The organism is Frankia sp. KB5 (assembly GCF_002099325.1).
Lineage (GTDB): Bacteria > Actinomycetota > Actinomycetes > Frankiales > Frankiaceae > Frankia > Frankia casuarinae.
Window position 1 is genome coordinate 1 of sequence record NZ_MRUJ01000115.1, and the last position, 41,298, is coordinate 41,298.

The 41,298-nt window shown below is 67.5% G+C and carries 31 protein-coding genes and 1 pseudogene; 11 read left to right on the forward strand and 21 right to left on the reverse strand.

What is annotated here, in order from left to right; genetic code table 11:
- The first annotated feature begins 84 nt into the window (after positions 1-84).
- Positions 85-735 carry a TauD/TfdA family dioxygenase gene (locus KBI5_RS12495; protein WP_277870098.1) on the forward strand — a complete coding sequence of 217 codons (651 nt, stop codon included), beginning with the start codon at positions 85-87 and terminating at the stop codon, positions 733-735.
- A 50-nt stretch (positions 736-785) separates the two neighbouring features.
- Here the strand turns inward: KBI5_RS12495 and KBI5_RS12500 are convergent, their stop codons facing one another.
- Complete coding sequence (locus tag KBI5_RS12500) at positions 786-1,580, reverse strand: class I SAM-dependent methyltransferase (RefSeq protein ID WP_085015309.1); 795 nt, start codon at positions 1,578-1,580, stop codon at positions 786-788.
- A 61-nt stretch (positions 1,581-1,641) separates the two neighbouring features.
- Here KBI5_RS12500 and KBI5_RS12505 point away from each other — a divergent pair, with 61 nt between their 5' ends.
- The 7 genes from KBI5_RS12505 to KBI5_RS12535 all read left to right on the forward strand — a co-directional run bounded on the left by KBI5_RS12505 (position 1,642) and on the right by KBI5_RS12535 (position 8,457).
- Positions 1,642-3,432, forward strand: a complete 1,791-nt coding sequence (locus KBI5_RS12505) for a M3 family metallopeptidase (RefSeq protein WP_133057015.1) — start codon at positions 1,642-1,644, stop codon at positions 3,430-3,432.
- A gap of 2 nt (positions 3,433-3,434) precedes the next feature.
- Positions 3,435-4,073, forward strand: coding sequence for an O-methyltransferase (locus KBI5_RS12510; protein ID WP_206745254.1), 639 nt, complete (start codon positions 3,435-3,437; stop codon positions 4,071-4,073).
- A gap of 21 nt (positions 4,074-4,094) precedes the next feature.
- Positions 4,095-4,607 (forward strand): hypothetical protein, encoded by a 513-nt coding sequence (locus KBI5_RS12515; RefSeq protein WP_157902491.1) that lies wholly within the window; start codon positions 4,095-4,097, stop codon positions 4,605-4,607.
- 14 nt (positions 4,608-4,621) lie between these two features.
- The gene (locus KBI5_RS12520; protein ID WP_085015313.1) at positions 4,622-5,266 is read left to right on the forward strand and encodes a DUF6445 family protein; all 645 of its coding nucleotides are present in this window, start codon (positions 4,622-4,624) and stop codon (positions 5,264-5,266) included.
- Positions 5,267-5,349: 83 nt separating this feature from the next.
- Complete coding sequence (locus KBI5_RS12525) at positions 5,350-5,958, forward strand: pentapeptide repeat-containing protein (RefSeq protein WP_241882843.1); 609 nt, start codon at positions 5,350-5,352, stop codon at positions 5,956-5,958.
- Positions 5,955-7,241, forward strand: coding sequence for a daptide-type RiPP biosynthesis aminotransferase (mpaD, locus tag KBI5_RS12530; RefSeq protein WP_198537669.1), 1,287 nt, complete (start codon positions 5,955-5,957; stop codon positions 7,239-7,241). The genes KBI5_RS12525 and mpaD overlap by 4 nt, the downstream gene beginning before the upstream one ends.
- A gap of 10 nt (positions 7,242-7,251) precedes the next feature.
- Positions 7,252-8,457 (forward strand): cytochrome P450, encoded by a 1,206-nt coding sequence (locus tag KBI5_RS12535; RefSeq protein ID WP_133057016.1) that lies wholly within the window; start codon positions 7,252-7,254, stop codon positions 8,455-8,457.
- 27 nt (positions 8,458-8,484) lie between these two features.
- Here KBI5_RS12535 and KBI5_RS12540 read toward each other — a convergent pair whose 3' ends face one another.
- The 10 genes from KBI5_RS12540 to KBI5_RS12575 all read right to left on the reverse strand — a co-directional run bounded on the left by KBI5_RS12540 (position 8,485) and on the right by KBI5_RS12575 (position 20,086).
- The gene (locus tag KBI5_RS12540; protein WP_157902492.1) at positions 8,485-9,243 is read right to left on the reverse strand and encodes an SDR family oxidoreductase; all 759 of its coding nucleotides are present in this window, start codon (positions 9,241-9,243) and stop codon (positions 8,485-8,487) included.
- A complete protein-coding gene (locus KBI5_RS25280; RefSeq protein ID WP_206745255.1) occupies positions 9,240-10,652 on the reverse strand; it encodes a M3 family metallopeptidase in 1,413 nt (470 codons plus the stop codon). Before KBI5_RS25280 ends, KBI5_RS12540 begins: the two co-directional genes overlap by 4 nt.
- A 314-nt stretch (positions 10,653-10,966) precedes the next feature.
- A complete protein-coding gene (locus tag KBI5_RS12545; RefSeq protein ID WP_157902493.1) occupies positions 10,967-11,974 on the reverse strand; it encodes a PQQ-binding-like beta-propeller repeat protein in 1,008 nt (335 codons plus the stop codon).
- Between the two features lie 167 nt (positions 11,975-12,141).
- Positions 12,142-13,383: a hypothetical protein gene (locus tag KBI5_RS12550; protein WP_206745256.1), complete on the reverse strand. Its 1,242-nt coding sequence runs from the start codon at positions 13,381-13,383 to the stop codon at positions 12,142-12,144.
- Positions 13,384-13,460: 77 nt separating this feature from the next.
- Positions 13,461-13,619 (reverse strand): hypothetical protein, encoded by a 159-nt coding sequence (locus KBI5_RS26320; protein ID WP_157902494.1) that lies wholly within the window; start codon positions 13,617-13,619, stop codon positions 13,461-13,463.
- Positions 13,620-14,245: 626 nt separating this feature from the next.
- Positions 14,246-14,449: a hypothetical protein gene (locus KBI5_RS12555; RefSeq protein WP_085015319.1), complete on the reverse strand. Its 204-nt coding sequence runs from the start codon at positions 14,447-14,449 to the stop codon at positions 14,246-14,248.
- Positions 14,450-15,585: 1,136 nt separating this feature from the next.
- Positions 15,586-16,272: a class I SAM-dependent methyltransferase gene (locus KBI5_RS12560; protein ID WP_157902496.1), complete on the reverse strand. Its 687-nt coding sequence runs from the start codon at positions 16,270-16,272 to the stop codon at positions 15,586-15,588.
- 101 nt (positions 16,273-16,373) lie between these two features.
- A complete protein-coding gene (locus KBI5_RS12565) occupies positions 16,374-18,791 on the reverse strand; it encodes a TetM/TetW/TetO/TetS family tetracycline resistance ribosomal protection protein (RefSeq protein ID WP_198537674.1) in 2,418 nt (805 codons plus the stop codon).
- Positions 18,792-18,962: 171 nt separating this feature from the next.
- Positions 18,963-19,472 (reverse strand): hypothetical protein, encoded by a 510-nt coding sequence (locus KBI5_RS12570; RefSeq protein ID WP_085015321.1) that lies wholly within the window; start codon positions 19,470-19,472, stop codon positions 18,963-18,965.
- A 419-nt stretch (positions 19,473-19,891) separates the two neighbouring features.
- Complete coding sequence (locus KBI5_RS12575; protein WP_085015322.1) at positions 19,892-20,086, reverse strand: hypothetical protein; 195 nt, start codon at positions 20,084-20,086, stop codon at positions 19,892-19,894.
- Between the two features lie 366 nt (positions 20,087-20,452).
- Here KBI5_RS12575 and KBI5_RS12580 point away from each other — a divergent pair, with 366 nt between their 5' ends.
- Positions 20,453-20,713, forward strand: a complete 261-nt coding sequence (locus KBI5_RS12580; RefSeq protein WP_133057018.1) for a hypothetical protein — start codon at positions 20,453-20,455, stop codon at positions 20,711-20,713.
- Between the two features lie 252 nt (positions 20,714-20,965).
- Complete coding sequence (locus tag KBI5_RS12585; protein WP_085015324.1) at positions 20,966-21,772, forward strand: hypothetical protein; 807 nt, start codon at positions 20,966-20,968, stop codon at positions 21,770-21,772.
- Positions 21,773-21,784: 12 nt separating this feature from the next.
- Here the strand turns inward: KBI5_RS12585 and KBI5_RS12590 are convergent, their stop codons facing one another.
- On the reverse strand, positions 21,785-22,141 hold the full coding sequence (locus KBI5_RS12590; protein ID WP_241882844.1) for a hypothetical protein: 357 nt from the start codon (positions 22,139-22,141) through the stop codon (positions 21,785-21,787).
- 488 nt (positions 22,142-22,629) lie between these two features.
- Between KBI5_RS12590 and KBI5_RS12595 the strand changes: the two genes are divergently transcribed.
- Entirely contained in the window at positions 22,630-23,910 is a 1,281-nt protein-coding gene (locus KBI5_RS12595) for an ATP-binding protein (RefSeq protein WP_133057019.1), read from the forward strand.
- A 340-nt stretch (positions 23,911-24,250) separates the two neighbouring features.
- Here the strand turns inward: KBI5_RS12595 and KBI5_RS12600 are convergent, their stop codons facing one another.
- From KBI5_RS12600 to KBI5_RS26335, 9 genes and pseudogenes are all read right to left on the reverse strand, one after another.
- A complete protein-coding gene (locus KBI5_RS12600) occupies positions 24,251-27,340 on the reverse strand; it encodes an HsdR family type I site-specific deoxyribonuclease (RefSeq protein ID WP_085015326.1) in 3,090 nt (1,029 codons plus the stop codon).
- Positions 27,341-27,343: 3 nt separating this feature from the next.
- A complete protein-coding gene (locus KBI5_RS12605; RefSeq protein ID WP_085015327.1) occupies positions 27,344-28,492 on the reverse strand; it encodes a restriction endonuclease subunit S in 1,149 nt (382 codons plus the stop codon).
- A 49-nt stretch (positions 28,493-28,541) separates the two neighbouring features.
- Positions 28,542-30,056: a class I SAM-dependent DNA methyltransferase gene (locus KBI5_RS12610; RefSeq protein ID WP_085015328.1), complete on the reverse strand. Its 1,515-nt coding sequence runs from the start codon at positions 30,054-30,056 to the stop codon at positions 28,542-28,544.
- 421 nt (positions 30,057-30,477) lie between these two features.
- Positions 30,478-33,249 (reverse strand): RNaseH domain-containing protein, encoded by a 2,772-nt coding sequence (locus KBI5_RS26325; protein ID WP_198537676.1) that lies wholly within the window; start codon positions 33,247-33,249, stop codon positions 30,478-30,480.
- Between the two features lie 20 nt (positions 33,250-33,269).
- Positions 33,270-36,587: a hypothetical protein gene (locus KBI5_RS26330; RefSeq protein ID WP_085015329.1), complete on the reverse strand. Its 3,318-nt coding sequence runs from the start codon at positions 36,585-36,587 to the stop codon at positions 33,270-33,272.
- Positions 36,584-37,828, reverse strand: a complete 1,245-nt coding sequence (locus tag KBI5_RS12625; protein ID WP_085015330.1) for a hypothetical protein — start codon at positions 37,826-37,828, stop codon at positions 36,584-36,586. The genes KBI5_RS26330 and KBI5_RS12625 overlap by 4 nt, the downstream gene beginning before the upstream one ends.
- A 31-nt stretch (positions 37,829-37,859) precedes the next feature.
- A complete protein-coding gene (locus KBI5_RS12630; RefSeq protein WP_085015331.1) occupies positions 37,860-39,176 on the reverse strand; it encodes a helix-turn-helix transcriptional regulator in 1,317 nt (438 codons plus the stop codon).
- Between the two features lie 307 nt (positions 39,177-39,483).
- Entirely contained in the window at positions 39,484-40,518 is a 1,035-nt protein-coding gene (locus KBI5_RS12635) for a replication-relaxation family protein (RefSeq protein ID WP_085015332.1), read from the reverse strand.
- A gap of 174 nt (positions 40,519-40,692) precedes the next feature.
- Positions 40,693-41,298 (reverse strand): annotated as a pseudogene (locus KBI5_RS26335) (hypothetical protein); the annotation flags it as partial.

Sequence of the window (41,298 nt, forward strand, 5' to 3'; positions counted from 1 at the left end):
CCACAGCCACGACACCGCCACACGGCGGAACCAGCCCCTCCACGCCATCGCCGAATACTTACGTCCAGCCTGCTCGGTCGGCCCATCAGCCAGACTGCGGACGGGGAACTCCTTGTGTCGGTGGTCGACGAGCATCCGTCCGAGGCGGAGAACGCGCGCGGCTACGTGACAAACGACAGGATGCTCATGCACACGGACCCTACCGACGTCGCGGCACTGCTGTGCCTACGGCAGGGCGCCCACGGCGGGAGTGGCATCTATGCAAGCGCAGAAACGATCCTCAACGCACTGACCGAGAAGGCCCCCACCATTGTACCCGAGTACTTTCGCCTGTGGCCCTGGGATCTGCGAGGGATACAGCGCCCAGGTGCCGCTCAGATCGTCCTCACGCCAATCTTCGGCATCCAACATGGCGAACTGATCTGCAGGTACGGCTCGTCAATGCTGAGACAGGGGGCAATGCGACGTGCGGGCCATCGCTTAGCCGGTGATCGAATGATCCTCGACATATTCGATGAGGTTGCCCAGCGACCAGAACTGTCCTTGCGTTACACGTTACGTCGAGGAGAGAGCGTCTGGCTGAACAACTACAGGGTCCTGCATGGTCGCGAGAGTTTCGAGGACGAAGCGGCGTCCGGAATGGTCCGTCACCTGTTGCGGACGTGGATCTGGCTACACACGCGGCCCGCGATACCTCCCGAGTTCCTGGCGTTTTCTGAGGAATTCGGTCTGTGAAGTGCTTTTCGCCCAATGCAACTTGCTTCGCTATGTCGTCGGCCGGACAGTCAGGTTCGGACCGCAAGAACGACCAGCTCGCGCGAGGTTGGAATGATAGGCGAGCCGTCCCAGCTCCCCCGCACGGTTACCGGTGCGAAGCCGGCGTTGAGGAGCGCCGCCGTGACCGTCTCCCTGGACGGAAAGCGGAGTGTGCTCGTCGTAATCAACTCGTCGCGGTCGACGCCGAACCTGTACACGGTCTGGTAGGTCACCCGTTCACCGGCGACGTCGGTCACCTCGTGATGGACCTCGACGCGGCCAAGCCCGTTGACATGGACTACCCGGTGCGACCGAGCTGGGGTCCACTCGGCCCAGGCCCGGGCAGCGGGGTTGCGCGTTTCGAAGGCGAGGCGGCCGCCGGGGCGTAGGTGGGCGTGCGCGCCGGCCAGGAAGAGGCGCATGTCACTGTCATCGAGCAACACTTGGAAAGCATGGCCGGTCATCGTGACGAGGTCGAAACGACGGCCAAGGCGGAGGGCGCGCGCGTCGCCGACGACCCACAGGGCGCAGTGAGCAGGGTCGCGCCGTCGAGCCTCCGCCAGCATCGCCCCCGAAGGGTCTACTCCGACGACGCGGTGGCCCTGCTGGACMAGCACGTGGCTGAGTCGCCCGGTCCCGCAGCCGACGTCGAGCACGTCGAGTGGTCCGGCCCCCGCGAGTCGCTGATAGTGGTCGGTGTCCGGACCCGGGCCGTGGAGGGCGGCGTACACCGCCGCGACGCGAACGTCGACGTAGCTTTCATCGCGCCCGCGGGACGGGCCGGCGCAGGGCCCGACGTGTGCGGTTGACAGATTCTTGTCCATACCGCATTCTTACTCTTCGTAGCTAGCGGCGACCGTGTGGTACTCGGAAGCGACCTGAGGCGTGGTTGTGACCTTCGACCGAATCGGCGAGTGGGACCAGGAGAGTCTGGCTGACACGGAGTGCCATCTCCACTCGATGATGGAGCGGTTACGAGCGATCCTCGCAATGCCCACCCTCACGGCGGCGATCTTTGTCGAGATCGCCGCGATCTATAACAACGTCGCGTACATCTTCCTCTACCTAGAGTCAAACGAGGCTCACGTCCGCTACGACGAATTGCTCCCGTGGCGAGCCGCGTTCTTCGATGATGCCGATCTGACGGAGGCGCTCGTACGCTCGATCGAGGGCTTCCGCTGCGACGACCTCAGCCTTGAGGCATCTCGTCAGAATTACCTCGCCCACCTGCGTCGGCCATCGCGGCACGACAACCTCATCGCAGCGCGCGCCGCCGAACTCCAGACCGCCGCCAAGGCCGTCCTCCAGGACATTCGCACCGACCAGACAGCGCTCCTTCGCTCACTGGGCATCGATCCTGGCTCCGGTGACCCAGTCGCCACCTTCTACAGGCTCTCGAGCCGCACTGAGAAGGTCGCAGTACGGGCCAAGCTCGGCCTCATATGGGAGAAGGTCAGGGACAGGCGCCTCGACGATCTCACCGATCTGATWGACCAACAGGTGATTCTCCGGCGTCAGTCCAGCGCCGCGGTCGGCTATCCAAGCGTACTCGCCCGCACACTCGAACTGTGCCGGGTGTCCGAGGCGGACGCGGTTCGGTTCACGGATCGTTGCGTGCACGGTGCGATGGCCAGCCACCGTGCTCTTGAGGAAGAGATTCGAAAGCTGACAGGTGCCATCGATCGGCCGATAGATCACTTCGGCAATTATGTCCACCGATTGACCGGTGGCCGTCGAGCACCTTTGTTCCGCCTCGACGGCTGCCTCGCATTTCTGGCCGAGGTGGGCCGCGCCGCGTTCGGACTCGACTTCGTGAGGCTCCCAACGCGTAGCCCGCACGTCATCGCCTTCGGCGTCACGGAGGGCGGGCACGACGTCGGGGCCATCAACTTCGACCTGTGGCACAGTGGCAAAAGGTCCTCAAATCGGACTACGGGGATCCGTAACCGTCTCGACTACGCGGGAGTCGTCCAGCGGCCCGTCGCGTACGTCTCCTGCCGGTTCGACGGCGGCCGGGAGGGCGGCCTCATCACATTCCAGAACGTGCACAGCCTCTTCCACGAGTTCGGGCATGCCCTCAATCACCTGCTCATCGTCACGAGGCTGCCAGACCGATCGGGTCTCGAATATCTCCCCCTTGAGCGACTAGAGAACCTCAGCATGTGGTTCGAGAAGTGGGCATTCCACCCCGAACTGGCCGAGGCGTTCGCGCTCGATGCCACCGCCCGCGAGGGGCTTATACTCTGCCAGCAGGTCAAGGGCCTCGAGTACCGGCGGACGCATCTTGAGCGCGCCGTCACAGCTGCGCTCGACCTAGAGGTGCACCGGCATTCCACCGCGAGCCTTGCCGAGGTGTATCCTGAGCTTCAGGAGCGTTATGGTCTCGCCAACCACTGTACCCTCGGTGACTTCCTTAGCTCATTCACGTGGCCGATGTTTCAGGCGCACCCGGGCGCGAACTTCGCCTATCTCTGGGGTGCAGCGGACAGCGCCAGAAGGTTTTCTCCCGTGATGACGACCTCGGTCGCCGCGGTGGGGCCTCCRCATGAGGTCCGGCGGCAGTTCCGCTCATGTTTCAACTTCGACGAACCGAGCGACGAGCCAGATAGCGGTGCCATCTACGAGTTCTACGAGAAGATCGTGCCGGGGACCGCGCCGGGCTGGGCAGCAGCATGACGATGTCGAACCAGGAGTACGTTCGTGCGGTCTCCGGGYCTCGTCCCGAGGTGCTCGACGAGATCCTCCGCGACGCCCTGCTCAAGCGGGGCCTGCGACCGATGCAGATCGACGACAACGCAGCCAAGATCCTTCAGCTGCTGACTCACATCCACCGCCCCCGGCGCGTGCTCGAGATCGGCACCTATTTCGGCTACTCCACAATCCACTTGGCGCGAGGCCTGCCTGCGGGAGGCCGTGTGACATCGCTCGAGCTCGATCCGGAGCTCGCGGCCCTAGCCGTTCGCTACCTGGAGCGGGCCGGCGTCGCCGACCGCGTTGACGTCATCGTYGGCCCAGCTGTTGATCATCTTGCGACCATGGAACCTGACAGCGTCGACATGCTGTTCATCGACGCGGACAAACGCTCCTATCCTGAGTACCTCAAACTGTGCTTCGGGTTGGTGCGCAGCGGCGGCCTGATTCTCGCGGATGATGCCTTTGCCCAGGGGAACTACGCGCCTGAGCGCGTCCCGGGTGGGCCGTTGGATGGCGAGATGCGGGCCATCACCACGTACAACCGTGCCGTGATGCGGAGCCCCAGGCTTGTCAGCGCGGTCATTGGCACCAACAACGGCCTGATGGCCAGCTACAAGACCTGACGACGAGGACGGGGGCGATCGGTGATAAAGATGATCCACGTGGTCGACAGCTTCCGTCGCGATGCCGTGGCCCGTGGCCGGCACGACTACGAAGCCGCCTCGTGGTCGGCCTCGACAGATGGTGGCCCGGTCGTGGAACAGGCCGACACAGTGACCGCCGCCCCCGGCGAGGCGAAGGGCCTGCGCCTCATTCTGGGCCTCGCCGACGACGCCGCCGAGCCGGTACTGGCCAGGCTCGTCCGCCTGGCGCCCGGTGGCGTCGGCCGCCCCTGGGGCGACGGCAGCGGCTGGGTCGGCCTTCACGTCCTCGCCGCCGCGGAGGGTTCGACCGCCGGCGGTCTATCCGTTCTCCGGCCCACGTCGCGGGACAACGAGGAAGGACCGGACTGGGAAACGACGCTTCACTTCCCCTTGGAGGTCGACCGGTTGTTCGTATTCCGCCGATCGCTGGCGTGTACGTGGAGCGTCGACCACCTTGAGTCTGGCGCCAGGCTGCTGGCCCGTGCCTTTCTCGTCTCTGATCCCGTCTCGTAGCGAAGGTGAACGCCATGGAGAATCGTGTCGTCATCGTCGACGATTTCTATGCCAATCCCGACGCCGTGCGAGCTCGGGCTCTCGCCTCGGCCTACGCCAACATCGAACCAACCGACTATCCCGGGTTCGCCAGTCGGCTCGTTCTTGCGGCCGACGCCCTGAAACGGGTGTTCAGCGAGTTGCTTGGTACCGAGCTCTACATTGACAACCTCCGCTTCACCTGGGGCGGGTTCCGGTCCATCACAGTCGACACCGGCTCCCGGCCGAAGGTCCACGCCGACACCGCCATTGACTGGGCTGGGATGGTCTACCTGACCCCCGGCCTCCCGCCGAGTGCCGGCACAGGCCTTTACCGGCACCGGGCAAGCGGCTTCATATCGCCGCCTACTGATCGGGAGGCGCGAGCCTTGGGCTACGCCGACGCATCCGAGTTCGAGGACCAGGTCATCCATCCCGACAAGGCCGACCTGTCGAAGTGGGAGGAGGTTGGCCGGATTGCGCCGGTCTACAACAGGCTCGTGCTGTTCCGCGGCGGCGAGCAGTACCACGCTCCTCTCGCGGGCTGTGGGGTTTCCCCGGGCACCGGCCGTCTGACCCACAACTTCTTCTTCAACGAGATGCCTGCCCCGGGCAGGGCCGCCTTCTCGATCGCGGCGTGACGACTACAGGCGGACGGRCACTGCGGCCTCTCATCGACGTCGTGGCCGAGGTCGTTACTGGGGGAGCAGCGACGGACCGTCACGTGCTGGTTCCGCTTTCCCCTGCCGCTACCTGTGCGACGGGCGTGCGCGAGGCGGTCGCGGCGAGCCTGGCGACGGGCCGACGGCACCRCACCGCGCAGGATCTTGCCGACGTTGACGCCGGGCTCGACCTGTTCGCGATGGTGGCGCTGGCGCCGGATGTCATCGAGATCCTGGACGTGTGGGTGATCGAGGGGTGGCGCCTCCTGCGCGGGCATGGCGCTGGCGTCGACCTGCGTGGCGCGCGCCTCCGTGGTGCCGTGCTCCGGGGCGCCCGCCTTCGGGGGGCCCACCTGGGCGAGGCCGACCTGCGAGGAGCCGACCTGGTCAAGGCCGAGTTGACTGATGCCGACCTGACCGGCGCCGACCTCGCGGGGTGCGACCTCTACAGCGCCAGCCTCAAGGGGGCGGATCTGACCGAGGCGTCCCTTTGCCGAGCCGACCTCCGCAACGCGGACCTCCGCGACGCGCGGTGCGTCCGAACCGCGTTCCGAGGCGCCGACCTCTGGATGGCCTACCTGTGGAAGGTCGACATGTCGCAGGCGTTCACCGAAGGCGCCGACCTTGAACGGGCCGATCATCTCGACCAGAAGACCGGTGCGGATTCGTGACCACTTCGCCAAAAACCGACATCCGAATCGGTGCGCCGGGCCCACTCTGGCCGTTGATGCTGGCGTCGGCCGAGCAGGGCCTCGACTCTATGTGCGCGGTCTCCGCACATGGAGTGCGGGTCCGGTTCGCCGACGGGCGKGAACTTCTCGCAGGCACGAGCGGCCTCTGGAACGCCAACCTCGGCTTCGGTAACGTCGCCATCGCCGAAGCCGCAAACGCCGCGCTCCGTGATGCCTCCTACCTGAGCGTGTGGGGTTACGAAAACTCCTACGCCCGGCGGGCCGCAGCGGAGCTCGTCAATGTGGCCGGTGCCGACCGCTTTGCCCGCGTGCTCTTCGCCACCTCGGGCGGCTCGGCCAACGACTTGGCCATGAAGCTGGTCCGTCACGTCCAGGTCCTGCGTGGGGCACCCCGACGACGCGCCATCGTCGGCCTGCGCGACGGCTATCATGGCCTGACCTATGGGGCCTTCGCCCTCACCGATGCCCAGCTCGGGCATGAGATGTACGGGGTCGACCGCCGGTTGGTTGGCCACATACCGGCCAACGACCCTGACGCGTTGTCCGTTCTGCTCGATCGAGCAGGAGACCGGATCGCCGCCTTGGTGGTCGAGCCGGTGATCGGGACCGGAGCCGTGCCTCTCACTGACGAGTTTGTCGCCGCCATCCTGGACCTCCGTCGCGAACATGGCTTTCTGCTCGTCGCCGACGAGGTCTCGACCGGATTCGGGCGGATCGGCACGGCGCTGTTCGCGTCGTCGGCCTGGCCGGAGTCACCCGACATCCTGATCACCGCTAAGGGCCTCACTAACGGGACGATGGCCGCCGCGGCCGTCCTGGTGTCCCATGAGGTGGCAATGGCGTTCATCGAGGGCGACGCGGTCTTGGGACACGCCGAGACGCAGGCTGGAACGCCGGTCGTATGCGCCGCGATCAGCGCCACGATCTCGGAAATGGAGCGCCTCGACGCCGTGGCGGCCTCCGCTCGGCTCGGTCRCCGGCTCGACTTGCTCCTCACCCGGCTGGAGGACGAGCTGGACATCGTAACGGCGACTACCGGGGCGGGGTGCCTCCGGGCGGTGCGGCTGGGCGACGCGGGCAAACCGCTCTCGCCGGAAGAGATCCGGACGGTCGTGACGGCCGTCCGCGACGCGGGGGCCCTGGTCCACCCGGGCCCAAGCTGTATCCAGCTCCTGCCCGCGCTGATCTATTCCGACGACGATCTCGACGCGCTGCTGCAGTGTGTTACCGAGGGCCTCGCCGCGCACACCCGACGACGCTGACAAGACGGCCATGACGCCGATGGACCCGTTCCCCTGGCCTCGCGCCGCCACAGGTAGCCCCCCTTCGCTGTACACGACGCTGCGAGCGGAAACGCCGGTCGTCCGTGCCACCTTCGCCTCAGGCCAGCCCGTGTGGCTGGTTACCCGGCACGATGACGTCCGCCGGGTGCTGTCCGACAGCCGTGTCAGCTCCGAGCACTCGCACCCGAGCTTCCCGCCGGTCTTCCCCGTGCGCCGCCACCGCGCCGCCGACGACGCGCCGCCGAAGCTCACCTATTCCGGGATGGACCCTCCCGAGCACACCCACCACCGTCGTCGGGTGGCGAATGAGTTCGGCTCCCGGCGGATCGCCCAGTTCCGCTCCCGCGTCGAGCAGATCGTGGACGATTGGATCGATGCCTTCGAGGCCGAGCCGCAACCGGTCGACCTGGTTGCGGTCCTGGCCGACCCCGTCCCTGCGGCGGTCATCAGCGAGCTGCTCGGGGTGCCCGAGGCCGATCGACCTGTCGTGCAGCGGCTGTCACGGCTGGTGCTCAGCCACCGAGGGCAGCCCGAGGAGATCGARGTCGCATCAGGCCGGCTTCACCAACTCGTCTCGGACCTCGTGGGCGCCAAGCGCGAGGCGCACGCCGATGACGTCCTCGGACGGCTGGTCGCCCGCTACGAGGCGCACGACGAGTTCGACCAGGAGCAGATGGTTCAGCTGGCCGGCGCACTGCTCACTGCTGGGCACGAGACCACGTCATCGATGATTTCCCTCGGCGTCGTCACCCTCCTCGAGCGCCCAGACGTGTGGGGCGAGCTGGTCGGCGACCGCACCCTCGTCGGCGCGACCGTCGACGAGCTGCTGCGGTACCTGTCGATCGCCGACGTGGTAACTGCCCGGGTGACGCTGGCCGACATCGACATAGGCGGAGTGACCATCCCCGCGGGGGAGGGGATCATCGCCCTGACCGCCGCCGCCAATCACGACCCGGAGGTCTTCCGTCGCCCCGAGGTCCTGGACATCCACCGAAACTCCCGCGGCCACCTGGCATTCGGGCACGGGGTCCACAGGTGCCTTGGCCAACACCTGGCCCGCGTGGAGATCGAGGTCGTCCTGGACCGGCTGCTCGCCCGCCTGCCTGGGCTGCACCTCGCCGCTCCTGTTCCTGCCGCGAGGTGGCCGGGGCGAACCGTGTTCCACGCCGTCGACGAGGTCCTCGTCGCCTGGTGACACCGTGAGTGCCCCGGCGCCGTGTACTCACACGAGCGAGCCTGACGACCCTCCATCGAGCTTGATCACCATGCCGTTGGCCGTCGGGCCGAGTGAGACAACGTGCAGCACACTGCGCAGACATGCCTCCAGGTCGATCAGCTCGGTGATCACTAGCGACGGGTTGAGCCGGGCGAGGAAGATCCGCGCGACCTCCTCTGCCGGAATCCGCCGACGCTCGGCGATCGCAGTCAGCTCAGCCAGCTTGCGAGGGTCGGCAAGCGGCCCAAGGGCGAGGGTCGACACGCTGGACCGGCGCCCCCGGCACGCGCTGGCGAGGCCAGCGGTCAGGACACGCAGCGCCGCCTTGGTCGCGGCGTACTCGGCGGACGTGTCATTGGCGTGGTAGATCGAGTCGGAGTTCACGATCACGCAAGAGCAGGCGCGCGCAGCCGGAAGGCCGGCGAGATAGTCCCGGATCAACACGAATGGGGCGATGGCGTTGGTTCTGAACATGGCACCGAGGTCCTCGACAGACCGGGGGGTGGCCATATCGCCGCCGTAGGTGACCACGCTGTGTACGACGAGGTCAGGGTCGACCTTCCGCAGGTGCGCGCCAAGCTCGCGCAGGTGCTCGTCGTCGGTTAAGTCCGACCGGAGGTAGCGCACCTCGTCGGGTAGGTCGGTGTCGGTACGGGGACGGCGCCCGGTGCCGGTGACCGACCACCCCTCCTCGGCCAGGCGCCGGGCAACGTGGGCGCCGAGGCCCGAACTGGCACCGAGGATGACAGCACGTCCCGTGGTCACAGGCCGACGCCTTCGGGCAGGGCGTCGAGGGCCGCGGCCGACGGTGGTCGACTCGGCGTGTGGGGCGAGGTGCGGCTCCGGAGCAAGGCGTCTGTGCCCGCTGTCGGCCCGAGAGCCTCCCACGGTGACCGCAGCAGATCGTCTGCGAGTTCAGCGRCTCGCGCCGCAGCCCACGGGTACAGGAAGCCCGCGCCGGGGTGCTGGCGGAAGACCATGGCGACAAGGTAGYCGGCCACGGTGCCGAGGTCCGGGGWGTCAGATTCTCCTTCGCCACCGACCAGTTCGGCCTGCACGTCCGCCACGCTGTCACGCCCACTCCAGTGGAGCCGGAGGTCGAGCAGGGCTACCCAGGCGCGGACCAGGTCCAGGCTCCCCGCTTCCAGCGCCCGAAGGCAACGGGCACGGTCGAGCCCTTCGGCGAGGCCGGGATCGAGGCCGACGACTCGTCCAAGATCAGGATGGAATGCCAGCAACTCCCACCACGTGCTCATCTCCTCGAAGCGTTCAAGTGGCTGGGCATCCAGCCCGGTGAACGTAGGCCACGGCTCGGCCACCAGAACGTGGTCGAGGGCGTGTCCGATCTCGTGGAAGAGTGAGCGTGCCGCTTCGAAGGTTAGGACGGGCCCGCGGTCTCCCCCTTGAACGCGCGCCAGCACGTGCGCCGTACGGCGCTTAGCTGACCCGGTAGCCATGCCGTCGTAGACTGGCTGGCCGCTTTGGGGGCCGGAGGAGACGAGGTCGACCTGTACCGTCCCGACGACTCCCGCCCTGGTACGGACCGGAAAGAGGAACGGGCCGTCACCCGAGATGCGAGCACCTTCCAGCTCGACGCCAAACACGCGATCGGCGAGGGTGGCGGCAGCCTCGACACATCCGGCCAAGGGGAGCCGCGGTTGAGCGACTTCGCCGCGCACGACCGCGGCGGCACGCGGCAGGTGGAGCAGCGGAGCCTCGGTCGCGCCTGTCAGCTCGACCAGCCGGCGCACGAGGTCGCGTCGGCGACGACGAGCCCGATCCAGGGTGTCCACAAGGAACACCTCGACGTCGGCGGCGTCAACGCCGCAGCGCGCGAACGTCTGTGCCACAACCGAGTCATGGCCCTCCTGGGCGGCATGTCGCCGACGTGCGACAACCGCCCTGTCCACGGCCGCGACGAGGTCCGGCTCGCGTCGCTGGGCGAGTCGGTGCCAGGCCGCGAGCACCTTGCCGCGGATCGCTGGATCGGCAATGGCGGCTAGGACCCCGGCGACGGCCGCCGCAGGGTGGCCAGGAGCGGCCCGCCCGAGAAGGCGCTCGACGAGCGCCCGTCGGTCGTTGTCGACAGCTGTTAGGACGCCGACGATCTCGGCCGTCGCAGCTGCGACCTCTGCCCGGAGTTCCACGTCGCCGCCTGCTGCCCGGCGGCTCATTTCGGCCGCCCATCCTGTCTGCGACCACCGATCGCCGACCATCGGGGTGCGGCCCAGAGCGACCGCAGCCCGAAGGCAGCGATCGGGATCGGCAATCGAATCCAAGACGCGGCGGGATGCAACCTGGCCCATCGCGAGATGGCGATCGTTTCCCTCGAGGTGGACCGCCAGGTGAGCGAGGTCGAGGTGGACCATGGCGAATTCAGGCCACACCCCTTCTGCTTCCGCCTTCGGCGCCACCAAGGCGTCGAGGTGATCGACCAGTCCGGAGATGCGGTCCTCGGGCCACATGCCCGCGCCGACGCCCACCAACGTCACCGGTCGACTACAGGCCGGAACAGGTGATGGTAAACGACACCCGAGTACGAACCGCTGTACATGCTCCCGTATGGCTCGACCACCGGCGTCGTGTCAATCGCGGGGTCGTGCGCGGCCAGGCCCAGGAGCTGGCTGGACTCCCAGCGGAACCGTCCGTCGTCGGCGCAGAGGGCCACGATGTTCCCACGGCCGTTGGTCGCAACGAAGGCGCCGTCGGGAAGAACCGTGAACGACGTATGGTCGCGAGGTGCCTGGTTCGGTACGGTCCATCGCACCGACCTGCTCGCCACGTCGACGCCGTGGACGTCACCCCCGGCGACCCCGACAGCCAGAATCCCGCCGGAGACCGCGGGACTGGCTGTAACCTTCCCGCCGAGGTCAACCTTGCCGAGTAGATGCCCGGTGTCCGCCGACATGAAGCGGCAGCGCCCGTCCGCTCCTACCGCTACTACCTCGTCACGGTCGTGCAGGGCGACCGGCGAGGCACGCACGGCGTGGCCCACTTCAAGCTCCCATTTCATTGAGCCGTCGGGGGTCAGCCCCACCACATGCTCCGCGCAGGCGACGACGATCGTTCCCGAGCTGGTGGTGACCGGGCTGGCGTAGGGATCGCGAAATGCTGCCGACCCGCCGTGTCGGACGGACCACGGCTGAGGAAGCCGACGCCGGAAACGCTCCGCCCCTGTGCCAAGGTCGAGGCCAACGCACACGCTCTCGAAGAGCGCCAGAACGAGCAAGTCCTCCGCTGGCACCACGGTGGGGGTGGCGAAGACGGGATGGCCAACTTCCACGGTCCAGGACATTCGCCCCCTCATGTTCACGCTGGCCACCGTGCCCGTCGTCGTCGCCACCGCGACGCACTGGCGCCGGTGGTCGACGACCGGCGACGCGTAGATGGGGCCGTCGAGACGGAGTTGCCAGAACTGCTTGCCGAGGTCGCGGCTGCAGAGCCGGATCGTGCCATCATAGGCGGGAATGACCGCCCCGACTCCACTGACCGCCACAGGCGTCGCGCAGATGGGGATAGCGACATCGTTACCGCCGATGGTGCGAAAAAATCGGCGGTAGCCGCACACCGCCGGCTCGTCGGTCCATCGGGGCGAATGGCCAGGCTGAGCTCGGCCGACCACGACCGACTTCACCGGATCGTGGCGCCAGCTTGGAAGATGYATCATCCGCCAAGGTCGCCAGCGGAGGCGGACCGATCAGCGACCGTTGCACGCAGGTCAACACCGCCGTCAACCGCTGCGGCAATCTCGGCCGTCTCCCGACGGATGACGGGACCGCGCCGGTCGGACGAAAGCAGCGCCAGGTACTGCTCGAAGGCTACGCAGGACTGCCCGAGGGCCGCGCAACACCGCGCCGCGTGGCGGAGGTGGTAGCCGACCGACGGCGGCCCGAGACCCGCCGCCCGCTCGTAAAGCTCGGCGGCTCTTTCGATCTCACCCCGACGCTCGTGCACGTCAGCGAGTTCGCCGACGCTGAGCGACCAGACGGGATCGAGATCGACGAGCGCTAAACCGGCGTCGCGGGCCGCATCGAGGTCGCCGGTGAGGTGAAGATGTTCCTTCATCGTCGACTCATAATAGGTCTTGCGCGCGTTGCGCGCGTCGGCCCCGGGTCGCAGCTGCTCGGCGATCTCGGCCGCCTCCAAGGCCTTCCTCATGTACCGCCGCGTCGCCGCGGTTCGCCCGGTGGCTGCTGGCAGCATTGCGATGCCGCGGTACCAGGCCGACAGTGYCCCGCTTGTCAGATCTTTGGAGCGCGACGAGGCCAACGCAGCGCCRTGCCGGGCAAACCAGCGGAAGACCGTGGTCGAGACCTCACGTCGCTTCGTGTACCACACCACCGCCTGGGTGCAGGCGTCCAGCGCACGGGCCGGCGGGACGCCGCCGCACTCGATTGCCCGGCGCATGCAGTCGAATGCCTCTGGCGATCCAGCGCCGTCATCTACACGGTTGGAGATCACGAAACGCAGCCATGCGAGCTCGAAGTCCTCCCGCACGGAGGTTGATCGGCCGGCGCCGAGGCTCGCTACCTCGCTCGCCAGGGAGAAACGGCCGACACAGGTAAGAATCGACGCCAGATTCACCAATTCGGTCACCGAAAGCTCGGCGCGAGCTGCGACGGCATCGCCAAGCCATCGGGTCGTTGCGGTGGGGCGGTGGTCGAGTGTAACAAGGGCAGCCGGGTCGAGACCCTCTATCAGTGCGATCTCGAAAAGCACGGCCGGCTCGAAAACCTGTGTAAAAGGGAAGCCAAAACTATTCCAGTCGTGCTCGGAAATCGCCCGGGACAGCGACTCGGAGAAAATGTCCAGGCGCCGGTCGCCGGGAGCCTCAAGTCCGATCATTACTGCTTGGAAGGCGTTCCCACCCAATGGGCCGAATGCCTTCCGTACCGCCACGTCCATCCCCGTAAGTCTTCCGAAGATTCGAGGGGGCGGCCGAGTCCGCCCCCTCGGTCGGGACGGTTTAGCCCGGCCTGCCGTCAGAACCGGAGAAGCTCGTCGAGTTCAGACTCGAGGTCCACATCGACGTCAAGGTTCTCCAGGCTCTCGGTGCTGGCACTGGCGTCCGCCTCGAAGAAGATCTCCGCGGAGACGAACGGGAAGAAGGCGGGCTTCTTTTCGAGGATGGCGTCATACATGGCGGTACCCCCATCGTCTGTGTATTAGTCCGCAGTATGGCCAGATCTTGATGAGAAGTCAACAGATGTCATGATGCTGGAGGCCAGACGTAGTGGCGGTCGTCCCGGTGAGTCCCCAGTCAGGTCTGGGCTCAACGGCCGCCCACCCCCGCCCGCGATCCCCAGTTAGTTCGAAGGCTGGCCGGCTACCTCGATTGACATCATTTTCACATGTGGCGACAACGCCATGGAATCCTGCACCATCGAGCTATGATCGGCAGCTCGTGGCGCATGCCGGAGATCGCTCGCATGAAATCGCAGGTCAGTGGTTTGTCGACCATGGAAGTCGGGCTCACACGGCCGCAGGTGTCCAGTGCTGTCGTCGTTCGCGGATGAGATGCCTGGCCGTCCAGGCGTCAGGCCTTGATGCCGACGGCCGCGTGGCAGCTGACTGCTGCGTCCGATGGCAGGGAGTCGGCGGGTCCGTCGGGATGCCAGCGCTGGCAGGGCTGGATGCCGGGTCGACGAGGTGGAGGCCTGCGCCTTCGAAGAAGGCGGCGATTTGGTCGCGGCTGTAGACCGCGTCCGCCTTCGCGCAGCTCACCCGGTAGCGGGGCCGCGTCGACGTTGTGAAGGAGCGGCTCCGGTCAGCGAGCTCGGGCACGGATGCTCTGGCTACGCGCCGGGGCGAGATCCACCCCGCGGGCAGGCCGTTCGACGAGGTAGGACAGCTTGTCGCCGGCCCCGCATCCCAGCTCGACGATTTGCCGTCCGGCGACGTCACCCAGGATGCCTGCGCCAGGATCCGCGTCGTCGTCACAGGTCCGAGTCCACCGGAACAGATGCCGCACGGGTCGCACGTCCAACCCGCCGGCGGCGATGCTCGCTCGGCAGCGCCGAGCCCACGATGCATCGTTCACGGCGAGGGCGTAGCCACCCCAGGAACAGCATGGCCTCGTTCAGGTGCCGCCGGACGACGCTCTCGACGAAGCTGTCCTGCGAGGGGTCGTTGATCCATGTGGTCGCCTGCTCCAGACACCACGTGAAGATCCCTAGGCGGTCGCCAGCCGAGCGCCCAGGCCGAGGCTGTCGTCGGCCCAGCCCGCGGGACCGCTACTTCAGGCGCGCCGCCCGCCCGGATGTAGGACTCGACGAACCGCTGCAGGGCACCCAGGTCGGCAGTCCCGGTCGTCCCTGCCAGGAGGCGAGATCGAGCAGGCCAGGGCAGATGAATGCTCGCGCCCAGTCGAGGAGCCGCAATCCCGATTGGCCGATGTGCAGGCTCGGGYGGAACTCCGAGTGGCAGAGGCCGACTGGCGGAACCTCGGCGCCGTCGGCCAGGTGGTACGCGGCGTCCGCGAGACGATCAAGGACCCGTCAAGACCGACTGCGCCGACCCACCGGCCACAGACGCGCAGCGGTTCGAGGCTTGCCTGCACGCATGTAGGTGCTGGAGGACGTCGGCCTCGCCGGTGATCGGCTCCGCGCATGTTTGAAGATCGCGGTTCCGCCAACGGGAATGCTCACTCGTTCCACCGCCGAGAGCACCCACGCACGGCCGGCGAGTCGATGCGGTGTCGCGCCGTGTCGTATACGAAGACCTTTCATGAGTTATGGTTCTCGGCTTCCCCATCCGACTTGGCGGCTGCCGGATGGGTATTCGACGTCGATTACTGTAGGTACTGCCGAAGGATCCTCGCATGCCCTTTTGTCACCTTTGTAGGGCCGGCCAGGGGCGTGGACGCCCGCCCCTGGCCGGCCCTACACGCGTTTACCTTCAGCCAACCTCCTGATCAACTGGATCGTGTGACTACCAACTGCGGACTTGGGGGCTTCGGGAACTCGCATTCTCCCAGGTCGAAGGCACGTTTCTGCTACCAGGGTACCCTTAGATTCAAATCAAGAATCTTGACGGTGTGTGAGCCGGAGCTAAACTACGTGGATAGTCGCCTTCAGGTACAGCGACACACCACGCTCTACAAGAAGCTCAACCGTCGTCGCGCTGGAAAATCAGGTGCCTGTAGCCGTCGCCCTGGCTTTCGGAGCGCAGCGTGAACCCGGCGTCGGCCATCCAGGTKGCAATCGCCATTTCACTAGGGAAATAGGCGTAAAAGCCGCCGTCGCCGACGATCTCGCCGTAAACCTGCCCTTCCGGAACGGGCGCGGCCAGAATCTCGCGGTCTTTTTCTTCGGGAATCTCCACCGCCAGGTAGGCCCAACCCCCGGGTCGTAATACTCGGTGAAAGCCATCGAGGACGATGGGCCAGTCCTCCTCACCAACCCATTCCATCGCGTCAATACACATAAGCCCGTCGAACCGCGAATGAAGCTCCGTTGCGGCGCGCAGGTCTTGGAGGGACAGTTCCCGGGAGGGTATTCCCGGATACTTCGAACGAGCGATGGTGAGCATGCCGGGCGACAGGTCAACGGCGAAGACGGAAATCCCGGCGGCAATAACGGCATCCCAATACCTCCCCGTCCCACACGCGGCGTCGAGGATCTCGCCACCAGGACCTACGGCTTGCACGAGTTCAGCCACAGCAGTCAGATGWCTCACTGTTGGGTCACCCCAACGAGCGTCGTACTCGTCGGCGCCGTGGTCAAAGGCGTCGCGGGCGGCGACACGACGACCATCGAGAAAATCTCTGCGGCTGGCCGCGGCTGGGTCAGGCATGACTGCAGCACCATCCTTTGGAGACGTTCGGGCTACCTCGTCCTTCGGACGCATGTCCATCTAGCTAGGTTCGGCAATGCCGTGCGCAGCGCCTCATTGCATCACGTGACCTGGCGGAGGTAGTCGCTCCGGTCGAGGGGGTTGAAGTCGGTGCGAGCGCGAGTCGGGAACTTGCCGTGCACGCGAGCATAATGACTGAACTCGGTCTCGAGGAAGCCTTCACCCCGCGTTATGCCGGGGATGAGCGCCCGGAGGTCCGGGACCTTTGCCGCGGGTAGGTTGCCCTCGACGCTGCAGGTCCCCGCCTTGATGAAAGGTTCCGACAATATTTCTCCGAATTCCGGCATTATTCTTGCGAAGTGACCGAAGGTGTCCGCCGGGCATTCGAAATGGAACGCCTGGATCGGCTCCTGGACCTCGGTGTTCGCTTGACGGAGGGCGTCCATAACTACCAGAGGAGCGAGCTTGCGATGGTCGGCGGCAGTGCTGTTGGCCCAGTCCCGGTGCAGAATTGATCGGGTCATCGTCACGACGCAGTCGACCACCTCCCAGCCATAAAGGCCCTCAGCGAGCGTCCGCATCGCCGCCTCTTCCACGGCCTTATAGAAAGACGCGGGCAGAGTTCCCGTGTTGATTTCGAGAGCGAAGACCGAGCCTGACCCGACCGGGCCGGCCTCGACCCGCAACCCGACCGTGGCAATAAATGGGTCGGGGGCTTCGTCGAATGCCTCACCGACACCGATCACCCGCTCAACGTGGACGATGGTCGATGGGCTGAACTCTGCTTCGACCTGGAACTCGGTCGCCAGCGTCTCCTGGATGACCTCCTTCTGCACCTCGCCGTAGAGCGATACGTACATCGTCTGAGCGCGATCATCCTGGCGTAGTCCGATCAGCGGATCCTGCTCAGCGAGTTGAGCAAGTGATTGATACAGGCGCCCGCGGTGCCGCGGGTCCTTGGTGCGCGCTGCGGATTCGAGGAACGGGCGGGCGAAGTAGGGGGCCCGCACTACCGCGCCATCAGCCCCGATCTCGTCTCCGATCCGCGCCTTCTCAAAACCCCAGATCTTGGCGATCCGTCCGGCGTCAACTGCTCCGACCGGCAGCGTCCCCCCCCTGTCGAAGAGTTCGAGAGCAGTAACCCTCTGGTCCATTCCGCTCACCGGGACGCGCTGGCGGGATCTGAGAATTCCAGAGGTCACCTTGGCGTAGCACACCTTCTCGCCGGACGAACCACGGTCGATTTTGAATATTCGCCCGCTTAGGTCTCCGTCAACCCGCGCCTTAGAGGCGGGTAGATACTCGACGATCGCGTCCATGAGTTCGGGAACACCCGCACCCGAGATGGCTGAGCCGAAGAGGAGGGGGTGGACCGTTCCCTTGTGGGACGCGCGGGTTACCGCGTCACGTAGAATTCCATCGTCGATCTTGGATTCATTCTGCACGAACAGGTCGAGAATATCCTCGTCATTGTCTGCGAGAATCTCGATCAACTCCAGACGGCCGGCCTCCGAGATCGCGCTGTGGGGCTCGTAGCGGGCGGCACGGGTCCCGAGTCCGACCGGCTCGCCGAGCGCGATTACGTTCGGAGAGAGTCGTGAACGGATCTCGGAAACCAATTGATCCGAGCGGGCGCCCATGCGGTCGATCTTGTTGACGAAAATAATGAATGGTAGGCCCTTGCGCTTCAGCGCGCGATACAGAATCCGAGTTTGTGCTTGCACGCCCTCGACTGCGGATATGACGAGCACCGCGCCATCAAGAATATCGAGGACCCGCTCGATCTCCGCAATAAAGTCCGGGTGCCCCGGTGTGTCCACGAGGCTGATCGCGCAACCTTTATGAGTGAACGCCGTGACGGCAGCGCGGATGGTAATTCCGCGGCGTCGCTCCTGGTCCATTGTGTCCGTGATCGTGGTGCCATCGTCCACACTTCCGAGCTCGGCCAGTACGCCAGCATCGAAGAGCAATCGCTCGGTTGTCGACGTCTTGCCGGCATCGATGTGCGCGAGCACGCCGAGGCTTAGAGTCCTCGACAAGGACGCGAGGTCGTCTTTGCACTCCGCCACCATGCGCATCAGGGTACCGGGTGACGGACCCGAGAACGCGTCACTCTCGACTGAGGAAGCAGGCTGCGGTCGTGCAGGTGACCGACCTGCACGAGCGCGGCCGGCGTCGGCGGCGCTGTCGTCGTATGGCCTCTGGCGTACGCCAACTCGCGTAGGTAGATCGGCGGCGACATCGACCGGCCCCTCCAAGAAGCCTGCCTTCCGGAGCAGGTGATCTAGTTGTCGTAGCTGCTCGAGTTCCGGCAGCTCGGCGTCGGCGCGCTGGCCGAGATCCGCACCGCTCTGGCCGACCCGTCGCTGGACGAGCTCAAAGTCGCCGTCACCTCGCCCGGCGCCGACCCGGCCGGCGAACATCCCGACGCTGCCGTGGACCGCCTGGCGGCCCGGCTGCGACCCGAACTGCGCCACCGCTACCGCGACTTCCTCCGCGGCCTCGCCGCCACCACCCATCCGGGCCGACCTGGTCGACAAGGTCCTCGACTCGCTCGCGGCCGAACCCGTACCGCTCAGCGATCCGGTCGTCGAGGGCATACTGATAGTCGCCGGTCCGGACGATCTGATCGCCGAGTACGCCGCCACCCACGAGGCCCCCAGCGGCGCAGCTACTGATCGCTGCCGGGTTCAGCGCGGGAGGTGCGCGGCGAGGTCCGGGATGCCCGAGGTCAACAGCCGGTGCATCGCCGCGCCCGGCATCCGGTTGAGCGCATGGACCGGGAAGTCGAAGTACTCGATGTCGTCGAACACCGGCTCGCCGTTCGGGCGGCGGGCGAACTCGACACGGCCGTAGTCGACTCCGTCGTCCTCGTCGCAGCTCATCCAGGTGATCGTCTCCGTCTCCCCCGGCAGCAACGGCGACGTGAACAACGGCCGGGCCTGCATGATCTCCCCGTCGTCGAACCAGACCTGCGGTACCGCGAACACCCAGCGCCGAGTCCCGATCGCCTGCGCCCTGGCCGCCGACCGGCACTCGAACTCCAACGCGGTCGCCCAGGTGAACAGGTAGTCGTAGTCGCTAAGGATCAGCTTCCGCTCGCCCTGCAGGCCCACGATCGCGGGATAGTCCCCGGAGCGGACCGCGCGCTGCACACGGGCGGTGATGTCCTCGACCAGGAGGGTGGTCTCGCTGTTCATAGCCCAGCACTTCCTTCCAGTTCGCTCGGCGGCCCTCACCGCCGAAGCCGATGTCGACCCCTTCACCTCTGATACGGCGAGACGGCTGCCCGACCGTCCGCTGGAGCGCAGAAACCTTTCCGGCCGGACAGACCCATGCGGCGCAGCTCGGTTTCGCGCCTTCCCCCTTTGGCGGCGGGCCGCGGCGGCCGAACCGTCCGGCGCCAGCGGACCGTGGACGGGGACCACGGCCAGACAGGGCCGTGTCCACCGCTCGCACGTCGAGGACGCCTGGTTCGTCGGCGGGCAGCGGGTCGGTAGTGCGATCAACCCCGGCCATCGGGGGCCAGCGCGGGCGCCGCCGCCTGACACGCCTGGGAGGCCGAACCCAGCTGGCACGATCGCCGCGACGGGGTCGTGGGAGGCCGCTTCGAGGTGAGCTACAGCCCGCCCAGCGTCGAAGCGATCGTCAGCACGGTCGGCAGCACAACGATGAACGCGCCGCCGCCAGCGAGCACAGCGCCGGCCGGGCGGGAGCCGTTCATAGCGGCGAGGATGCCGGCGACCAGTCCGGCGATCATGGCGACCGCGAGGCAGAGCCCCACCTCCAGCGGTTTGACTACAGGCTCGGTCATTCGTGCAGGTCCCCTTCCAAATACACCTCTCCCGATGGAGAGATGCACCGGCTTCCCCGCGGGGCCCGCTTCGCTTTTTACAAGATTTCGGAGTTCCCGTCGGCTCCCACGGGATGATGCAATCCACAAACCAGCACGAGAGTGGGAAGGACCCTCCACTGTTCCGAGGCAGCCGCGAGGCGACGCTGCTACGACAGGTACGGGTGGCGACGGCGAGACAACACGGCTGGCAGGAGATCGGGCCTGCCAGAGGGCCTTCTGGCCTTACTCTGAACCGGTCGCGTCAGCCCGCAGATCGTTGGCGTCGACCCCGGGCGGAGGGCATCCTCGGGTGCCCCCGGCCTTCAGCCGCCGCGGGAGGTCGAAATGCGGGCAGCGGCCCAGCTCCCCATCCTGGGAGCCATGGCGAAGTCCAGCGGTGGCAAGAGCGGCGCGGGCCGGTCCGGCGGCAAGGGCGCCGGGTGCGGCCAGCAGTCCGGGGGCACCCGGATGACCCAGGAACGCGCGTCGAAGATCCAGTCCGCCGGCGACAGCCGTCCCGACAGCGCGACCGGCCGGTCAGGTTTCGGCTCGCGGGCCCGGTCCGCGGGCGACCGCAACGCCCAGGCCGACAAGTCCGGCGACTGACCCGGTCTGAGCCACCCCGCCCAGCGACGGGACGGTGAAAATCGAGCTTCGCAGTGCTCACACGCTTCTGGTTCGCGGCTAACGCCCAGCAGCTCATCGACGATCGGCAAGGGGCACAGGGGAACGGGCCGGCCTCGAAGTCACCGAGGCGGCACCGGCCGCGAGCAAGGTGTCACAATCTGTCTCAGTACTCGCATTGCGTGATTCAGGGCGTGTGACCGGCGCTGGCCGTGGAGGTTGGGAGGCGTCCCCGTGAGCAAGGGAACCGTCGGTGCCGGCCCTCGGCTGGTGTACTTCACCGGTGACAGCAACGGCCCCGCGGGCACGTCCGCCCACGAAGCCCTGATGATCATCGTGCCGCAGTTCCTCGGACACGGGGCCCGCTCGTCGAGGATCCTGGAGCAGTACCCGGACCGGGCCGGACTCGACGCGATGGTGTATGGCCTGGTGGAGTCCCGGGAGATCCTCGTGGTCGGGCAGAACCGGCTCGCCGGCCAGCTGCGCCAGGTCCTGCGCGCCGGCGAGGTCCCGGGGTGGCGGCTCCGGGAACTGCCCGCCGAGCAGACGCCCGTTCACGCGCTGTACGCACGGCTGTCGGCACGAGCGGCCAACCTGGTGCGGCAGGGTTCGTTCGTGTCCGCGCAGGAGATCGCCGCTCTTCCCGACGAGGTCCTTCTGGAGATCCGGGGGCTGGGCCAGGGCGCGCTCGCCGAGATCCGTTCCGCTCTCGCCGACCCGTCGCTGCACGAGTTCACCGTCGTGCTCACCTCCCCGACCGACGACCTGGCCAGCCACGATCCCGATCCTGCTGGGGACGGCTTCGCCGGCCGGCTGCGGCCCGAGCTGCGGTATCGCTACCGCGACTTCCTGCGCGGGCTGGCCGCCGCCGACCTCCCGCCCGCGTCGGTGGACACGATCCTGGACTCACTCGCGGCCGAAGCGGTGCCGCCCGACGATCCGGTCGTCGGGGACATCCTGGTAGCGGCCGACGCCTTGGACCTTCTCGCCTACTACCAGAACACCCACGAGGTCCCGCACAGATCCCACCAGGGCTGGTGATCGTGGGGGTGGTCAGCGCGGGAGGTGCGCGGCAAGATCCGGGATGCCGGCATTCAACAGGCGGTGCATCGCCGCACCCGGCGTCCGGTTGAGCGCCTGGACCGGGAAGTCGAAGTACTCGGCGTCGTCGAACACCGGCTCCCCGCCGGGACAGCGGGCGAACGGGACCCGGCCGTAGTCGACACCGTCGTCCGCGTCGCAGCTCATCCAGCTGATCGTCTCCGTCTCCCCCGGCTGCAACGGCGCCGTGAACAGCGGGCGGGCCTGGATGGTCTCCCCGTCGTCGTACCAGACCTGCGGCACGGCGAACACCCACCGGCGGGTCCCGATCGCCTGCGCCCGAGCCGCGGCACGGACCGCCCGCTGCACACGGGGCCGTGATGTCCTCCACCAGCAGAGCAGTCTCCCTGTTCATAGGTCAGCACTTCCTTCCAGTTCGCTCGACAGGCCGAACCACCCGCAGCCCGCGGCCGTGGCCGATGTCGGCCCCTTCATCTCTGATACGGCGCGCTAGCCGCACCGACCGTCCACTGCGGGCGAAGAATCATCCCGGCCGGCGGCGACCGCTCACTCGAGACAGYGAGCCCCCGTCATCTGGATACGGCGACCGTGACAGCCCGACCGTCCGCCACCGACATGGCACCGTCCGCGCATCCGCGCCCCTGCGCCACACAGCGATGCCATTCGCCGTCACCCTGATACGGCGGCTCAGTCACCCCGACCGTCCCCCGCTATCCGGAACCCCCTGGTCGCCAGCCTCCACAACCGGACCACTGAAGCCGTCGATCAGCTTCGATATCAGGAGCAAGTCATCAGATGATCTTCATGTCGTACCGCGCGCCGTGTATCAAGGCAGGGTGCCCCGCAGCATCTACCTCGGCCCCGCGGTCCCACGCTGGACGCCAACAAGCTGGGACGACATCCAGGCAGCGGTTCAGTCCAGCCATCTCGACGAGACCCACTGGGTGGAACTGAAACGCGAGGTGCCCACAACCAAAGGGTCCAACGCGGAGCTCGCCCGAGACCTGGCCTCGTTCGCGGTAGACGGCGGACTGTTGGTCATCGGTGTCGAGGAGGACAGCCTCGGCCGTGCCCAAACTGTGATCGGTGCCGACCTCGCCGGGCTGGCCGAGCGCGTCGACGCGATCGCACGTACCAGGATCGATCCGCCTCTGATCGTGCGCAGCCACTCCCCACTCGAGGATCCGACCCGGCCCGGAATCGGCTGCCTTGTCGTCGAGATCCCCCCGAGCGCGAGCGCCCCGCACATGGTGGACCACGTCTACTACGGCCGAGGTGACCGCGCAAAGATCAGGTTGTCGGATCCGCAGGTACGCGAGGCGGTCGAACGCCGGCTCCTCGGCCACRCCGACCTGCCCGCTCTCCTGGATGACCTCGCCGAGACCGACCCCGTCCCGGACCACTCCGACCGGACGAACGGCCGCCTCTATTTCGCCGTCCACCCCGTCGCGGCCCGCGAGGACGCCTTGGTCGAACTGTGCACGGTCCGGGCCAGCGAACAACTGAACAACAGCCTTCTCCGTGCGCTGTCTGCCCGCGGCAGGTCGACCTTCGCCCCTGACCTGGCCGTGGGCGTGTGGCGGCGGCAAAGCGACGGCATCACCCTTACCAGCGGGGTCAGGGAGACCGGAGCCGTCCGCGAGGACTCCCTCCTCGAACTGACCRTGCTGGAAAACGGCGGCGTCCACGTGCTCTGCGGACGCGGCACGTCGCAAGCACCATCGCCGTGGCGAGCCATCGGTCGCGACGGCACACCTCGCACCTATCGAGTCGTTCTGCCCGCGCTGGTGCTCGGCCTCGTGYACGCAGCGCTGGCGCTCGCGGCCGACCTCGCTGACCGACACATGAACTACCAGGGGCAGTGGCAGATCGGGCTTCGCCTCACCGGCATCAAAGGGGCGATCCCCTGGGAGTACGTGCAGAACGGTGACATCGAGTTCGCCCAGCCCTACAACCGGGACACCTATGAACACACCACCATCGCCCCCGGCATCGAACTGACCGACCACGCCGACGCCGTCACCGAACGACTCGTCGCGCCTCTCCTTCGAGGACTCGGCATCGACGGACGCTTCCTGCCCTACGCGCGCCAGCAGCCAATACAATCAACACCTTGATCCACAGTCAGACATCATCAAGATCGTATAAACGGCCGCTCGACGCCGACGGCGTCCGCGAGATCGTCCCCGACCAGCTGCCGCTGCCGAGGAGCACGTTCTCCGCAGAGCGCGGGCAGCCCCTCGTCTCTCCCGAGCGGAGCATCCGGCCCGGCCCCACATCACCCCGACGCCACGATCATGACAGCGAAACTCTCCGCACGCGTCAGGCACGGTGCGGCTGGCGGCCCGCGGCGGTCGACAGCTCCGGCGCCACGGGGCAAACCGGTAGGCTCGCCGCCGTGTGCTGGGCGTCGTKCAGCCGGGTCGCTCGCACGCCGGCCTGCGACTCGTCTGCCCATCAGTAGTTCTTCTTCACGTACTCGTAGGTCTTGTCGAAGAGCACGCCAGTGACCGGCAGGCTGAAGTCCTTGAGTGTGGAGCGGATGGCCTTGCGCACTTCCCGGTCGCCGCGGTGGGAGCTGGTCCAGCCGGTGTAGGAGACCTCAACGACGATCTGGTCGATCCGGAAAACGATGTCGGGCACGATCTTGTGCAGCCCGGCAGGGGTGTTCTGCTCGACGATCTGTGTGAGCGCCCCGATCTTCGGGTCGTAGAGACGCTCGTCTTCGGCGAGCGTGCCTTCCTCGGCCGCGCGGTCGGCAGCGACGACGTCGTGGGCGACCTGGAGCGCGTCCTCTAGGAACTGCAGCGACTCCTCGACGGAGGAAATGGTGCGCTGCCGCAGCTCCTCGATCCGCTCGGCCAGGCTCTTGTACACTGCGGAGTCGGTGTCCTGGCCGAGCCGGCGCTTGAGCCGGGCCTCGATGGAATCGAGGATCTCCTCCACGATCTGCCCGGGAGCTTTCGGGTCGGGCACGGGCAGCAGTACCTGGAGCGACTGGGCGATCTTCTTGATCAGCACGATCCCAGCCGCGTCCAGAGTGACGTTCCGAGAAGCCAGCGGCTTCACCGAGATGTCACCCATGTGGGCGTGGATCAGCGCCTCGGTCTTCGCGCCGAGCTTGGCCCACAGCAGGCCCTTGTCGAATCCCTTGGGCTGGATCGACGCATACAGCTTCGCCAGCCACAGATACGTGCCCTGGAACGGTGCCAGCATCGGGTTGGGGTCGAGGAACTCCCAGATCCGCTGCACCGCGGTGAACGTCTCCACGAACGTCGTCCGCGCCTCGCTGTCGACCGGGATCCGCTCATGCGCCTCGGCCAACGCGGTGAACGACGCATCACGCGTGTCGATCCCGTCGAAGAGCGCGGTGAGCACAGTCATGTCGGTCATGAACCGCCCGACCAAGCTGGCCACATCGTGTACGGTCGGCTTCTCAGGCTCGGTCCCGTCCTTCGCCTTGGGGCCGAGCAGCGCATCGCCGATGGCCTTGGCCAAGCCGATGTAGTCGACGACCCGGCCGTACTCCTTGCGTTGCCCGGTCAGCGGATTCTTCCACGGCCGGTTGGGCCGGGTGATGGTCTGGAACAGGTTGRCCGCCTTGAGCGGCTTGTCGAGGTAGAGCACACCCTCGATCGGCGCGTTGAACCCGGTCATCCACTTCGCGGTGACGACCACGAACGACAGCGGGTCGTCGACCTTCTTGAAGCGCCGCTTGAGCCCCTCCTCGGCCTCGTCGGAGAGCAGATACTTCTTGTACACCGACGGGGTGCTCTTGGAATTTTCCACATGCATCACCACGCCGACCTCACGCGCGACACTGGACCCGTCCGGCAGCGTCATCGCCGCGGCACGGCGTTCCAGCTCGACCTGGATCGCGGTCGCGTACGCCACCACCAGCTCCTGGTTGTACGCCACGACCTGCGCCTTCTGCCCCAGCGGAGCCACGTAGGTGAGGTAGTGGTCGACGATGTCGGCACAGACCGAGGCGACCCGCTCAGGGTTCTTCAGGATGGTGGCGATGTGACTGGCCTTGCCGGAGAGGAACTCCTTGGCCTCGTCATCGAGCCCTTCGTCGTCGGCCAGCTCCTCGAACGCCTCGTCGAGCTGCTCCTTGCTCAGCTCGAACCTCACCGCCCGGCCTTCGACGATGACGGGCTTGGTGAACCCGTCGGCGATCGAGCGCTCCATCGTGTACCGCGACAGCACCAGGTCGGGGTCCTCGGGGTTGCCGAAGAGCTTGAACGTGTCCCGCTCACCGGCCTTGACCGCGGTGCCGGTCATCCCGAAGAACGTCGCATTCGGCACCGCATCCCGCCACGCCTCACCGAGAGCGCCCTCCTGCGAACGGTGGGCCTCGTCGACAAGCACGATGATATTGGACCGGTCGGTAAGGAAACCGGCCTCGGCGAACTTGTGCGGCGTGGTCACCACCACCCGCGGCCCGGGCTTCTTCAGCACCGTCCACAGCGACCGCTTGGTCTTCGGCACCTCAAGGGTCGGCATCCCGGCGGTGCGGAACATCTCCGCAGTCTGCCGCACGAGATCCTTACGGTCCGCAATCACGATCACCGTCGGCGCCCCGACCCGCTCATCGCGCAACAGCCGCGAGGCGGTGAACGCCATCAGCTCGGTCTTGCCCGACCCCTGGTGATGCCACACCAGCCCGCCACCACCCTGCTCGTTCCTGGAACCGGCGAGCACCTTGTCATGGATCGCGACCGCGGCCTCGACCTGCGGATAGCGAGGCAGGAACTTCACATCCTGCTCCGAAGCATCCCGGGCATGCCGGTACATCGCGAAGTCCCGCAAGATCGCCAGCACCATCCCCGGTGTCAGCAGCGTACGGGCATCCCGTTCAACCCGCGCCGGCCCGGACAGGTTCGGGTCACCACCGGTCTCACCCCACGGCGCCCAGAACTCGCTCTCCGGATCCGGCTCGGCACGCACCGGCGCCATCCGTAACTCAAGTCCCTCGGTCGCCACGTTGAACACGTTCGGCGCGAAGAACTGCGGATACTCCACCTCGTAGACGTCATAGAGGTCCCTCGCCGCATTGAACCACGACACCGACTGCTTCACCGGCGTCTTGGTCTCCACCACCACCAGCGGGAACCCGTTGACGTAGAAGACGACGTCGAACCGCCGCGCCTCGTGCCCACCCTTGATCGTCACCTCATCGGCCACGACCAGCCGGTTGGCCTCCGGGTCGTCGAAGTCGATAAACCGCCGCGGCACATGCTTCCCAGCCACGGTCACGAACGGCTGCTGCCCCCGCAGAATCACCGTCAGCGCCTCGTTGGCCGCGACCAGGCCGTTCGTGGCGTCCAGCATCGCTCGGTTGACCTCGGCGATCACTATGCCAGTCGACTCCTCGTCATCGACCAGGTCCGGGTTGTGCCGGAGCAGGGCCTTACGCACCCACGACTCGACCACGACCTCGTGCTCATCACGCGGCAGATCCGCGCCGGGCACGTGCTCCCATCCGGCGTCGGCCGCCCACTCCAGCAACGCTGCCTGGATCGTCGAAGCCTCGCTCCAGCCCATGACCTACGCGACCTCCTCCAAGAGGCGGTCATACGACTCTGGGATCTCAATCGCTCTTGCCAACAGTCCAGCAAGGAGAGCGCTCCTCGCGCTACGCAGCGCCTCGGCCTCCGCCAGTAGCGACCTGACGACCACGGCTGCAACATCGCAGCGAGTGACGTAGTCAGYCTGCTCGTCGAGCGAGGGCACAGGGATCTTTACCGTGCCGAAGTTCTTCTTGTTGATCTTCTGCATTGACGCGCTCGTGCCAGTTGCAAGACTCGTAATGCGCGCTCGCCACTCGGGGGAAGACAGCACATGCCCGAGATAGTCCGTCGTGATGACACCCTCGTCTGGGCGAACTCGCCAAATCAGATCGGGTAGGTAGGTCTGCGCAGGCACGTCGCGCGCGACGGCAACGTAGCCGACGCGGCCCGGGGTATTCGAGCGTGTCACCAAGAGGTCGCCCTCATGAATGAGGTGGATCGAGGAGTAGCCATCAAGTTCGTCCAACTCCTTCGCCTCATCCGCGTCGAAGACGCCGAGTTGGACTGCACTGAGCTTCAGGACTCGGGGGCGGCCTGGACGCGGCAGGATGCCGGCAGTGAGCGCACTTCTACCGCTGTCGATACCGTCGATGACGTCAGAGAGCAAGCGCTCGCCAGCGGTTGGAACGTCTGCTCGGAGTGCGGAAAGAACCCGCCGTGCCTTGATGGTCTCAAGGGAAATACTCGCGATCTGGTTGTCGACTGATGCGACGAGGTCGACGATCCGGCGCTGCTCGGCCAGCGGCGGCAGCGGGATCTGCCACCCCTCAAAGTCGRCCTCCTTCCAGCGCGCACGTCCCTCCGACCCTGCCCGCGTGCGGTCGATCTCCGCTCTCACAGACTCCTGCTGGAAGTAGAGCAGAAGGAAGGGAGCGAGCAGACGTGACGGATCAGTGATGTAGAGCGGGAACTCGTTCGTGGCGAGAGCCCCGTCGAGATCGGGAGACACAACGTCGAATGCGCCGTTCTGCGTGTCGATCCGGTTGAACACGAAGTCGCCCAAGTGCGCCCGGAAGAGCGACTTGGCCTTCACGGTCTCGGTCGTGACAGCCCCGCGGTCGTAGGCACCCTTGCCGTACCAGCGAACGCCCATGGTTCGGTACTCGATGCCGGGCTGCAAGGTCACTCGATCCTTGCGCTGAGTCGCAACCGAGCCTGCGGGAACGTGCTCCCAGTCAGCCATCCGCCACCCCGAAGGCGGTCAGGTCGATCCCGGCAGCGGTGAGCCGCTCGAACATCGCGGCCTCGGCAGCGATCCGCTGCTCGCGGGCGTCGGCGTACGCGATCAGTGTAGCGCCGAGGTCGACGGCCTCGTCGACGGTCTTGGTGATGTAGCGGCCGATGTTGAGGTCGAAGCCGTTGGCCTTGATTTCGTCGAAGTCGGCGACGTGGACGTGCGCGCTGAGGCCGGGGCCGTCGGGGGCGAGGCCGGTGCGGTACGCCTCGGTGAGGGCCTTGATGTCGTCGGACGACATGGTGTTCTGGTTCTTGCCCTTGGCGAACCGCTCGGAGCCGTCGATGAAGACGACCTTGTCCTTGCGGTCGGCGGGCTTCTGGTGGCGGAAGACCAGGATGCAGGCCGGGATCGAGGTGGAGTAGAAGAGGTTCGGCGGGAGGCCGACGACGGCTTCGAGGAGGTCGCGCTCGATCAGGGACTGGCGGATCCTGGCCTCGGCGCCGCTGCGGAAGAGGACGCCGTGAGGCATGACGACGCCGACGCGGCCGGTGCCGGGCCTCATGGAGGCGACCATGTGCTGGACGAAGGCGAAGTCGCCGTTCTTCGCCGGCGGTACGCCGCCGACGGCACGAGGATCGGAGGCCCACTGGTCGGCGCCCCAGCTCTCCAGGGAGAACGGGGGATTGGCGATGACCACGTCGAACTGGGTCAGCGCGCCCGAGGGCTTCTTGAAGAGCGGCTTGCGCAGGGTGTCGCCGCGCTTGATCTCGAAGTCCTCAATCTCGTGGAGGAAGAGGTTCATCTTCGCGATCGCCGAGGTGGTCAGGTTGACCTCCTGGCCGTACAGGCGCAGGGTGCGGTGGTCCTGGCCGGACTCGCGCACCTGGTTGATGGTGGCCACCAGCATGCCGCCGGAGCCGCAGGCCGGGTCGTAGATTGTCTCGCCGGGCTCGGGCCGCAGGATGGCGACCAGGAGGTTGACCACCTCGCGCGGGGTGAAGAACTCGCCGGCCTTCTGGCCGGAGACGTCGGCAAACTTCTTGAGCAGGTACTCATAGCCGGCGCCGAGCAGGTCGTGGCTGACTGTGGACGGGTCGAGCGGGATGTCGTCGAACGCCTTCACCAGCCCGCGGAGCGCCGAGGGCGGCAGCCGCTCCTCGTTGCCCCAGGACGCGTCGCCGAAGATCCGGGCAAGGGCCCTGGGGTTGGCCTGCTCGATGCGCTGGAACGCCCTCGCGACCGCGTCGCCGAGGTTGACCCGGGTCTTGGTGACCACCGACCAGCGGGTGTTCTTCGGGAGATCGAAGCGGTGGAAGTCGGCTTCGACCTCGTCGGTCAGCTCCTCGCCATACTTCTCAACCGCCTGCCTGTGTTCGTAGTCCCAGGTGTCGCTGATCCACTTCCAGAACAGCATCGGGAACACGTAGGTCTTGTAGTCGGCCGCATCGACGGGGCCGCGGAGCGCGTTGGCCGCAGCCCACAACCGCGACTCCAGGTCGGTCTGTGTGATCACAGGCGGATGGGATCCTTCGTCGTGGTGGCAGTGGACCAATCATGCCGTGCTCGGCGGGCACGTCGGACCGCCACCCGCCCCACGCGTCGGACCGTCGCACCACGCGGGGACACCAGCGGTACAGYAGCAACCGGCCCGGCTACGGCTGATCGAGACCAGTCCGCGGTGTGTTGCTCGGTGCGCCCCCCTGCGACCGCTAGGCGGGTGGTTCGGGACGACGGCGAGAGCCAACGCCGCTCGGCCCGGCCCCACACGGAGGTCCTGCCCTGATGCGGGACTCGACGGCGCTGTAACCGCCCACGCTGCGCTACTGGCTCGGTTCTGTCGCTTGTCCGTGTAGCCAAGTCGGGGGACCGGTGTGGATGACCTTCGGAGCGGACTCTCCCCTACCGGGGGGCCAATGTGAGGCCAGCCGGGCGGGTCACGCATCAGAGGGGCCTGTGGGCTCCTTGTCCTCCGTCTGAACGGTTCGGCGGTACTGAGGGTGGTCGAGGTCCATCTGCTTGGCGGCGTGTAGCGGCACCGGGTGACGGATCCGGTCGGACCAGGAGATCGTCTGGTGGCAGAGTTTCGCGGTCGCGATTGCGAAGGCTTCCGCGGGGACGGCCGCCGTGCAGGCCAGCGGGTAGATCTCCGTTGCGGTCATGGAGTACCAGTTCTGGGAAATTTCGCCTTTGCGTCGTTCTTCCTTGTTGTCGGACCAGACGGAGCGTTGCGCGTCCCAGCGGGTGTATTTCGCGCCGAGGCGGCCGGCGCCGGCGCCGTCGTAGCTGCGTGGCACGTTGCAGAGGATCCACACGGGTGTGCCGAAGTCGGTGGAGACCTGGTAGAGGGTCCTGGCGGTCTCGCCATCCGTCGACTGGCTGTCGGTGTCTCGGGACACGCGGGTGGTGCTGACCGGGGGTGGCACCTCGTCGTCCTCGATGTTTACGCGGATGACGACCTGGGGTCGGTCGTCGCGGTGCAGGGTGCTGCCGGGTAGCCAGTAGCGGCTCGTGCGGGTCTCGGCTGAGGCGCCTTGGTGGATGTTCTGCAGGCCGTGCCACATGCGCCGTGAGGCGAGGCCATCGACCGTGACAGCATAGGGGATCCCGTCGAGCTCGTCGGCGAGGTCTTGCAGCGCGCGCTCGACCATTTCCGCGGCCTCGTCCCATCGCTGCCGGGCGGTCCTGGTGTCTGTTCCCTCCGGGTAGGCCGTGGCGTGGAACGCGGGTTGGGCGGTGCGGTAGGGCTGCCATTCGGGTCGAGTGGAGCTCCAGCCGAGCAGTGTCCAGGTGCCGTCCGGGTCGTCGGGCGGGACGAGGGCTGCTGCGGTGATGACGACCTTCGGCCGGCCCCGCTCGCCCTTGCGGAGATTCTGCTGGCGGACGTGGATGCCGACGTGGGCGACGCGGTCGACCGGGTACCCGGCCGCGGGCGGCCTCAGCGCGTTTGCGATGCGGTCGTCGATGATGCCGAGGGAGCGGTAGAGGTCGAGGAGYGCCCACTCGGCGGGGTGGTCCTTGCCGTCCTTGGGTTGGATCACTCCGTTGTCGTCTGCGCCACGCAGGTACTGGGTGGGTACGCCGAGGGCGGCGAGGATGCTTCTGGTCTGGTGCTTCGCGTCCAGATCGCCGGCGTCGGTGTCTGTGGTGCCTTCCGCGGTCGGGATTTCGGTCTCGCACCAGGCGCCGACGAGAACGCCGTCTCGGGACTCCAGCGAGAACCCGCCCTTGTGTAGTGCTTCTTCGCGGCCGGCGGGGAGGCCCGGTCTGAGGAAGTCGTCGGCGTGGTGGAAGACGGCGCTGATGGCGCCCGGGTGGAGCTCGAGTGTCTGGCCGTCGCGGGGGTCGAGGTCCACGTCGTCGAGTGCGAAGACTCGGCGAAGGGTGCCGAGCATGCGTAGCCGGGTTTCGTCGCGATACCACAGGCAGGCGATGCGCAGTGTGTCGAAGCCGGCTGCCTTGACAGCGGCGACGATGGACTCTGGGGATGGGAAGGCGTTTCCGGGCTCTGCCAGCGGACCGCTGCCGCCGTTGTTCGCGCGTTCCTCCTTGCGGCGGGCGCGCTCTCGCGCGGAGACCCGCTCCGGGTCTGTCGGCCGGCGTGGGAACTGCATGCGCACTTCACGCAGCTCCAGCGGTTCGGCCGCGTCGGCGAACACCAGGGAGGCGTGATCGTGGAGCCGGCGCAGGTGGTGCATGCCGGTGCCGACACCGATGGGGAACGAGGCGCTCTTCGGGAGGATGGGCCACACCTGCCCGGGGCGGTCACGGGGGAACCGCGCGGGTCGCTGCTCGGCCTTGGCTTGGGCGAGGAGCTCCTGCTCGCGGGTGGAGCGTTCGGCGATGGTGCGCAGGATCGAGTAGTCCATGTCCAGGCGGCCGAGGGCGTCGAGGGCGAGCCGGTTGATGGTGCGGGCTCCGCCGCGGCCGTCGAGCTCCAGTTCCAGTACGGGGCGCCCGATCCCTGGCTGCTGCGCGAGTGCGGTCTTAGAGAAGATCAGCGAGTCGGCGATGCGGGTGACCCGTGAGGTGAGCAGCAGGAGCGGGCTGGTGATGTTCGGAATGGTCTTGAGGGCCAGTCTGGTGCGCGAGAGTGCGAATCGGCCGCCTCGGTCGTTCTCCCAGGGGTCGTCGAGGGCGATGAGTCCGCCGGTGGTGTCGGGCCGTAGAGCGATCTTCCTGCTGTCGGAGATCGCCCACGGTTCGGCGGCGAGGCGTCGTGCGAGGTCCCAGGCAACCGTCCGGTACACCCAACCGGGGGCGTTGGGCTGGGTGCCGGGCGCGGGCGTGAGGTGCTCGGCGAGCAGGCAATGCTCCTCGCGGAGGTCGGCGATCCGTTTCGCGAGGTCCGGCGGCGTGGTGAGATCGATGGTGTCGATCTTGTCGCCGAGGGCGAGTCCGTGGGTGAGGGTGAAGACCCTGCGCAGGAGCTTGCTGTCGAGGGGCTCTCGCGATGCGAGGAAGCGCGCCCGCCTGTCTGGGTCGAAGTGGACGTAGCCGCCGCTGAGGATGCCGAGCACGATGGTGGCGATGGAGTAGGGGGCCTGGGCGGAGTCGTTGCGGTATCGCTGCTTGCACTGGCGGTCGAGGTCGTCCCAGAGTTTCCAGGTCTCCTCGTCGAGATGCCGGACGTGGACGGCGGCGTCTGCGACGAGGTCGKGGGTGCAGCGGAACGCGAGCGTGTTGAGGTACTTGCCGGGCGGGGCCACGGTTCCTCGTTTCTGCGGTGTCACGGCGTGTCGGGGTGGATGCCGGCGTAGTCAAGGAAGGCGTTGAGTGCTTCGCCGTAGAGGTCGTTCATCCGTGTCCGCACCTCAGGGGGCCACTGGGAGTGGATGCGGCGCAGGATGGTCTCCAGGTCGGAGCTCCAGGTGTCCTCGTGGAAGGCGTAGTCGACGAGGTGCAGGACGGCGTCGCCGCCGCCGCGGCGGGCCCGGCCGGCGAGCTGGATGAGGTCGACGACCACGCCCGCGACGACCTCTTCCTGTAGCGGCTTGTGCATCGCGGTGAACTGGGGCGCGGTCCGCAGCAGTAGCGACAGYCGTTCCCAGGCGGCTGCGCGGGCCTCGGTGAGCGCCTGGGCGGGGTCGGCACTCCCTCCCGGTGGCAATGCCCGCAGGCCGGCGGCGTTGATGCTGCCGTACATCTCGGCTGGCTCTCCGAGAAGCGCGAGAGGGCGGACGCACAGGTAGACCGAGCGGACCGCGGAGCGGGTCCCGACCACGATGTTCAACCCGCGGGAGACGATCTGCAGGGGTACGACCAGGACGTTGCCGTACTGCGGGAAGTCCTCGAACTGCTCCGCCGTCAGCCGAGTGGCGATGTTCTCCCGGGGTAGGTCGGCGTGTGCGCTGTGCCGGTCCTCCTCCCGGACGGCGACACACAGTCCGCGGCTGTATTTGCCGGCCTGGGAGATCCCTCGCGCGAGCCAGGCGCACTGTTCGTAGGAGTTGGCGACSACCAGCACATGGGCCCGGTCTGGGTCCTTGCGGGCGGTGCGTTCGAGCTCGCGGTGGATGTGCTCGTCGTAGAGGCGAGTGCCCAGCTCGATGCCGGCGTCCTTCTTCCGGCTGGGATGCGTTCCGGAGATCTTGATGGGTGTGCCGAACATCGGGTGGCCGTCGCCGTAGTCGATGCGGTGCCTCTTGGCCCTGATCGAGTTGGCCTGTGCGTCGGTCATCCACCAGCGGACCGGGGCGTGGAGGTGTTCGCGGACGGCCTGGGGGAAGTAGGCGGTCGCCGACAGGCCCATCACCGGGCGTTCCATGCCCGCCAGGACGAGGGAGACGATGCCGCCGAGTTCGGCTGCGAAGGTGTGCGGGTCGCCGGCGAGGGTCTGGGCGGACAGGGCGGCGTTCCTCTCCTTGTCTTCGAGACCGGTCACGCGGTAGCCGGTGATCGCGCGTCCCAGCATGCCGCGGGGGAACGCCGCGGAGACGGCGTTGGTGTGCAGGTTGTCGAGGATCTTCTGGGCTGAGCGCAGACCGGCCGACCGGTAGTTCTGTGCCTTGTCCTGCAGGAGCGACAGCGCTTCGTCCAACTCGGCCATCGCGGTGCGGATGACGAGCAGGTTGATCGCCTGGGTGCGCTGGTGCGCGTCCTTGACGGTGTTCTCAAGCAGCGTGTGGAGTTCGAGCTTCACCTCGTCGAGAAGGTCCTCGCCGCGGGGCGTCACTAGCGCGCCGAGCACCGACCGGACGTCGTGCCAGTCGGGGCCCGCTGTCGGGGCCAGCTGTCCGCTCAGCGGGTCAGAGCGTTGAAAGCGGCCCGGCATGAGTGCGTTGAGGTGCGCAAACAGCTCCGGCGGGATGTCCGCGTCCGGGGCGACGTCTACACCGGGCCACAGCAAGCCGATCAGCGTGCGGTCGCGGCTGCGTGCCAGATGCCATCGCGTGCTCGTCTGATCGGGGATCCGGTGCTGGGCGCGGGCGTCCTCGCTGGCGTGCAGGCTGAGGGCGTTCCGGCAGATCGACAACAGCAGGAACTCGGCCATCAGCCGGACATGGCTGACGGGCGAGAGCAGGTCGTGCTCGTCGTCGATCCGTAGCCGCTTCGCGTCGGTGTCAATCTCCTGCGGTGCCGCCGACCAGTGGCGCCTGGAGTGCAGGACGACCTCGCTCGCGGACGACTCGAGGGCTCGCGACTGGAACTGGTCGACCTCGTCGACCAGCACAGCGTGGCAGGTGCGCAGCGCGAACTCGGCCGCGGTCAGGCGTCGCACCGGCCGGCCGTCGAGGTTCACCCCGATGTGCAGGTTCCCGGACGTGAACACGAAATGGTTCATGACGACGACACTCGCGGCGCACGCCTCATACACYGGGGCGAACTTCCCGCATGTGGGGATCCAGGGGCAGGCCGCCGCGCCGACGCCCTGCCGGTGCAGCGACAGGCACGGCTCCCGGCCGGGCGGGTAGTCCCCGGTCGCCTCCAGGAAGGTCGTCTGCGCGCAGCCGTAGGCCAGYGGGTCCACGTCGCGTTCGGCGCGCTTGCCCCATTCCCCAGGGGTGTCGGGATCTTCGGTGAGAARGGAGGCGTGCTTGAGTGCGCGGTCGTGCATCCCCCGCGGTGACATCAGGTGCGCACAGGCCGCCAGCTCGTCGAGAACGCCCGTCGCGTGCAGGTGGGCCAAGTCCCCACGCACGTTCCACGTCATGGCCAGGCATGCCTTGATGTCCGGCAGGACGACGGCGAGGCGCAGACCGTGGACGGCGAACCAGGACGCCATGACGCGAACCAGGACGCTCTTGCCCGTCCCGGTGGGCGCATTGAAAATCTCCAAGCCGCCCGCGGTGAGCCTCAGCGCCTCCGCCGGCGACACAGTGTCGCTGCTTTGAAGCGCGTCGAACAGCTGCGCGAGCGTGCGATGCAGGAAACGCCGGTCCTCGGCGGACCGCTCGTCGATCCGCTCGGCCAGTTCAAGCAGCTCAGCGGTGGGGATCCGCAGGTCCGCGAGATACGGAGCGGTGGCAACCTGCGGGAGCTGGTCGTGACCGAGCGGCTCGGTGAACTGGGGATAGGACGGGATCGTGAGCCGGCCCTGGACCTGGCCGACGTCCTTGACAAAGATCTCCCCGGTCGACCAGACGCCGGGGCCGGCGAACTCGGGAGGCTTGGGGCGGGCAGTCGGCCGCTGGAAGCGGGCGGTCTGACGATCGACGTAGCCAAGCAGGTCCCCGCCGAGGCGGGGGAACGCGGCCTCTGCGGTGAACGGGTTCTCTCCGACGAGCTCGAACGGCAGCAACGGCGCCGCGCTCTCGGCGTCCGCGGTTCCGGGCGAGGCGAGCAGAGCGCGGGCCGCGACGGCAAAGACACGTGCGTCGGCGAACTCGGCCGGGGCGACCGAGAGGACACGGGTGATCCGTTGCTTCTCCTCATGCGGCAGGCTCTTCCACCGGTCCCACGCCGGGTATTTCCCGGACAGCAGGAACGCTGCCTGGGCGAACGGCGCGGCGCTGCGGGTGTCATCCTCTACCGGCTTCGGGAAGTAGTGCGCGGCCAGTGCCAACGCCGCGAAGACCGCTGTCTGCCGGACCGTGGGCTCGCTCATGCCCAGCTCACCCCGGACTTCTCACAGACCAGCTCACCGAACTCGGACGCGGTCGCTACCCGCATGTCGTACTTGGCGCACACCCCGGACAGCAGCGGCACCTGGCCGGCCCGGTAGTCCGGCACGACCAGCCAGCCCGCGCCCCCTCGATCGCCCTCCTGCGCGTGGATCAGCGCCGCGAGCGTCGTCGCCGACGTGTAGTCCTTGACGTCGACCTTGAGTTTTTCCTTCCGGCCACGCTTCGGGCCGGCTTCGACCAACAGGTCATAGGCGTCCAGCGCCGGCCACAGCGTCACCGTCACCCCGCGTTCAGTCAGCCGGTCATGCAGCGCGAGCTCGGGAAGCCCGGGAACGGTGGTGTACCGCCAAATTCCTCGGACGAGCGCCTTGTGGCCCGCAGCCGGGACCGCCTGCGGGACGTCCGCAAGGTCCGGGTAGAGCACGGCCTCCCGCCTGCCGGGACGCGGAGGAGACGGCTCAGGCAGTAGCTCTGGCGGACTCGCGTCCACCGGCAGCCGAAACAGGTAGGACGCGCCCATGTCGGCGTGGGCACCATGCCAGCAGCGAGCCGCCCCCACGGAGCCACCAGCATTCTTCCGGACGGTCAGCCGCATCGGCCAGGCGCAGACCGGGCAGGGGAACCACCAGCCGCGAAAGACCGAACCGAAGGGGATGTCCTGGTAGAAGTCGACGATCAACGGCGGGAGTCGTAGCTCGCACAGGTCGGCGACCGGGCCGGCGGGACGCCGGATCAAGTCCGATCGGCCGGCCACATACACACCCTGGTCGCCCTGGCGACGCAGCAACGTGTAGGCAGTCTCCTGATCGATCTCCTCGCGCAGCTGCCGGTCAGTGACCACGCCCGCCGTGCGGTCCAGCTTACGGAGCGTGTCCAGCAACATCCGCTGCTCGAGGTCAAGGTCGAAGGCATCCTCCGTGACCTGGCCGTCGTCGTCGACAACCAGCATCCCGGCAAGGTCCAGTGGGCTGACCCCGGGCGGGACCAGCGCGGCCAGGTCACCGTGGAGCGCCCGGCGGAACTCCGCGAACGGCAGAGGGCTTCCAGGGCCGCGGGCCGCCAGCATCATGCCGTGGCATTCCATCAACGTCGCCAACCGCTGCCGGGGCTCCAGCTCCGGCGCAGTCACCGCTTTCGCCGCATGCAGAGCCGCTCTCAAGACGAGCGAGCGCGCCTTAACATCGTCGAACGTCCGGACGTCGTCGTCCGTGGGGATCGTCACAGATCCAGAGGATAGGCGGCACCTCCGACATCTAGGCGCCTTCGGGCGGCACCGACTCCTCTGAGTCAGGTACGGCAAGCCAGCCGAGGTCCGTAGCGGACACCCGCGGATACAGCTGGCGGTAGACGTCGACGTACTCCCGCACATGCCGACGCCCCAGCGCGGTCAGCCGCCACCGGTACTCGGCGACATGAGTGCCTCCGGGAGCCATCACAGCGACCGAGTCCACGAAGCCACGGCTCGGCCGCCCCCCGGCCCGGCCTTGGTAGCCCACTCCGATGAAGAACAGCGACCTGCCCGCCAGCGCGTCATCGTCCAGGCCGGCCGGCCCAGCGGCGGCCACCCGCGCCAAAACCCCCCACAACCACTCCGACAGCAGATGCGCGACCGGGTCCGGCTCCCGCGGCTCGCCTAGACCTGCCCGCGCCGCCGCGCGGCCCCGCCGGGTGATCTCCACTAGTACCCGGCCCACCTCGCCGACATCAGGATGTTCGACCCGATCTTCTGTCACCACCAGAAGGCCGCGTCGCTGTAGCGCATGCACCGTCTGCCCCGCACCGGGATCGTGCACCCCCCGCACGCGAAGACGTTCCTGCAGACGGGTGTAACCGACGTCCGACGGCGCGGCCTTCCACGCCAACGGCAACCTGCGCCACTCCGCTGGCCGCGGCACCGGCAGCCGCTGGACACGCCGCATCCACATCTCGGTCTCCGTCATGCGGTCATCCCGCATGATCTCCCCGAGATAGATCTGCTGGCGCTCGTTCAACGACTCCCACACGGCCAGCGCCGCCTGCGACGGCGCCCGACTCCGATCACCGGCCAACAGCGGCGCAGGCTCCTCAGCCCGCGTCCGCATCCAGGCGTCCAACACCATCCGGACAGGCACGCCGTACGCCTTGGCCAACGGCCCCAGCAGCCGCCCCGTGACCTCGGGATCCCGCCAGYGACGCCCCCGCACCGGCCGCCCACTCTCCAAGGCCGAGAGCTTGGCAGCAGACACACACAGCTCACGGCCAGCCGGAGCAGCACGCAGAAGTTCAGCGAGGCGATCCAAGGTCAGCCCGGCGGCATACCTCAGATCCACCAACGTCTCCCGCCCCCGCTCCGAGCCCATCAGCGCATCCACACCGCAACCCAGCGCCGACGCCAACCGCTCGACACGCGCTGGCGTCGGGCTATGCCGACCCTCCTCATAGAAAAAGATCATCCGGGCTGACACTCCAACCCGCTCCGCCAACGCCGCACGCGTCAACCCCAGCTCGACACGCCGGGCAGCCAGACTCGACGGCTCGATCCTGCGCAGCGGAGACGGCATGATTCCATGAAAGTTGAATGAAGACTTCATCGCAAGATCATTGACGGAAGAGACGGAATCTCGGATCGGCGTCTGCCGCTCATATGCCGCAAGCAATCATGATCTTGCCTGGATGGCCGGCGTCCGCGTGTGCCTTGGCCCCTGACAGTGACCGGGCGACGCCGACCGGCAGCGTCCCGGCCGTTGTCAGTGTCGATCGCCGCGGCTCCAGGCGGGCCATAGACCCGTGCGGACCGGTCTGCCGGTCGCGGCAGCCATGGCCGTTCGAGCCGTGGGGTTCTGCCACCTGGCGCGGCGCCCAGGTGGCAGGACTCCTCCGGGCCATGCGGAGCTGCGGTCAGGCCACGCGCTGCTGGGGATCAGGACCTGCGGGTGGCATCGGCTGGGGCGGGTGGAGCCGTGTCGGATGCCCGATGTCGCTGTCGGCTGTGGAACTGTCGGTCAGGGGCTTGGCGGTGGGGGGCCAGAGGGCGGCCAGCTGGCCCAGGCTGAGGCGACCGGTCCCGGGCCAGGTGAGGGGTAGCCAGCGGGTCAGGGTGGCGTCCAGGTGCTGGTCGGGTTCGGCGAGATCCGCGGCCGTCGTCGCGACCGGTACCCGCGCCGGGTCGTCAAGGTTGCGCAGCGCCTCCGCGAGAGCCTCACGCAGGCGGGCTTCGCGGCGCAGGGTGGTGGTCCAGATCAGGACCGGGGTGATGATCCGGGTCGCCTTGGCGAGCCGATCGTAGGCATCGATCTTGAAGGTGAGGCGGCGGAGCGCTTCGGTGCCGAAGTCCAGTTCGAGGAACCATTCGATCTCGGCGCGGCCCTGCGCCCACTTGCCGTAGGCGTCGGGCCGGACGATGTCGCCGAACGAGCGGGCGCAGCGTTCCTCCGACCACCAGGCCGTCAGCCGGCTGGTGGCTTCGGGCTGGCGGGCATGGTGGACCAGCCGGGTGAACATGCCGTTGACCGCGACCCGATGGGCCAGGTGTAGGGAGTGGGCGATGCCCATGGCCCGGTCGTGCTGGTAGCCGATCTTCTTCGGGTCCAGGCCGTCCTCGTGGGCGAGGACGGCGGCGCCGGCGACGTCGAGGACGTAGTGCATGGGCGACAGGCCGCTGACCGCGAGCGGCTGGAAGCGGTCGAGGACCCGCCAGCGGTACAGCTCCAGCAGGCGCAGGTTGGCCGACCGGCGGGTGATCCAGCCGAGTTCGACGATCTGGTGGGTGGTCAGGACCCGGTGTTCGTGGATCATCCTGGTGATCCACCGGTCCCGGGGGGTGAGGTGGCGGACCAGCCAGAGCTGGTGCTCGGCGCTGGATACGACGCGGGCGGTGGGTCGGGTGTAGGTGCGGCGGCCGAGGTAGGTCTGCTGCGGAGGATTCGTGATCACGCGGAGAGGTCTCCCAAAGTGGTCGTCAGGCAGGCGGAGGTAGACGAACAGACAGACAGAACGGGCAGACGGTCGGGACCAGTGGGGGCGAGCGGGCTGACGTGTCCGCGCCCGGACCCGCCACCCGCCACCCCACGAGGTGCACACCCGTCCCGCCCGTCCGGGCGGGGGCCGTCATCCGACCGTGGCCAGCACGCCTGTCTCGGCCGGTTCCACCGGACCGAGATCAACCATGTCGACGTCATCCGGCCCGACCGCCGCCAGCAACTCGTCGGCGGCCCCGTCGTCGGTATCCGACGCGAGCGTGGCCGTACCGACCTCGGGCAGGTCAGCGTTGGGGGCGTGTTCTTCCAGCACCCGGTGTGCCTCGGTGCGTAGCTGCGTGACCAGGGCCCGCGCCCTCTTCGAGCCGACTTTCAGCCGCTTGCGCAGCTCGTCCGAGGAGATCGGCCGGCGGTGTTCCTCCCAGTAGCGGGCATCCTCCCGCCGCGCCCGGTCCAACAGCGACCCGTCGAGGACCACGGTGCTCGGCCGGTCAGGCGCGCGCTGCGCAGGAACCGCCGCCGCCTCGGCCTGGGGGCTCTCGCCTCCGGATGGCGCAGAGACGACGGTGGTCACCGCTGCTCCACCGGTCTCTGCCGGCTGGGGCGCGGGCTGAGAGATCGCGACGTCCGGGGCTGCGGGCTGGAAGGTGGCCGGGTGGCGCATCGCGCGCAACAGCCCCGGGCCCACCTCAGACCAGCCGATCAGCAAAGCCGGACCGACCGCGTCGAACGCGGC

Coding starts and splice junctions, on each gene's coding strand:
- KBI5_RS12520 (WP_085015313.1), top strand. CDS start 4,622: ATGGAGAATCGTGTCGTCATCGTCGACGATTTCTATGCCAATCCCGAC.
- KBI5_RS26320 (WP_157902494.1), bottom strand. CDS start 13,619: ATGTATGACGCCATCCTCGAAAAGAAGCCCGCCTTCTTCCCGTTCGTC.
- KBI5_RS12565 (WP_198537674.1), bottom strand. CDS start 18,791: ATGGGTGGTGGCGGCGAGGCCGCGGAGGAAGTCGCGGTAGCGGTGGCG.
- KBI5_RS12570 (WP_085015321.1), bottom strand. CDS start 19,472: ATGAACAGCGAGACCACCCTCCTGGTCGAGGACATCACCGCCCGTGTG.
- KBI5_RS12575 (WP_085015322.1), bottom strand. CDS start 20,086: ATGACCGAGCCTGTAGTCAAACCGCTGGAGGTGGGGCTCTGCCTCGCG.
- KBI5_RS12580 (WP_133057018.1), top strand. CDS start 20,453: ATGCGGGCAGCGGCCCAGCTCCCCATCCTGGGAGCCATGGCGAAGTCC.